This is a genomic window from Martinezella tropici, assembly GCF_003287875.1.
In the GTDB taxonomy this organism is placed as follows: Bacteria; Pseudomonadota; Alphaproteobacteria; order Rhizobiales; family Rhizobiaceae; genus Rhizobium; species Rhizobium tropici_C.
In genome coordinates, this window is sequence record NZ_QMKK01000052.1 from 1 (window position 1) to 57,671 (window position 57,671).

General features: G+C 60.3%; 53 protein-coding genes (1 of these 53 running past the window's edge). 42 read left to right on the top strand and 11 right to left on the bottom strand.

The window, feature by feature from the left end; translation table 11 throughout:
- Nucleotides 1–840, top strand: an 840-nt coding sequence (locus DQ393_RS24475; RefSeq protein ID WP_112344294.1) for a flagellin, incomplete at its 5' end; no start/stop codon positions are given.
- Nucleotides 841–950: 110 nt separating this feature from the next.
- Here the strand turns inward: DQ393_RS24475 and DQ393_RS24480 are convergent.
- Both DQ393_RS24480 and DQ393_RS24485 read right to left on the bottom strand, forming a co-directional pair.
- On the bottom strand, nucleotides 951–2,213 hold the full coding sequence (locus tag DQ393_RS24480; protein WP_112344295.1) for a tetratricopeptide repeat-containing protein: 1,263 nt from the start codon (nucleotides 2,211–2,213) through the stop codon (nucleotides 951–953).
- Nucleotides 2,207–3,694 carry a pyridoxal phosphate-dependent decarboxylase family protein gene (locus DQ393_RS24485; RefSeq protein WP_112344296.1) on the bottom strand — a complete coding sequence of 496 codons (1,488 nt, stop codon included), beginning with the start codon at nucleotides 3,692–3,694 and terminating at the stop codon, nucleotides 2,207–2,209. The genes DQ393_RS24480 and DQ393_RS24485 overlap by 7 nt, the downstream gene beginning before the upstream one ends.
- A 340-nt stretch (nucleotides 3,695–4,034) precedes the next feature.
- On the opposite strand from DQ393_RS24485, the gene DQ393_RS24490 reads away from it, so the two are divergent.
- The 24 genes from DQ393_RS24490 (at nucleotide 4,035) to folD (ending at nucleotide 26,909) form a co-directional block, all read left to right on the top strand.
- The gene (locus tag DQ393_RS24490; protein ID WP_112344297.1) at nucleotides 4,035–4,952 is read left to right on the top strand and encodes a flagellin; all 918 of its coding nucleotides are present in this window, start codon (nucleotides 4,035–4,037) and stop codon (nucleotides 4,950–4,952) included.
- A gap of 257 nt (nucleotides 4,953–5,209) precedes the next feature.
- Nucleotides 5,210–6,187, top strand: a complete 978-nt coding sequence (locus DQ393_RS24495; protein ID WP_112344298.1) for a flagellin — start codon at nucleotides 5,210–5,212, stop codon at nucleotides 6,185–6,187.
- Between the two features lie 256 nt (nucleotides 6,188–6,443).
- Nucleotides 6,444–7,076: a hypothetical protein gene (locus DQ393_RS24500; protein ID WP_112344299.1), complete on the top strand. Its 633-nt coding sequence runs from the start codon at nucleotides 6,444–6,446 to the stop codon at nucleotides 7,074–7,076.
- Complete coding sequence (locus DQ393_RS24505) at nucleotides 7,073–8,503, top strand: MotB family protein (protein ID WP_112344300.1); 1,431 nt, start codon at nucleotides 7,073–7,075, stop codon at nucleotides 8,501–8,503. Before DQ393_RS24500 ends, DQ393_RS24505 begins: the two co-directional genes overlap by 4 nt.
- Before the next feature lie 3 nt (nucleotides 8,504–8,506).
- A complete protein-coding gene (gene motC / locus DQ393_RS24510; RefSeq protein WP_112344301.1) occupies nucleotides 8,507–9,814 on the top strand; it encodes a chemotaxis protein MotC in 1,308 nt (435 codons plus the stop codon).
- A gap of 2 nt (nucleotides 9,815–9,816) precedes the next feature.
- Nucleotides 9,817–11,406, top strand: coding sequence for a flagellar hook-length control protein FliK (locus DQ393_RS24515; RefSeq protein ID WP_112344302.1), 1,590 nt, complete (start codon nucleotides 9,817–9,819; stop codon nucleotides 11,404–11,406).
- Nucleotides 11,348–11,941 carry a transglycosylase SLT domain-containing protein gene (locus DQ393_RS24520; protein ID WP_112344303.1) on the top strand — a complete coding sequence of 198 codons (594 nt, stop codon included), beginning with the start codon at nucleotides 11,348–11,350 and terminating at the stop codon, nucleotides 11,939–11,941. The genes DQ393_RS24515 and DQ393_RS24520 overlap by 59 nt, the downstream gene beginning before the upstream one ends.
- Before the next feature lie 280 nt (nucleotides 11,942–12,221).
- Complete coding sequence (gene rem, locus DQ393_RS24525) at nucleotides 12,222–12,893, top strand: transcriptional activator Rem (RefSeq protein ID WP_112344304.1); 672 nt, start codon at nucleotides 12,222–12,224, stop codon at nucleotides 12,891–12,893.
- 291 nt (nucleotides 12,894–13,184) lie between these two features.
- On the top strand, nucleotides 13,185–13,496 hold the full coding sequence (locus tag DQ393_RS24530) for a hypothetical protein (RefSeq protein WP_145644329.1): 312 nt from the start codon (nucleotides 13,185–13,187) through the stop codon (nucleotides 13,494–13,496).
- A 24-nt stretch (nucleotides 13,497–13,520) separates the two neighbouring features.
- A complete protein-coding gene (gene flgK, locus DQ393_RS24535; protein ID WP_112344306.1) occupies nucleotides 13,521–15,011 on the top strand; it encodes a flagellar hook-associated protein FlgK in 1,491 nt (496 codons plus the stop codon).
- Nucleotides 15,012–15,014: 3 nt separating this feature from the next.
- Nucleotides 15,015–16,067, top strand: coding sequence for a flagellar hook-associated family protein (locus tag DQ393_RS24540; protein WP_112344307.1), 1,053 nt, complete (start codon nucleotides 15,015–15,017; stop codon nucleotides 16,065–16,067).
- Between the two features lie 37 nt (nucleotides 16,068–16,104).
- Nucleotides 16,105–16,452, top strand: a complete 348-nt coding sequence (gene flaF / locus DQ393_RS24545) for a flagellar biosynthesis regulator FlaF (protein WP_112344308.1) — start codon at nucleotides 16,105–16,107, stop codon at nucleotides 16,450–16,452.
- On the top strand, nucleotides 16,449–16,901 hold the full coding sequence (gene flbT / locus DQ393_RS24550; protein WP_112344309.1) for a flagellar biosynthesis repressor FlbT: 453 nt from the start codon (nucleotides 16,449–16,451) through the stop codon (nucleotides 16,899–16,901). Before flaF ends, flbT begins: the two co-directional genes overlap by 4 nt.
- Complete coding sequence (flgD, locus tag DQ393_RS24555) at nucleotides 16,889–17,389, top strand: flagellar hook assembly protein FlgD (RefSeq protein WP_112344310.1); 501 nt, start codon at nucleotides 16,889–16,891, stop codon at nucleotides 17,387–17,389. The genes flbT and flgD overlap by 13 nt, the downstream gene beginning before the upstream one ends.
- Before the next feature lie 26 nt (nucleotides 17,390–17,415).
- Nucleotides 17,416–17,682, top strand: a complete 267-nt coding sequence (gene fliQ / locus DQ393_RS24560) for a flagellar biosynthesis protein FliQ (RefSeq protein ID WP_075855152.1) — start codon at nucleotides 17,416–17,418, stop codon at nucleotides 17,680–17,682.
- A 152-nt stretch (nucleotides 17,683–17,834) separates the two neighbouring features.
- Nucleotides 17,835–19,922 carry a flagellar biosynthesis protein FlhA gene (flhA, locus tag DQ393_RS24565; protein ID WP_112344311.1) on the top strand — a complete coding sequence of 696 codons (2,088 nt, stop codon included), beginning with the start codon at nucleotides 17,835–17,837 and terminating at the stop codon, nucleotides 19,920–19,922.
- A complete protein-coding gene (fliR, locus tag DQ393_RS24570; protein ID WP_112344312.1) occupies nucleotides 19,919–20,671 on the top strand; it encodes a flagellar biosynthetic protein FliR in 753 nt (250 codons plus the stop codon). Before flhA ends, fliR begins: the two co-directional genes overlap by 4 nt.
- Before the next feature lie 18 nt (nucleotides 20,672–20,689).
- Nucleotides 20,690–21,109: a hypothetical protein gene (locus DQ393_RS24575; protein ID WP_112344313.1), complete on the top strand. Its 420-nt coding sequence runs from the start codon at nucleotides 20,690–20,692 to the stop codon at nucleotides 21,107–21,109.
- Nucleotides 21,110–21,238: 129 nt separating this feature from the next.
- A complete protein-coding gene (locus tag DQ393_RS24580) occupies nucleotides 21,239–21,835 on the top strand; it encodes a rod-binding protein (RefSeq protein WP_112344314.1) in 597 nt (198 codons plus the stop codon).
- Between the two features lie 14 nt (nucleotides 21,836–21,849).
- Nucleotides 21,850–22,218: a hypothetical protein gene (locus tag DQ393_RS24585; RefSeq protein ID WP_112344315.1), complete on the top strand. Its 369-nt coding sequence runs from the start codon at nucleotides 21,850–21,852 to the stop codon at nucleotides 22,216–22,218.
- Nucleotides 22,215–22,742: a hypothetical protein gene (locus DQ393_RS24590; protein ID WP_112344316.1), complete on the top strand. Its 528-nt coding sequence runs from the start codon at nucleotides 22,215–22,217 to the stop codon at nucleotides 22,740–22,742. Before DQ393_RS24585 ends, DQ393_RS24590 begins: the two co-directional genes overlap by 4 nt.
- Before the next feature lie 255 nt (nucleotides 22,743–22,997).
- The gene (locus DQ393_RS24595; RefSeq protein ID WP_112344405.1) at nucleotides 22,998–23,837 is read left to right on the top strand and encodes a WecB/TagA/CpsF family glycosyltransferase; all 840 of its coding nucleotides are present in this window, start codon (nucleotides 22,998–23,000) and stop codon (nucleotides 23,835–23,837) included.
- Nucleotides 23,838–23,967: 130 nt separating this feature from the next.
- A complete protein-coding gene (locus DQ393_RS24600; protein ID WP_112344317.1) occupies nucleotides 23,968–25,893 on the top strand; it encodes a GumC family protein in 1,926 nt (641 codons plus the stop codon).
- Nucleotides 25,894–26,009: 116 nt separating this feature from the next.
- On the top strand, nucleotides 26,010–26,909 hold the full coding sequence (folD, locus tag DQ393_RS24605; RefSeq protein WP_112344318.1) for a bifunctional methylenetetrahydrofolate dehydrogenase/methenyltetrahydrofolate cyclohydrolase FolD: 900 nt from the start codon (nucleotides 26,010–26,012) through the stop codon (nucleotides 26,907–26,909).
- Between the two features lie 84 nt (nucleotides 26,910–26,993).
- On the opposite strand, the gene DQ393_RS24610 is transcribed toward folD, so the two are convergent.
- A complete protein-coding gene (locus tag DQ393_RS24610; RefSeq protein WP_112344406.1) occupies nucleotides 26,994–28,025 on the bottom strand; it encodes a substrate-binding domain-containing protein in 1,032 nt (343 codons plus the stop codon).
- A 304-nt stretch (nucleotides 28,026–28,329) separates the two neighbouring features.
- Between DQ393_RS24610 and DQ393_RS24615 the strand changes: the two genes are divergently transcribed.
- The 6 genes from DQ393_RS24615 to DQ393_RS24640 all read left to right on the top strand — a co-directional run bounded on the left by DQ393_RS24615 (nucleotide 28,330) and on the right by DQ393_RS24640 (nucleotide 35,431).
- On the top strand, nucleotides 28,330–29,691 hold the full coding sequence (locus tag DQ393_RS24615; protein WP_112344407.1) for an ABC transporter substrate-binding protein: 1,362 nt from the start codon (nucleotides 28,330–28,332) through the stop codon (nucleotides 29,689–29,691).
- Between the two features lie 123 nt (nucleotides 29,692–29,814).
- The gene (locus DQ393_RS24620; protein ID WP_112344319.1) at nucleotides 29,815–30,831 is read left to right on the top strand and encodes a carbohydrate ABC transporter permease; all 1,017 of its coding nucleotides are present in this window, start codon (nucleotides 29,815–29,817) and stop codon (nucleotides 30,829–30,831) included.
- 1 nt (nucleotide 30,832) lies between these two features.
- Nucleotides 30,833–31,987, top strand: coding sequence for a carbohydrate ABC transporter permease (locus DQ393_RS24625; RefSeq protein ID WP_112344320.1), 1,155 nt, complete (start codon nucleotides 30,833–30,835; stop codon nucleotides 31,985–31,987).
- A 34-nt stretch (nucleotides 31,988–32,021) separates the two neighbouring features.
- Entirely contained in the window at nucleotides 32,022–33,674 is a 1,653-nt protein-coding gene (locus DQ393_RS24630) for an alpha-glucosidase (RefSeq protein WP_112344321.1), read from the top strand.
- Between the two features lie 21 nt (nucleotides 33,675–33,695).
- Nucleotides 33,696–34,784, top strand: coding sequence for an ABC transporter ATP-binding protein (locus DQ393_RS24635; RefSeq protein WP_112344322.1), 1,089 nt, complete (start codon nucleotides 33,696–33,698; stop codon nucleotides 34,782–34,784).
- A gap of 293 nt (nucleotides 34,785–35,077) precedes the next feature.
- Entirely contained in the window at nucleotides 35,078–35,431 is a 354-nt protein-coding gene (locus DQ393_RS24640; RefSeq protein ID WP_112344408.1) for a hypothetical protein, read from the top strand.
- 47 nt (nucleotides 35,432–35,478) lie between these two features.
- On the opposite strand, the gene DQ393_RS24645 is transcribed toward DQ393_RS24640, so the two are convergent.
- On the bottom strand, nucleotides 35,479–36,075 hold the full coding sequence (locus tag DQ393_RS24645) for a TetR/AcrR family transcriptional regulator (RefSeq protein WP_112344323.1): 597 nt from the start codon (nucleotides 36,073–36,075) through the stop codon (nucleotides 35,479–35,481).
- Nucleotides 36,076–36,280: 205 nt separating this feature from the next.
- On the opposite strand from DQ393_RS24645, the gene DQ393_RS24650 reads away from it, so the two are divergent.
- Nucleotides 36,281–37,201, top strand: coding sequence for a DUF3313 domain-containing protein (locus DQ393_RS24650; protein ID WP_112344324.1), 921 nt, complete (start codon nucleotides 36,281–36,283; stop codon nucleotides 37,199–37,201).
- Nucleotides 37,202–37,242: 41 nt separating this feature from the next.
- Here DQ393_RS24650 and edd read toward each other — a convergent pair whose 3' ends face one another.
- The 5 genes from edd to DQ393_RS24675 all read right to left on the bottom strand — a co-directional run bounded on the left by edd (nucleotide 37,243) and on the right by DQ393_RS24675 (nucleotide 44,303).
- A complete protein-coding gene (gene edd / locus DQ393_RS24655) occupies nucleotides 37,243–39,066 on the bottom strand; it encodes a phosphogluconate dehydratase (protein WP_112344325.1) in 1,824 nt (607 codons plus the stop codon).
- A 169-nt stretch (nucleotides 39,067–39,235) separates the two neighbouring features.
- Nucleotides 39,236–39,934, bottom strand: coding sequence for a 6-phosphogluconolactonase (pgl, locus tag DQ393_RS24660; protein ID WP_112344326.1), 699 nt, complete (start codon nucleotides 39,932–39,934; stop codon nucleotides 39,236–39,238).
- 15 nt (nucleotides 39,935–39,949) lie between these two features.
- Nucleotides 39,950–41,425, bottom strand: a complete 1,476-nt coding sequence (gene zwf / locus DQ393_RS24665) for a glucose-6-phosphate dehydrogenase (protein ID WP_112344327.1) — start codon at nucleotides 41,423–41,425, stop codon at nucleotides 39,950–39,952.
- Between the two features lie 131 nt (nucleotides 41,426–41,556).
- A complete protein-coding gene (locus tag DQ393_RS24670; RefSeq protein WP_112344328.1) occupies nucleotides 41,557–42,855 on the bottom strand; it encodes an NAD(P)/FAD-dependent oxidoreductase in 1,299 nt (432 codons plus the stop codon).
- Nucleotides 42,856–42,866: 11 nt separating this feature from the next.
- On the bottom strand, nucleotides 42,867–44,303 hold the full coding sequence (locus DQ393_RS24675) for a glutamine synthetase family protein (protein ID WP_112344329.1): 1,437 nt from the start codon (nucleotides 44,301–44,303) through the stop codon (nucleotides 42,867–42,869).
- Between the two features lie 137 nt (nucleotides 44,304–44,440).
- Here DQ393_RS24675 and DQ393_RS24680 point away from each other — a divergent pair, with 137 nt between their 5' ends.
- The 4 genes from DQ393_RS24680 (at nucleotide 44,441) to DQ393_RS24690 (ending at nucleotide 49,372) form a co-directional block, all read left to right on the top strand.
- Nucleotides 44,441–45,622, top strand: coding sequence for an NAD(P)/FAD-dependent oxidoreductase (locus DQ393_RS24680; RefSeq protein ID WP_112344330.1), 1,182 nt, complete (start codon nucleotides 44,441–44,443; stop codon nucleotides 45,620–45,622).
- Between the two features lie 72 nt (nucleotides 45,623–45,694).
- The gene (locus DQ393_RS24685; RefSeq protein WP_112344331.1) at nucleotides 45,695–46,207 is read left to right on the top strand and encodes an ankyrin repeat domain-containing protein; all 513 of its coding nucleotides are present in this window, start codon (nucleotides 45,695–45,697) and stop codon (nucleotides 46,205–46,207) included.
- A 153-nt stretch (nucleotides 46,208–46,360) separates the two neighbouring features.
- Nucleotides 46,361–46,504 (top strand): hypothetical protein, encoded by a 144-nt coding sequence (locus DQ393_RS33525; RefSeq protein WP_169644494.1) that lies wholly within the window; start codon nucleotides 46,361–46,363, stop codon nucleotides 46,502–46,504.
- 330 nt (nucleotides 46,505–46,834) lie between these two features.
- A complete protein-coding gene (locus DQ393_RS24690; RefSeq protein ID WP_112344332.1) occupies nucleotides 46,835–49,372 on the top strand; it encodes a methyl-accepting chemotaxis protein in 2,538 nt (845 codons plus the stop codon).
- On the opposite strand, the gene DQ393_RS24695 is transcribed toward DQ393_RS24690, so the two are convergent.
- Entirely contained in the window at nucleotides 49,348–49,605 is a 258-nt protein-coding gene (locus DQ393_RS24695) for a hypothetical protein (RefSeq protein ID WP_112344333.1), read from the bottom strand. The genes DQ393_RS24690 and DQ393_RS24695 overlap by 25 nt on opposite strands.
- Nucleotides 49,606–49,692: 87 nt before the next feature.
- Here DQ393_RS24695 and DQ393_RS24700 point away from each other — a divergent pair, with 87 nt between their 5' ends.
- The 5 genes from DQ393_RS24700 (at nucleotide 49,693) to DQ393_RS24720 (ending at nucleotide 54,845) form a co-directional block, all read left to right on the top strand.
- Entirely contained in the window at nucleotides 49,693–50,565 is an 873-nt protein-coding gene (locus DQ393_RS24700; RefSeq protein WP_112344334.1) for a LysR family transcriptional regulator, read from the top strand.
- 193 nt (nucleotides 50,566–50,758) lie between these two features.
- On the top strand, nucleotides 50,759–51,847 hold the full coding sequence (locus DQ393_RS24705) for a polyamine ABC transporter substrate-binding protein (RefSeq protein ID WP_245430451.1): 1,089 nt from the start codon (nucleotides 50,759–50,761) through the stop codon (nucleotides 51,845–51,847).
- A 122-nt stretch (nucleotides 51,848–51,969) separates the two neighbouring features.
- Nucleotides 51,970–53,112: an ABC transporter ATP-binding protein gene (locus DQ393_RS24710; RefSeq protein WP_112344336.1), complete on the top strand. Its 1,143-nt coding sequence runs from the start codon at nucleotides 51,970–51,972 to the stop codon at nucleotides 53,110–53,112.
- Nucleotides 53,113–53,114: 2 nt separating this feature from the next.
- Nucleotides 53,115–54,026: an ABC transporter permease subunit gene (locus DQ393_RS24715; RefSeq protein WP_112344337.1), complete on the top strand. Its 912-nt coding sequence runs from the start codon at nucleotides 53,115–53,117 to the stop codon at nucleotides 54,024–54,026.
- Nucleotides 54,027–54,029: 3 nt separating this feature from the next.
- Nucleotides 54,030–54,845 (top strand): ABC transporter permease subunit, encoded by an 816-nt coding sequence (locus tag DQ393_RS24720; RefSeq protein WP_112344338.1) that lies wholly within the window; start codon nucleotides 54,030–54,032, stop codon nucleotides 54,843–54,845.
- Between the two features lie 28 nt (nucleotides 54,846–54,873).
- Here the strand turns inward: DQ393_RS24720 and DQ393_RS24725 are convergent, their stop codons facing one another.
- Nucleotides 54,874–56,778 (bottom strand): AsmA family protein, encoded by a 1,905-nt coding sequence (locus tag DQ393_RS24725; RefSeq protein WP_112344409.1) that lies wholly within the window; start codon nucleotides 56,776–56,778, stop codon nucleotides 54,874–54,876.
- Between the two features lie 166 nt (nucleotides 56,779–56,944).
- Between DQ393_RS24725 and DQ393_RS24730 the strand changes: the two genes are divergently transcribed.
- Nucleotides 56,945–57,671, top strand: partial view of an acetoacetate--CoA ligase gene (locus DQ393_RS24730; RefSeq protein ID WP_112344339.1) — the 5' portion only. It continues 1,226 nt past the right edge of the window; the window shows 727 of its 1,953 coding nt (coding positions 1–727); it begins with the start codon at nucleotides 56,945–56,947; its stop codon lies off the right edge, out of view.

Consider the following 57,671-nt stretch of genomic DNA (forward strand, 5'->3'; position numbering starts at 1 on the left):
CAGGACACGCAGAACGCCGTGTCTTCCGGCCTGCGCATCTCCAAGGCTTCCGACAACGCCGCTTATTGGTCGATCGCCACCAGCATGAAGTCCGACAACGGCGCCATCGGCGCAGTTTCCGACGCTCTCGGCCTCGGCGCCGCCAAGGTTGATACCGCTTCGACGGCCGTCACCAGCGCCATCGACATCGTCGGCCAGATCAAGGACAAGCTTGCCACCGCCATGGAAGGCTCGGTTGACAAGAAGGCTGTTCAGGAAGAAATCGGCCAGCTGCAGCAGCAGCTGCAGAGCGTCGCCCAGTCGGCTTCGTTCAACGGCGAAAACTGGGTCATGGCTGCGAGCGGTGGCTCCGCTTCGGTCGTCTCGTCCTTCATCCGCGGCACCAACGGCACCGTTTCGGTCAGCACGACCTCCTACGCCTTCAACGCCGGCGCAACCGGCAACGTTCTGTTCGGCTCGAGCGGCGGCACGATCGACACGACCTCGGGCATCCTGGGTACGTCGGATGCGTCGGTTGGCGCTTCGGTCTTCAGCCTCGACATCTCCAGCATGACGAGCGGCCAGATCTCCAGCGCCCTGAACATGGTTCAGACCGCTCTGAACTCCATGACCAGCCTCGGCTCGAAGCTGGGCTCCGTCTCCGCTCGCATCGATCTGCAGACGAGCTTCGCTTCCTCGCTCTCCGACTCGATCGAATCCGGCGTCGGCAAGCTGGTTGATGCCGACATGGAACAGGAATCGAGCAAGCTGTCCGCTCTGCAGACGCAGCAGCAGCTCGCCGTCCAGTCCCTGTCGATCGCCAACTCTTCGAGCCAGTCGATCCTGTCGCTCTTCCGTTAATAGGAAGAACCAACGCTCTGCGTTGGTCGATGGCAAGAGCCAAACCTTCGCCGCGCCTTCTCCGGAAGGCGCGGTTTTCATTTTGGCCAGGCGAATCGACGCCAACCGGTTCAGGACGCCTTTCCCAGGGCCACGGCAGCCTTTTGCCTGACGGCATCGACGAAACCATCGAACAGTCTCCGCATAGCCACCTGCTTGTAGGGGTAGACGATCGGATCATCCATGTCGTGGACCACCATGGCGACATCGAGCTCGAACACCAGCAGGCGTCCATCAGGAAGTTCGGCGCAATCGATGCCGAAATAATCAAGCTGGATACGGCGGCAAAGGGCGGCGAAGCTTTCCTTGTGGCGCACGGCGAAATCCTGATCGAAATTTTCCATCCATGCCTGTTCGACGGCGCGTTTTGCCGCGCTCTGCTCCATGCCGGCACTCAGATAATGCACGATCCAATGGTCCGAGAGCGCCATGTGGCTCGCGAACGCCTTGCCGTTAATGAACACGATGCGCTGCTTGTTATAATAGCCGTCGGAACCGCGAAAATCGATGAAGGGCGCGACGTAGAGTTCCGGAGCGGACTGGGCCTTCAGAAAGGCGGCAAGCTCGGTGGGGTCGGTGATACGTTCCATGCCGTTGCCGGCATGCGTGCTGATCGGACGCACGACGAGCGGGTAGGCTAGGCCCGGAGCGCAATCGTCCAGTCGCTTCGCACCCGTGACGACGGCCGTAAGATCGGCGTGCGATACCCGATAGGTGAAGGGCGAAAGAATGGAGGGCTCATTCGCCAGCATACCGCTGACGCCGTCGCGCGTCAGCCTTGCGATCAGTTCCGGATTGCGGTTCATCACCGGACCGTCGAATTTGGCAAGCAGCGTCTGCATATGGGCAAGAAGAGGGGCGTTTTCGGTCGATTCCCCGATCGCCATGAAGGCGACGTCATGCTCCGGCAGATCGGCGAGAGCAGATGTCTCAAGGTCGACATAGCGCAGCCACAGCATGCAGTCGCTGCCGGCCAGCAGAAAATCGAGCGGCGTATTGGCCATGAAATCGCCTTCGGTCACGAAAGCGAGTAGCCGCGGACCGGTCCCGTTGCCGTGGACGACGCAATAGTCGCGGCGCATCTGCACGGCGCTCTTCAGGATCTGGCGGGCTTCGTCGCCACGGCCGAGGGTTTGCAGGATGATCGCCATATCCAACAGCGCGGCAGCAGCGGTTGGATCCGCCGTCACACGTTGCATGAGTTCGTTCCAGAGTGGGGTCACGTCGTGACCGGCATAGACGAGAGAGACTATTTTCCGCATGCCGAGAATTCGGGCGTCGCCCGGCGTGTTCAGTAGGGCCGGATCGGCGATGGGGGCTTTGGTCATCAGCATTGCGGAAGATCCTGTTGGGAGCCGATTATCAAAACGCTCCGAACGAGCGCGTCGATATCCGTCTGTCGGGTACGGTGGTTTACGATCGCCGCGCGAATTGCCGGCTGACCGTTCAGATGGGTCAGGGACGGAGCGACGCGGCCTTCGGCGTGGAGACGCTCGACGATGTGGGAATTGACCGATGCCGGCACGGTTCCTTCGGCTCCGACATAGGCGAAGCAGACGATGTTGAGGGCGACGGGCGCGAGCAGTTTCAGCGCCGGCTCCTGCTCGATCCGCCATGCAAGCTCGCGTGCCAGCAGGCAATTGGCGTTCATTGCCTGCCCCAGTGCCTTGACGCCATAGGTTTTCAGGGTGAACCAGGTCTTCAGCGCCCTGAAGCCACGGGAGAGATCCGGACCGTAGTCGCAGGGCCACCAGTCGCCAGCGGCAAGTCCGGTCGCTGCGCGACTGAGATAGGCGGCATCCGAAGCAAAGGCTTGCCGCTGCCACTCGCTGTCTCGCACCAGGAGGAAGCCGGCATCATAGGGTACCTGACCCCACTTATGAAAATCGAAGGCAAGCGAATCGCAGGTTTCTATTCCCGCGAACAAAGGCGCAAGCTCCTCGCTGAGAACGCCAAGAGCGCCGAGCGCGCCGTCGACGTGAAAATGAAGATCATGGGTGTCGGCGATGCCGCGCAGGGCGGCGAGGTCATCGACGGCGCCAGTGTTGACCGTTCCCGCGCTGCCGATGAGGAGGAAGGGCGTGAAGCCTTCCTGTCTGTCGCGCAGGATCGCCTGCTCCAGCGCATCGAGATCGATCCGGCCGAGGGTATCGACAGGAATGCGCCGCAGCTGATCGCTGCCGATGCCGGACATTTCGAAGGCACGCGGAACGCAGCCATGCACTTCGCTCGACGCATAGGCAACCAGCCGGGATTCGGCGGACAGGCCGGTTGCGCGCACATTGCGTCCGAGCTTGCGGCATCTGGCGATCTGCACCGCAACGAAATTGGCCTGCGATGCTCCGGTCAGGAATATGCCGCCGGCCGTTTCCGGAAAGGAGAAGATCTGGCGCGTCCAGCGGATGATCTGGCGCTCGACCTCGATCGGCATATGGTCTCGTCCACCGAGATTGGCGTTCAGCCCGCCCGCCAGCATCTCGGCCAGCATGCCCGCGACCGTGCCGCCGCCCTGGACCCAGCCCATGAAGCCGGGATGGATATTGCCGCTGCCGTAGGGCAGGATGTTTTCCCGGAAGATCGCGTGGACTTCGGCCAGATCACCGGCCTCCACGGGCAACGGCGCATCGAACAGGGCGCGGGCAGAGGCGGGAGCATGTTGCCAAACCGGCTTCGGGCCGAGCGTCTGGAGATGATCGAACATGTCGTCAAGCATCTGATGGCCCTGTTTGCGCAGAGCCTGCCAGTCGTCCGGGTCGAGGCTTGTCCGCACGCGGCGATCATCCGCCGCTTGTCCGGCGTCCTGCAAACTGAACATCTCAACCTCGTCTATGGCCGGTCTTATCGACGCTGCCGTCGGAATGCCCTTGTAAAGAAGGGCGGCCGCTTTCCGCCCGACATCGGACGGATCGCTTCCATGCTACGACGCCCAAGATGGCGCGAGGCTGACTTGCGAGCCTCTAGGCTACCAGCCGCATGAATTCGTTAACTTTTGTTGGTGGCGTTAACCTTTTATTAACTCTAATGCTGTCAGTTGCAGCTAACGCAACGGTTGGTTAACCCCTCTTAAAAAGCGGTTAACAAGCATGAGGCTGATTGCCGTTCCCGGCCGCAGACCGGAATGTCCCTTCCAAATTCAGCCAAAAGGGGCACCTTCGATGACCAGCATTCTCACCAACGACGCGGCAATGTCCGCCCTTCAAACCCTGCGCGGCATCAACACGAGCCTGCAGGACACGCAGAGCCGCGTATCCTCCGGCTATCGCGTCGCCAAGGCAGCCGATAACGCCGCCTACTGGTCGATCGCGACCACCATGCGCTCCGACAACAGCGCGCTTTCCGCCGTCTCGGATGCATTGGGCCTGGGTGCTGCCAAGGTCGACACGGCCTATACGGCGATGGATAATTCCATCAACGTCGTGGAGCAGATCAAGGACAAGCTCGTCGCAGCAACCGAAAACAGCGTTTCGAAGGCTGATGTCCAAGAGGAAATCACGCAGCTTCAGCAGCAGCTGGAGAGTATCGCACAGTCCGCTTCCTTTTCCGGGCAGAACTGGATGTATGCGGTCAACGGCGCATCGGCCTCCGTCGTCTCGTCCTTTGTTCGCAACAACAATGGCACCGTTTCCGTCAACAGCACCAGCTACAGCTTCGACACCGGCTCGCAAGGCAATGTGCTGTTCGGCGCAAGCGGCGGTACGATCGATACCACCTCTGGCATTCTCGGTACTCAGCAGAATATCAACGGCACGTCCTATTCGGTCTTCAGTCTCGATATCACCAACATGACGGGTGGCGACATCGGCAAGGCCATGAACCTCATTCAGGGCGCCCTTAATGCCATGACGAGCACGGCCTCGCAGCTCGGTTCGCTTTCGACGCGCATCGATCTGCAGACGAGTTTTGTTTCCACGCTGCGCGACACGATCGATTCTGGCGTCGGCAAGCTCGTCGATGCGGATATGGAAGAGGAATCGAGCAGATTGTCGGCCCTGCAGACGCAGCAGCAGCTGGCCATCCAGTCGCTCCAGATCGCCAACACCAGCGCGCAGAACGTTCTCTCCCTCTTCAAGTGAGCCTTGACTGGAGCTTGCGTTAGGATGGCGCGGCGGCATTTCCCTCTTGTCGCCGCACATAAGCTTTTGATAACGTTGTCGCTGATTGATTTGCAGTCTTTGTGCAGGGTCCGGCCTTCGATCGCCTTCCGAACGAGAGCCGGGCTTTGCTTTAGCGACGGGCCGCGCTGGGATATTCCCCGCTGGTGGGCATGAGGCCAATCGTTGCTACCGGATCGGCCCGGTTTGCCAGTCCCAATGGAATTACGGATTCTCAGATGAGCAATGTGACGACGAATCATGCTGCGTCCGCGGCGCTGACCGTGTTACGCGGAATCAACAAGGATCTCGGTGTCGTGCAGCATCAGGTCTCGTCCGGTTATCGCATCGAGACGGCGAGCGACGATCCGACCTACTGGTCGATGGCGACCACCATGCGCTCGGATCGGAGCAGCCTCTCCACGATCACGGATGCGCTGGGCCTCGGCTCCTCCAAGGTCGACACCGCGTCCACCGCCATGGATACGGTCGTCAGCCTTTTGACGCAAATCCAGTCGAAACTGGTTTCGGCAAAGGAGGAGGGCACAAATAAGGATGCGATCAATTCCGATATTCAGCAGCTTAAGAATCAGCTGCAATCCGTTACCCAATCGGCATCCTTCTCCGGCGAAAACTGGCTCTACAACACCGACCAGCATCCCAACACGCAGCAATCCGTGATCAGCAATTTCACGCGCGGCGTCGGCGGCCAGATCAGCCTCACGACGATCGGCTATGACAGTTCTCAGACCCTGATGATCGATACGGCCGATGCGAGCCGGGGATTGCTGACGAAGAATGTCGATGCGAGCACGTTCGATACCTCCGGCGGCAGCACCACGGCCCGCAACTACTATCTCCTGGCTGCCGACGCCGGCACGGCGCCGGCGGGCGGAACGGAGATCGCGATATCGAGCAGCACGACGAATGACGAGTTGACCGACATGATCAATGTCACCAATTCGCTTTTGAAGTCCGCGACTTCGGCGGATTCGACGCTGGGTCTGATGAAATCGAATATCGACGACCAGTCCGACTATATTTCCAAGCTCAGCGACGCCGTCAAGAGCAGCGTCGGCGATCTTGTCGACACGAATATGGAAGAGGCGTCGGTACGGCAGAATGCGCTGCAGACAGCGCAGCAGATGGGTATCCAGGCACTGTCGATCGCCAACAGCATGGCGAGCAAGGTACTGATTCTCCTCCAGTCGAAATGATGGGCGCGCGGCCCGGCTCGGTCGGCCCTCGACCGGCAAGGCCGCCGCATTCATCCTCGCACAAGTTTGACTGCCTACGGTCCTTCGCAGTGGCATGGTTGCGCAATGTGCCGGTGACGTCAGTCATTTCCGGAAAGCGCAGCCCGAGGACGGAAACCGGAAGCGTGATGATCGACGTTTTGAGAATGGGAATGGAGCTGCCCTCAGCAGGCACCGACGCGCTGCGTCCTTCCGATGCGAGTGGGGAGATGCGCGCTTGAGCCTGGCACTATCCCGATATCTCAAGGATTTCAGCGCCGAACAGGCCCCCCCGCCGCCTGCGGAGGACGCAGCGTTTGCGGAGATGATGGAGTTTCCCGAAAGCCCGATCGAGCCGCCCGTCGATATCGAGGCCGAGCGCCGGGCCGCCTATGCGGAAGGACACGAGGCCGCGACGAGGGAACTGTCGCAGAAGCATCAGGCCGAGCTTGATACCGTGGCCGGTTCACATCAGGCCGAAATGGAGGCCTTGCGGATACGCTATGAAGAGCAGGCGGCCGAGAAGATCGCGGCTGGCCTGACCGGCATGGCCACGATGCTCGGGCAGGCGATCAGTGCTGAAACGGCAGCCATCCTTGCGCCGATCATGACCGAAACGCTGACAGCCAAGGCCGTTGCCGATCTTGCCGACCTGGTCAGGAGTGCCATTCTCGACGGCAGTGCCGGATCGATCTCCGTCAGCGGCCCGCATCATCTCTTCGAGGCTCTTCGCGCACATATCGGTGATGACGGCGCCCTCTTGCGCCACGTCGAGACGGAGGACGTCGATCTCACTGTCACCATCGGCGAGAGCGTCCTGGTGACCCGCATGTCAGCCTGGGCCGCTAGTCTGAAAGAGATTCTGAAATGAGCGACGGCGATCAAAATCACGGCAAGCACGAGATCATCATCGTCAAGCGCCACGGCGGCGGCGATCATGAGGCTGGCCACGGTGGCGCATGGAAGATCGCCTATGCGGACTTCATGACGGCCATGATGGCCTTCTTCCTGGTGATGTGGCTGGTCAACGCCGCCAACGAGGAGACGAAGGCCTCCGTCGCCTCCTATTTCAATCCCATCAAGCTGGCGGACGAAAAACCGACCGAGAAGGGGCTCAAGAAGCCCGTCGACCAGGCTGAGGGTGAAAAGAACCAGCAGAAATCGGATAAGCCGCAGGACAAGCCGAACGATGGCAAGTCTGCCAAGACCGGCGAGGATCTGACGTCGACCTCGGGCGACCAGACGAACTATTCCGAAGCCGATTTCTTCGAGAACCCCTATTCGGTCCTGGCGGAAATCGCACAGGAAGTCGGCCAGCAGGCCAATGTCAGCGCCAAGGGCGAGGGCGGTGCCGCTCAGTCCGGCCCCGCCACGGGCGCGGATGGCGGCCAGGCCTATCGCGATCCCTTCGATCCTGATTTCTGGACCAAGCAGGTTCGCGTTTCCAGCGCCTCGAAGAAGGCGAATGAGGAACAGTCCGCCAAGTCGGATCAAACGGACAAGGGCGAAGTGATCGCCCTGTCGAAGGCGACGGCTGCAGATACCGGCCAGCCGGCCGATCAGCCGCAGACGCCTGAACAGCAGCCGACGATAAGCGAGCAGCAGGCCACCGGCAAACGGCAGGAAAAGCAGACGCAAGCCCAGCAGATCGCCAAGGTCTCGGGGCAAAGCGACGCGCCGATGCCGGAAGACAATGCCGTCCTGCCTCAGGGTAAGGATGCGACGCCGACAAAGGCGCAGCAGCAGGAGGCCAAGGATCTGCAGCAGGCGATTCAGGCCGAGATCAAGGGTGTTGCCGGCCAGCTCGCCGAAGGGCTGCAGGTCAGCGCGGCCGAAGGCGGCGTGCTGGTTACGATTTCCGATCAGAGCAATGATCCGATGTTCAACATCGGCTCGGCCGTTCCGCGCCGGGAGATGGTGCTGGCGATGGAGAAGATCGGCAAGATTCTGGCTGCGCGCAAGGGATCGCTTCTGATCCGGGGCCACACGGACGGGCGTCCCTATATGGTCGGCGGTCGAAACGACAACTGGCGCCTGTCGCTCGATCGCGCCCAGAGCGCCTACTATATGCTGACCAGCGGCGGGCTGGACGAGAAGCGGGTCGTTCAGGTCTCCGGCTTCGCGGACCGACGGCTGAAGCTGCCCAACGATCCTTTCAACGATGCCAATCGCCGTATCGAGATCCTGATTGCCAATCCTTCGGACCAGGCCGTGAAGGAAGGGGTAAGCCCGGATGCGCAAAGCCCGGCCAAGCCCACTTCGGGGAAGGGCAAGTCCGGTCAAGGCAAGCAGGGCTAGTCCATGGCGCGCAAACAGCATCGTCATCACCTCGCGCTCACGCTCACCCTCGGCATATTGATGCCGGGGGCCGCGAGCGCCGAGGGACAGGACAACCTGCCGCTATACAAGATGCTGCGCTCGCTTGAATTCGTCCAGGATTCAGTCGCGGCGGGCGACAGCTCCGCCGGAGAGATGCAGCGCTTCCTGCTTGCCACCATCGATGAACGCTTGCGCAATGCCGATAAATCCGTGTTCGAGGACAACCGTAACGTCGATGCGGCGCTGATCTATGCCATGAGCGGCGGCAATCCCGAAACGCTCGAATATCTGATGTCGCGCGACCTCAACGGCAATTTCGACAATCGTGTCGCGGACGTGCTTAGAAAATATCTGAACGGCAAGGGGCTGCTGGTCGTCAATACGCTTGCCGACATCGCGAGGGAATATCGCGACAAGCCGATCGGTCCTTATCTCTCGCTCGTTGCCGGCAATGTCATGTCCGGCAAGAACGGCAAGGCGGCCCTGCAGCTTTACGATTGGGCACGCGTGATGGCGCCTGGTACGATCGTCGAGGAATCGGCGCTGCGGCGCTCTCTGGCCTTGTGCGCCGATGCGGGAATGGTGCCGGCCGGGCTTGATTATGCGCGGCGCTATACGAGGCGCTTTCTGCATTCGCCTTATGCCAGCCAGTTTGCCGACCTTTTCGTGCAGCTGGTGGTGGATCACGATTCCGACGTCAAGCAGCAGGACATCATCGACATCCTGTCCTTCATGGACCCTCCCAGGCAAAGGGAGATCTATCTGCGCATGGCGCGCCGGGCGGCGATCGCAGGCAAGGCCGATCTTGCCGCACTGGCGGCCAGCCGCGCCCAGGCGATCTCCGCCACCGACGGCGGTGACGCCTTCGGCGCGCTGGCCAACTTCTATGGCGGTGTGGCGGGCATATCCACGCCGGAGCTGAAGTCGGCGATCAACGATCTCAATCAGATGCCGGCAGGCGAGCTGAACGCGCGCGATCGTGCTCTGCGCGACGCCGCAAAGGCGGTTGCGCAGGAGATATTGCGCGCTCCCGATCCAGCAAGCCTCGGGCAAGCCAATGTTTCTAATCTGCCCAATCAACAGAATACTGAACACGATGCTGCTGTGACGAAGCAATCGGGAGGTCAATCTCCCGGCACGGCGGGTGTTGAGCAGGGAGCCTCGGCGAACGCGGCTCCCGCCCCGGAGGGAGGGCGGCAGGAGGCCGGTTCTTCGTTCGACGCATTCGTCACGACGAGCCGTTCGAAGCTGAATGCCATCGACGGCCTGTTGAAGCAGGAAAGTCATTGATCATGAACGACATCGGTGTCTCCAGCGCCTCATCGGGGGCGGATATTCTTGCTGCCGCCAAAGGCAACCGCTCCACGAAGCAGGATGACGGCAAGGGCTTTATCGATGCGCTGACCAGTTCGCTCGGCAACGGACGCAAATCTTCCGGCCCGAATGCTGGAGCGGATGCGGCGGCAAACGCAGACACGACAGCCGCCAACGATGCGGATGCCGTAAAGGCAGCAAGCGATCCCGGCTCGCTGGCCCTTTCCATCGATGAAGGCGCTAGTGCCGGAGCTGGAATGATCGATACCTCCGGAGCCAATCTCGCCAACCTCGCCGGCCTTACCAAGGGGGCAAAGCCATCCCAGGGTGCCGGCGCAGCTGCGCTCTCGAAATCGCTGATCGAACTGCAGAACGCGGTACCGGCGACGGAAGACGACACGGTTCCCGTGGAAGGCGATCAGACGGCGGCAGTCCCGGACCCGGCGACGCCGGCTGTCGGCACGAGCGATGTGCCGGCGCAACCGACCACGCTCGATCAGCTTGCAGAGCTCGCACAGCAATTGGCCGATCTCACGACGACCAACGGTCAAGCCACGCCAGTGAAGGGCGATGGCAAAGCACCCGCCGTGAAAAACGGGAAGGACGCGCAGTCGACGGATGATGGTAAGTCTACGCCGACGCAGGCGAGCCAACCCGCCAATACGATTTCGGATGCCTTGTCACTGCTGAATGTCCCGCAGCCCGTCGTCGCTGCACAGGCCGGCACAGCGCAGGCGACCAAGACGACCGACGATGCGAAGGTCCAGGGAATCCCGCTCGCCAAGGCGGCTGTCGCGGATGATGCATCGGATGCGGCGGTGACGCTGCCGGATGACGGCCAGGGGTCGGATGCCGCACAGACCTTCCGCCTGTCGCGGTCGGACGGTCGCGGCAGCGCGCTCGACCTGTCGATCAGCAAGAGCGGAGATGAGGCGGCAGACGTCAAGGTGGCGGCTTCCTCGGGCGGCGATACCCCGACGATCACAGTCCTGGATGCCCGCCGCTATCTGGGGCTTGCCACCAATACCAACTCGTCGCTCGTCGCAGGGGCGTTGGCGGGCGATCGTGAATGGTCGGCCGCGATGCAGCCGGGTTCGGCGCTTTCCAACGCCGCAAATCAGTCGAGCACGGGCAAGGTCGTCAACACGCTCAAGATCCAGCTGCGTCCCGACAACCTCGGCGACGTCACGGCCACTATGCGGCTTTCCGGAGATCAGCTGAGCGTCGACCTGAAAGTGCAGACGGGCGAGGCCTACAGGCAGCTCCATGCCGATCAGAGCCGCATGGTCGATGCGCTGCGCGCCCAGGGCTACCAGGTGGACAACATTACCGTAACCCTGGCCTCCAATGCGGATCAGCAGCCAGACAGCGGCCGCAATTCCGGGTCGAACCAGCAACAGTCCCTGTTGAACCAGGGACAAGGGGGCGACGCGCGTCCCAGGGGCCAGAACTATTCGGGACAGCAGGCAGATGGAAACAATGGCAATCGCAGTTCGGGTGAGCGCGGTGTTGAAGACGGCGCTGCTGGTGGCGTTCAGCGCTCTCGTTCCGGCGCCGTTTACCTCTGAAGCCTATGCGTCGGGAAATCCGGCGCCGCCGGATAATGGTGCGGCCGGCCTCTGCGAGCGCGAAATCCAGTCTGCTGCCGCGAAATATGGAATACCCGAAGGGATTCTCTATTCGGTCGGCTTGACGGAGACGGGGCGCAAGGGATCGCTCTACCCCTACGCCCTCAATGTCGAGGGGCGGCCGATCTTCCCGCCGTCGGAGGGGGCTGCCTTGCAGGTCTTCGCCGCGGCAAGGCAGAGCGGTGCAAAGCTTATCGACGTTGGCTGCATGCAGATCAACCAGTATTTTCACGGCGAAAACTTTACCTCGGTCGACGCAATGTTCGATCCGCGCAGTAACGTCGAGTATGCCGCGAAGTTTCTCCGCAATCTGCATGACAGGCATGAGACCTGGACGATGGCGGTAGCTAGATACCATGCCGGCCCGAACAATGACCCCGCCCAAAAGGTCTATGTATGCCGTGTGATCGCCAATCTGGTCGCCACCGGCTACGGCAAATGGACACCGAACGCAGCGACCTTCTGTCAGAACTAGACAACCTATAGGTTGTGTCGACCTTCCGGTTAGTCGGCGCTAACCCAACCGAAGTGGTTGACTGCCGTCGATTTGCCCAAAATGGGCTTGTTGATAATACGCTAACTAACAAGTTTTTTCTCGGTGTAAAATGCAATGCACCTACTACATCTAGTGCAAATCGCACCTCCAAAGTTAATCAATTATTAATTTCCGTCACTCATTTCCGACAGTTGTTCGTGATTCGCCCGATTCGTACCCATAGTTCATCGAAACACCACACTGATTCGGAGGCGGACGAATGATCGTAGTGGTTGATGAGCGAGAGCTCGTTAAGGACGGATATACATCACTGTTTGGACGCGAGGGCATCCCTTCCACGGGGTTTGATCCACGCGAATTCGGCGAATGGGTAACGACGGCGGCAGAGGGCGACATTGCTGCTGTTGAGGCTTTTCTGATCGGGCAGGGCCAGCACGTGCTGGAGCTTCCCAGGGCGATCCGTGATCGGACGGCGGCGCCTGTGATCGCAGTCAGCGACCAGCCCTCGCTGGAGGCCACCCTTGCACTCTTCGATTGCGGCGTCGACGATGTCGTGCGCAAGCCGGTGCATCCACGCGAGATTCTGGCCCGCGCCGCGGCGATCCGCCGTAGGCTGAAGGCGATCAACAACTATACCGATATCGGTCCGATTCGCGTCTTCGCGGACGGCCGTGATCCGGAAATCAACGGTTCCGTGTTCGCTTTGCCGCGCCGCGAGCGCCGCATTCTCGAATACCTGATCGCCAACCGCGGTCGCCGGGTGACGAAGACGCAGATCTTCAACGCCATCTACGGTATCTTCGACGAAGAGGTCGAGGAAAACGTGGTTGAAAGCCACATTTCGAAGCTGCGCAAGAAGCTGCGCAAGAAACTCGGCTTCGACCCTGTCGATTCCAAGCGCTTCCTAGGCTACTGCATCGACTGGAGCTGACGATCTCCGATCGGCATCCAGGATGCTAAACTCGCGAATAGGCCCGGGAATCATCCGATTCTCGGGCCTATCCTTTTGCATCGCGCCGGATCGTCATGACCGCGATAGGTTCGTCGTTCCTTACGATTTTCGCCCGCATCTACCGGCGATGAAGCTGCAATGCGGCGCTAGCGGATATGCTTTTCGCCATGATCGGCTTTTCGTCCTCTCAGACAGCTTCACGCAAGGCCCGCCACCTACTCTCAGTCGTATGAAGGATAACGAGGATTCCAGATGAGGAATTTCGGCAGCATGAAGACCGCATTTGCGGAAGTGGACGCACGGGCAATTCGCCTGGGCGCTGCTTTTGACCGCGCAGCCGGTGCGATGTCGTCTCATCCTGCGGCCGTGGAAGGGATGGGCGTGCTGCATATTCCGGCCGCCGGTCCCGATCTCCGCAGCAACGGTGTTCGCGTGTCCCAATCTTCCCGCAGATGGCCGTTCGCGGTTGGCTCAGGCGGCCATCCATACCGTGCCAACGACAATCGAGTGAACTTCGCCGGCCTTGCTCTGACAGGCTATTCCGACACTTCCGGCGCGCCATCGGCCATTCTGCGGCGCTAAAACGAACAGGGTATCGAGTCAGTCATGTCGCTCACAACAGCTCTCAATAACGCGCAGGCAATATTCAACAATACCGGCACGCAGAGCAGTGTCGTATCGAACAATATCGCTAACGACAGCAACACGAATTATTCGCGTCGCCAAGCGGTGGTGACCACGGACATGGCTGGCGCCCAGGTTGTGAAGATCGACCGCAGCAGCGAGCCGGCGCTGCAGAAGGCCTATCTCAGCTCGTCGTCATCGGATTCGGCCCAGCAGCTGCTTTTGAACGCCTACAGCAATCTTCAGTCGGCTACGCTCGGCGGAAATGACAATGAAATCGCTCCGGCGACCCTTCTTTCGGCGTTCCAGAAGGCGATGCAGACCTATTCCGGTTCTCCGTCCAGCACCACGGCGGCGCAATCGGCGATCAACGCGGCCCAGAGCCTTGTCACGTCGCTGAACAATGCGACGACTGCGGTGCAGGCCGCACGAACCGATGCGGACAAGCAGATCAGCTCCGACGTCAATTCACTGAACAGCCTGCTGAAGCAGTTCCAGGAAGCAAACGAGGCGGTGAAATCGGCGACGACGACCGCCGGACCGACGTCCAACGCCCTTGCCGACGCTCTCGACCAGCGCGATTCGATCCTGAACCAGATCTCGAAGATTGTCGGCGTGACGACGGTGACGCGCGGCAACAACGATATGGCGCTCTACACCACGAGCGGAACGACCCTGTTCGAAACCATTCCGCGCACGGTGACGTTTCAGCCGACAAATACCTATACGGCCGGCACGGTCGGCAACAATGTCTATATCGATGGCGTTGCGCTGACTCCAGGCCAGAGTGCGAGCACCACCGCGCAGGGCAGCCTCCAGGCGGCGCTGCAGGTCCGGGACGATGTTGCGCCGACCTATCAAAAGCAGCTCGATGAGATTGCGCGCGGTCTGGTGACGACGTTCGCCGAAACGAATAGCAATCCCGCAAAGCCGACCCTGCCCGGCCTTTTCACCTGGAGCGGCGGCACCGTTCCGACGGGTACTACCGCGGTCACAGGCCTGGCCGGCTCGATAGCCGTTAATCCGAAGTTAATCACGTCTCAAGGTGGCGATCCGACATTGCTGCGTGATGGTGGTATTAACAACAATGCCGCGACCGGCGAGACGGGTTATACGAAGAATACCAGCGGTGGCAGCGGTTATTCCACCCAGCTGGATGCCTTTATCACTGCGATGAATACGAAGATGGATTTCGATGCCACGGCCGGCTCCGATACCCGGGCCAGCCTCATGGATTATGCATCGAGTTCCATCGGCTGGCTCGAAGGACAGCGCAGCACGGCAACGACCGCGGCTGAAAACACATCCGCGGCACTATCGCGCTCTTCTGGCGCTTATTCGAATGCGACCGGCGTCAATCTCGACGAAGAACTGACGCTGATGATGGATATCGAGCAGTCCTACAAGGCTGGAACGAAGATATTGAACGCCGTCAATGAGATGCTTCAATCGGTACTGGATATTGCGAGCTAAGCCATGAAACTTTCTTTCATTTCGAGCACGGCCATTCAAAATGCCATGCGTCAGACAATCCGTCAGACGCAAAATGAGATGACGAGTGCTTCCACGGAAGCAACCACCGGGGTTTATGCCGACATCGGGGTTTCGCTGGGCAGCAGCACATCGCTCAGCGTGAACCTGACACGGGAAGTGTCGCGTATCGATTCCATTCTCAGCAGCAATTCCATTGCAAATCAGCGTATGACCTCATCCCAGACCGCGTTGAGCGATATGGGCAGCCAGGCGCAGAAGCTGATGGATCAGCTGGTGGCCCTGCGCGGCAATACGGATGGAAGCAGTGTGGCGCTGACGCAGTCGACTGCGACTTCCGCCCTTTCGAGCGTTATCGCTTCCGCCAATACCATGGTCAACGGCGAATATCTTTTCGCCGGCACCAATACCGATGTTCAACCGATGACGGATAAGTCGGCCGCGACGAATACCGCAATCCAGACCGCGCTGACGGCCTATATGGCCGCTCAGACCCCGCCCGTAACATCGACAAGCAATCTGACCGGCGCCCAGATGAAGGACTTCATCACCACCAAGGTCGAGCCGATGTTCACCTCCGACGCCAGCTGGGCAAGCTGGTCGAGCGCGTCCGACCAGAATATGACGAGCCGCATCAGCAATTCGGAAGTGGTGGAAACGTCGACGAATTCGAATTCCTCCGGCATTCGCTACCTGGCGCTTGCAACCAGCGTCACCAATGCACTGATGAGCACGACGCCGGCCCTGAGTTCGGATGCGCTGAATGCGGTGACCGATCAGGCCATCAGCTACTCGCGCCAGGCGGTCGACGGATTGAACAGCCAGGCAAGCCAGCTCGGTCTGTCGCAGTCGCGCCTGTCGGATGCGAACACGACGCTGAATGCCCAGAAGACCATTCTCAATACCAGCCTGGGCGATCTGACGGGGGTCGATCCCTATGAGGCTTCGACCAAGGTCAACAGCCTCGAGACCCAGCTCGAGACCGCTTACACCATTGTTTCAAAGATCCAGCAGCTCAGTCTTGTAAATTACCTTTGATGATCAAAGGGAAGGAATGACCAGGAAGGATGCGTGAATGTATCAGTTCTCATATGCGGAAGTCATGCAGGATGCGGTGGCCGACGCCAAGGAAAGAGAACGACAAGTTCTGGACCGGTCGATAGCTCTCCTCTCCGCGGCCCGTGATGCGGAGAAATACGGCCGCGAGGCGATCGAGGCGCTCTTCTATACGCGGCGCGTATGGGTGAGCTTCGTGGAGGACCTCAAAAGTCCGGAGAACCAGCTCAATGTCGAACTGCGTGCCAACCTCATCTCGATCGCCATCTGGATTTTGAAGGAGTGCGATCGAATCCAGCGGCGCCAGTCGAAAAATTATCAAGGCATCATCGATGTCACCACCATCATCAGGGATGGACTTAAATGAAAAGTACGCTTCGCATATCGCTCAAAGCCGGGGAAAAGATCTTTATCAACGGGGCCGTCCTGCGCGTCGATCGCAAGGTCGCGCTGGAATTCCTGAATGATGTGACATTCCTGCTTGAGAACCACGTCCTCCAGCCTGAAGACGCGACGACGCCCTTGCGTCAGCTCTATTTCATCGCGCAGATGATCCTCATCAATCCGGAGGGCAAGGATCAGTCGACGACGATGTTCCGCAAGTCGATCGTCATGCTGCTTTCGTGCTTCCACAACGAGGAGGTGCTGGCCGAGCTGAAGCGTATCGATGGCCTCGTCGCCACCGGCCGAGCTTTCGACGCGTTGAAGGCGATCCGCGGCCTCTACCCGATCGAGGACAATATTCTGAACAATCAGGAAATGCCGGCGGCGACGATCGAGCATATCCGTCGGGAGATCGCTCCATGGCAGCGGTAGACGCCGTCAACAGCAGCACGGACAGCTCTTCCACAGCCACGAAAAATGCTGCTGCCGCATCGGCGAGCGCCAACCTGAACTACAACGATTTCCTGCAGCTTCTCATCGCGCAGATGAAGAACCAGGACCCGACTAGTCCAATGGATGCCAGTCAGCAGATTTCGCAGCTGGCGAGCTTCTCCCAGGTCGAGCAGCAGATCCAGACGAATTCGCATCTGGAAACCGTGTTGCAGAACCAATGGATCTCGCAGGCGTCCGATTACATCGGCAAGCAGATTATGAGCGCCGATGGCAAGACCACAGGGACGATCAAGGAAGTAACCGTCTATTCGGACGGTATCATCGCGCAGACCAACGCCGGTGACAAGATCCTGATCCAGGCCGGCGTGACGATCGCTCCGGCAGGCACGACCATTGATGTGCCGGCCTCGTCAAGCGATACTAGCAGTAGCGATTCGTCTGGCACGGATTCGACCAGCGGCTCATGAGGAGCCGCTGAACCGGGAGTGAAATCATGAATGAAGCCGATGCATTGGATATCTTCCAGGCGGCGATCTGGACGGTGCTGGTGGCTTCCGGTCCGGCTGTCGTCGCCGCCATGGTCGTCGGTCTGGTCATCGCGCTGATCCAGGCACTCACCCAGGTGCAGGAAGCGACCTTGACCTTCGTGCCGAAGATCGTCGCCGTCATGGTCACGATCGGCATCTCGGCGCCATTCGTCGGCGCACAGATTTCGATCTTCACCAATCTCGTCTTCTCGCGCATCCAGTCGGGCTTCTAGCGAGAGAAGGTCCGAAGGCCGCAGCGGCCTTCGGATACGGGCATCGATGGCCATAGGCCATGCTCGCGCAAGCTTCGGCTTCTAAAGCTCGGTTCCAATAGGGCAGGCGGGTCAGCCGTTTGCCTCCTCTCATGAAGAGACGGAACCGGTCGATGGCACAACCACCCGCAATAGCACTCCCCAAAGCCAATCCCAGCATTCGCGATATCGGCTTCGCGCTCGGCATCATGGTGATCCTGTGCGTGCTGTTCCTGCCGATCCCGCCTTTTCTGATCGACCTCGGCCTGGCTTTCTCGATCGCTTTTTCGGTGCTGATCCTCATGGTGGCGCTGTGGATCAAGAAGCCGCTGGAATTCTCTTCGTTTCCGACGATCCTGCTGATCGCCACCATGACGCGCCTGTCGCTGAACATCGCGACCACGCGCGTCATCCTTTCGCATGGCTATGAAGGGCATAATGCCGCCGGCGGCGTCATCGCGGGCTTTTCCAGTCTGGTGATGTCGGGCGATTTCGTCATCGGTCTGATCGTCTTCCTGATCCTCATCACCATCAATTTCATCGTCATCACGAAGGGCGCGACGCGTATCGCAGAAGTCGGCGCCCGCTTCACGCTCGATGCCATCCCCGGCAAGCAGATGGCGATCGACGCGGATCTTTCGGCCGGCCTGATCGATGAAAAGGAAGCGCAGCGCCGCCGTCGCGAGCTGGAAGAGGAAAGCTCCTTCTTCGGCGCGATGGACGGTGCCTCCAAATTCGTGCGCGGCGACGCGGTTGCCGGTCTTCTGATCACCTGCATTAACGTCTTCGGCGGCATCATCATCGGCTATTTCCGCCACAGCATGCCGATCGGCCAGGCTGCGGACGTTTTCGTCAAGCTCTCCGTCGGTGACGGTCTGGTGTCGCAGATGCCGGCGCTCATCGTCTCTCTCGCCGCCGGCCTACTTGTTTCGCGCGGCGGTACGGCCGGTTCGACCGACCAGGCCGTCGTCAATCAGCTGAGCGGCTATCCGCGCGCGCTCGCCGTCTCGGCGGTTCTCATGGGCATCCTGGCCATCATGCCCGGCATGCCCTTCCTTCCCTTCGTTTTCCTTGGCGGCCTGATGGCCGCCGGCGCCTGGTTCATCCCGCGCCAGATCGAGGCCGAAAACAAACTTCGCCGCGATGCCGAAGAGCAGAAGGTGATGCAGACGAAGGAAATGGAAAAGGATTCGGTCAAGTCGGTTCTAAAGACCGCCGAGATCGAGCTCGCCCTCGGCAAGATCGTTTCCACCCGCCTGCTCGGCGCCCATCAGGAGCTTGCCTTCCGTGTCGGCAAGATGCGCAAGAAGTTCGCGACGCAATACGGCTTCGTCGTGCCTGAAATCAAGGTGATCGACGACATGGCGATCGCCGACAAATCGTATCAGATCCGCATCCACGGCACGACCATCGCCTCCAACATGCTGCGTGTCGGCGAAGTGCTCGTCGTCACCGGCTCGGGCCGCAAGCCGACCGTGCCGGGGGATGAGATTCGCGAGCCCGCCTTCGGCATGCCCGCCGTTTCCGTTCTCGAAGCCTTCACCGATGATCTGAAGCGCGAGGGCTTCCAGCCGATCGACAATGTCTCCGTCGTGCTCACCCATATGAGCGAGGTCATCCGCAACAACCTGCCGGCATTGCTGTCCTATAAGGACGTCAAGATCCTGATCGAGCGTCTCGATCCAGAATATAAGAAGCTCGCCGACGAGATCTGCTCGTCACACATGTCCTATTCCGGCCTGCAGGCGGTGTTGAAGCTGCTGCTCGCCGAGCGTGTCTCGATCCGCAACCTGCATCTCATCCTTGAAGCGGTTGCCGAACTCGCCCCGCATGTGCGGAAGACGGAACAGATCGTCGAACATGTGCGTGTCCGCATGGCGCAGCAGCTTTGCGGCGACCTTGCCGACAACGGCGTGCTGCGCGTGCTGCGTCTCGGCAGCAAATGGGACCTGATCTTCCATCAGGCGCTGAAGCGCGATCAGAAGGGCGAAATCGTCGAATTCGACATCGATCCGCGCAGCCTGGAGGAATTCAGCGAACAGGCGGGCAAAGTTATCCGTGAATACATGGATCGCGGTATGCCCTTCGTTCTTGTCACGTCGCCGGAAACGCGCTCCTATGTGCGCATGATCATCGAACGCCTGTTCGCGACCCTTCCGGTCCTGTCGCATGTGGAACTGGCCAAGGGGATCGAGATCAAGATTCTAGGTTCGATTTCATGATAACAGACCCGCAGGGGACCATTCTGGCGCTGTTCGTCGCCTTCTGCCGCATCGGCGGCTGCATGATGGTCCTCCCGGGATTTTCATCGGGCCGTATCCCTCCGCAGATCAGGCTGCTCCTTTCCGCGGCCCTGTCGATGGCGATTTTGCCGTTGCTCTGGAACACGATCTATCCTCAGGTGTCGAAGGGCGACGCGAGCTTCATCGGCCTCATCTTCACCGAAACGGTCATCGGATTGATGTACGGCATGATGGCCCGGATCTATACGCTGGGCCTGCAATTCGCCGGCGTGAGCATATCGATGCTGATCGGCTTCAACGCACCGGGCGGCGCCGATATCGTCGAGGAGTCAAGCGAGACGTCGCTCACGAGCCTCATCAGCTTTTGCGGGCTGATGATGCTCTTCATCCTCGATTTTCATCACTATATCCTGCAGGCGCTGGTCGATTCCTATTCCGTCGTTCCTCTGGGAGGTCATATCGAGCCGCGTGCCGCTTTGATCTCGATTACGGATACGCTGGAAACCACCTTCTTCATCATGCTGCGGCTGGTGAGCCCCTTCCTTCTCTATGGCCTGATGTTCCAGATTTCGATCGGCTTCATCAACAAGCTGGCACCGCAGATCCCGATCTATTTCATCTCCACGCCGTATCTGCTGATGGGAGGGCTGTTCATGCTCTACCTCAGCATCGCGGCATTGATCAGTCAGTTTTCTGGTGCATTTCTCACGGTCTTCAATGGGCATTAGCCGGCGGATAGGTAGACGATGGCGGAGAAAAACCGGTCTGAAAAACTGAAGCGCCTGGTCGCAGTGCAGCGCCATCTGGAGCGGATAGCGGAAAACGAGCTGGCTGATACGACCCGCCAGCGCGCGGAGGTCACCGAATCGATGGAGCGGGTCATGACGGCGATCGGTTCCATCGATCCCGTGCACATGGCGTTCTCAATCCATTATGCCGAGCGCTACGGCCGCCTGATGATCCGGGATCAGCAGCTGGAAAGCATTCAAACCCTCATTCAGATGAAGGTCCAGCAGGAGCGCACCAAGGCCGACCGGCTCGAAGAGCACATGAAGGATGCCCGCGAGCTCGAAGTGCGGGAGGCCGACGACAATGCGGTCTACGACATCATCGATCAACGCTTCGCCGACGTAACGCCAGCCTCCAGCAAGGTTCAAAAACCATAATCGCCGCGATCATGGAACAGGATGTGCATCGTTCGGTTGCCGGCCTGTTCTGAAGTTTTGATTCGTTGCCCTGATTCGATTGCCGCACTGCGCGGCTTCCGGGTGCGCGATAGCAGAAGGAGACGTGACGTGGCTATTTCGCCTCCGAGTGATTTGGTCCTCGATGTCGTCAAGGCCGCCAATCCGGCCGATGTCGAGGCTGCGCAGGCAAAGCTTGCCGCCAACCGGGCCGCCTTCGCCGCCACCAGCCTCGCCGAGAACGGCAACGGCTTCGGTGCGACGGTGGATGCGATGAACAGCGCGGCCACCCAGGCAGGTCTCGCCAATGCCAACACGCATGTGGCCGGGACGAAGGTGCCGCAGCCCTATCGCAAGTTCGAAGCCATGGTGCTGCAGAATTTCGTGAAGAACATGCTGCCGAGCAGCGAGACGCTCTATGGCAAGGGTTCGGCCGGCGAGATCTGGAAAGGCATGATGGCCGAGCAGCTGGGCAATACGCTCGCCAAGAACGGCGGCGTTGGTATTGCAGAAAAGATGTATCAGGAACAAGTCGACAAGATGCGCAACACCGGCGCCATCCATGCCGCGACCGATGAAAACGACAAGAAAATGGCTCTGAGCGCGGTTGCCGATTTTCAGCGCAAGACGCTCGCCGCCGCGGATGCCGATAATGACGGCAATGCCAGCATCACCAATCAGAATAATTTGACGTCCCAGAAAGCATGAGCGAGGTAACAAACATGGAAATGATGTCGCAGGACTATCGGATCAAGTCTGTCCTTGGCCGCCTGGAGATGATTATCGACAATGAGAACAATCGGATCGGCACCGACCCGGAATTCGATCTCAAGGTATCGAACGCTCACAAGAGCCGTTGCCTCTACGAATTGTCGATGCTGTTTCGCGATACCGATCCGGCCGATCTTGCCGCCGCTCATATCGGGCAGCTGCACGATCTGAAGAAGAAGCTGGTTCTGAACGCCCGCCGGGTCGAGGCTCACCTCGAGGCCGTGCGCGCCGTCGCCGACATTCTGAAGAATGCCGTGCAGAACGCCGATGCGGACGGCACCTATTCGCAGGAGCAATTCCGCGTCCGTGAGGCCGGATGATCAAGCTCGCTCTCACCGGCCTGTGGGTCTGCGCCGTGACATTGGCCTCGGTCTATTTTTCGGTGCAGGTGGCGACAGCGCCCGCAATCAGTCCTGACGACGCCAAGAAGGCGCAGCAGGAACTGATCAAGGGCGAATCGATCAATGTCCCTGTCATCGCCAATGGCCAGGTGACCGGCTATTTTCTGACGCGCATCTCCTTCATGATGGAGAAGGGCAAGGCAAACGCGCTGCAGATACCCCTGCCGGAGCTGACGACGGATGAGCTCTTCACGCTGCTGATCGGCAACAAGGTGATCGATATCGCGCACACGCAGAATTTCGACGTCGCCGCCTTCCGCAGCGACCTGAAGAAGCGGATGAACGAGCGGCTCGGCGGCGATTATGTCGCCGACGTGCTGATCGAACAGCTCGATTATCTTTCCAAGGAAGAAACCCATGGCGGGGAGAGCATCGGCAAGAAAACGGTCAAGCCCGTCAAGATCGTGCAGGATGCGGCGAAGGATAAGGTGCCGGTAGAGTAAATGTGTCCTGGCTCGGCGGGGCACCGCTCCATTCCAGGGCTGCAAAGCCGGGCTCCAGCCGACGATACATTAATGAATCCTTGATGGTTTCCGATAAATCCCACGTTCCATCCTAACGGAACATTGGATTTATCTGGCTATAAACACCTCCCAGTGACGCCTCGTAGTCGCAGCACCGATGAACGGTTGGGGCGCATGAGCCTTGTTATTCTCGGCATCATGCGCATGTGCGGTCTCGGGCAGGAGGTTGTTGGATTGAACCAGGTTGCCGATTTTGCCGTCGTAGCATCCCGCCGCATGATTTTCGATCTGCCGGTCTGCGATCTCGATTGGGATAATGCCCTGACCTTCGTCAATGAGCTCGCTTCCCTGCCGGTCGGCCAGACCTCGATCTCCTTCGTCAACGCCCATAATATGCTCGTCATGCTGCGCGATGACAGCTATCGCAATGTTCTCGAGCAAAATCTGGTGCTTCCCGATGGTGTCGGCCTCGATATCGCCTCGCGCGTCGCCCATGGCGAGCCATTCCCGGCGAACTTGAACGGCACGGATTTCGTGCCTGCGCTTTTGACCTTCATGGAGCGGACGAAGCGGATAGGCCTGCTGGGCGGCAAGCGCTCGGTCGTCGAAAACGCGGCTGAAAAATTTCGCCGCCACGCGCCGTGGCACGAGTACATCGTCGTTTCCGACGGTTTCTTCGATCCAGCGAGAAGCAGCGCCGTTGCCGCGGAAATAGGCCGGCAGAAGATCGATGTGCTGATCGTCGGCATGGGAACGCCTTTGCAGGAAAAATGGGTCGCCGAGCATGTCGGGCCGCAGCATGCGCGATTGGTGTTGACCGTCGGCGCCCTGTTCGATTTCATTTCCGGAACCGTGCCGCGGGCCCCCAGGCTCGTGCGCGCGCTACGCAGCGAGTGGTTGTTCCGCTTGGCTCTCGAACCGGGCAGGCTGTGGCGGCGCTATATTCTAGGCATTCCGCTTTTCCTCTATCAGGTCGTCAGGCATCAATTCGGCCGCAGGGAGCGTGTCCTTCGCGCAGAACCGCTGCAGCTGCCGCAGCGGCGCATCGCCGCCCCGGATAAATTGGCAAGTTAGAGCAATCTCAGAAAAAATGCCGAGCGCTCGCCTATTCGCGGACGCGGCGTTAACTCTTTCTTTGGCATGAAAGTTTAGAGTGGGTTAACCATTGCATTGGTCTCCGACCATGTGCGCGAGATAGCCCGCCATGTTTGAAAGCAAAGCCAGGCCCGGATTCTACCGAGACGATGCGGAAACCTTCGAGGTATCGCGCGGATCGGGCCGGCACGTTTCTCCTCTTCGGGGCGACGATAGCTTGCGCCGTGCAGCCCATCTGCAAGCGGCTAATTCCGACGATCCGCGCGATACGGAGCTGCGCGCCATCCTGCGCAGGGCGCTGGATGGCGATCCTTATCCGATCTCGGGACGAAGGGGATCGATGGATGCGGGGTCGCCGGAACATCGGCCTGCCGGGTACCCCCAAAGCATTCCGCCGTTCCGCCGCGCGGAGCCCGAACAAATGCGGGAGCCAGCATCGGAGCCCGTGCCAGATCTGCTGGAATTCGTGCCCGACCTGCTCGAAGGCATGCCGGAACTCTCTCCGCAGACTGCGATCCGCGATCTGGCCGAGCATAGGCCGGGCATCGGTCGCTGGTCTCTCGGTATCCGCTCTCTCGGTTTCATCGTTGCTACCGCCTTGGCGGGCGCGGCTGTCCCGACGCTGCTCGCACCGCCGCCGCTCTATATGTCGCAGGCCGTCCTGCATGCGGAAGGCGAGGGCAGCGGCCGCCGGACGTTGCTGGACGTCGCAGCGAAACGTGCTGTCGCACCGTCCGTGCTGTCCGATGTCGTCGCCAGGATGAAGCTCGATCGCGATCCGGAATTTACCGGCAGCCGGGCGGGTGCTCTCGGCATTGCCGTCGAGCTCCTCTCCGGCAACGGCAACGCATCCGATGCACCCTCGCGCGCTCAGGCGGCTCTCCGCAAGGGTATCGCTGTCGGCATCGATGGTGAGACGGGTTTGCTGCGCTTGACCGTGACCAGCGGCGATCCCGCCAGATCGGCCGATATTGCCAATCGCCTCGCTGTCGCCACCCTCTATGATGCCGCCGTCGCAAAGGCCGCTGGCACGTCGCTCGAGGTCGAGACGGCAGCCGATCGCAGCCGCAAGGAATTCGATCGCGCATCGGCGGCCCTGGCCGAGTTCAAGACGCATTATGGCGAGGACAAGATCGCGGCGGCGTTGGCGCTCCAGCAGCAGCGTCAGCAGTTGGATGGCGAAATAAAGGCAGCCGGGCTGGCCTTGCGCGCGGCCAAATCTCGCCTTGCATCGGTCAAGTCGGCCACGCCGGCCTCCGTGCTGAGTGGCGCCTTGTCGGGCGATGTCGCATCCGCCGGACTCGACGATCTGCGCAGCCGCTATAGTGCCGCCAAGACCCAGCTTTCACAGCTTTCGACGCAGCTTGGTCCACGCCATCCCCGCTTGCTTGCGCAGCAGGCGACGGTCGATGATCTTGCCGCCGACATCCGCAGCCAACTGCAGCGGCTCGTCGTCAGCAGCGACGCCGATGTGAAGGCGGCCCTCGAAAAGCAGACGGCTCTTTCGGCTGAGATGACGGGCCTCAGCCAGAAGAGCATCGATGTCGACGTCATGCGCCTTGCGCAATTGCAGGATGCCGTGGCCGTCGCGCAGAGCCGCTATGAGGCCGATCAGCAGAATGCCGCTCTGTCGGTGCCGGAAGCCAAACAGCCGCTGACGCTGATCTCGCACGCCGTCGCATCGGCTCTCCCGCTGGATGATCATCTCGCGAGCAATCAGGCAATCGGTTTCCTGGCCGCCCTCGGCATGGCACTTGGCGCGGTGTTCCTGCGCAAGTGGCTGAGCGGTGCCGAAGCCGCGGAAGGCCATGTGGCTGACGATAGCGTCATGCCAGCCCTTCCTTCTTTCCATCAGGATAGCGACACATCGCTTCCGCCTTTGCCCGCTATCGCGGCTGAGCCGCTGCCGGCTACCCCCGAAATCGCAGGCCGGCTCGACGTTGCGGACGAGTGGGGCCGCATTCAGCAGGAACTTGCATCCCTGCGTGCCAAGGTCGAAACCTACGCGGTGCGCAGGAATCAGGACCGCGGCTGATCGCCCATCGTTTTCCCTTGCAATTACCGCTTTCAGACACCATAGGGCGTTAGCAGGCAATTATGCCGGGCCGATGGTCTGTAGATTGCCAGCGAATTCATGATCGGGAGACGAGCGTGACGACAGTGATCGACGGGAAACAAGCGGCCGCTTCGGTGATCGAAGCCGTGAAGGCTGCGGCGGCTGGGCTTGAAGCGGAGGCCGGTGTGAAGACCGGGCTTGCCGTCGTCATCGTCGGCGACGATCCGGCCAGCCACGCCTATGTGAACTCCAAGAGCAAGATGGCGAGGGAATGCGGCTTCAAGTCCATCCAGCACACCCTGCCGGCCGAGACGACGCAGGAAGCGCTTGCCGCCCTGGTGGCCTCGCTGAATGACGATCCCTCCATCCACGGCATTCTCGTGCAGCTGCCGCTGCCGAAGCATCTTGATTCGGATGACATCATTCAGTCGATCCGGCCGGAGAAGGATGTCGATGGCCTGCATGTCGTCAATGCCGGCAAGCTGGCGACCGGTGATCTCGAAACCGGGCTGATCTCGTGCACGCCGGCCGGCGCCATGCTGCTGGTGCGTTCAATCCACGGCGAGGACCTGTCGGGTCTCAATGCCGTCGTCGTCGGCCGCTCCAACCTGTTCGGCAAGCCGATGGCGCAATTGCTGCTCAATGCGAATGCCACTGTTACGACGGCGCATTCGCGCACCAAGGATCTGGCCTCGGTGGCAAGAGGTGCCGATATTCTGGTGGCGGCTGTCGGCCGTCCGGAGATGGTCAAGGCTGACTGGATCAAGCCCGGCGCCACCGTCATCGATGTCGGCATCAACCGGATCGCGGCCCCTGAGCGGGGCGAGGGCAAGAGCCGGCTGGTGGGGGATGTCGCCTATGGTGAAGCATCCGAAGTCGCTGCCGCCATCACGCCGGTTCCGGGCGGTGTCGGCCCCATGACGATCGCGATGCTGATGGCCAATACCGTCATCGCTGCCCATCGCGCCGCGGGTCAGAAGCCGCCAAAGTTTTAAAGCAAGCCGCGCAAAGTGTGCCGCGGTTTGCGATAACGACCACGGCGCGAATCTGAAAGATCGCGACGCACTTGAAGCCAGGTATCAGTCGGTCGGCGCAACGCCGGTCGAGGCGCGCACGATCAGTTCGGCCTTCCACAATTCCTGCGCCGGAAACGTCTCCGTATGCTTGATCTCGCCGATCAGCCGTTCGGCTATGCGCACGCCTGCCGCGCGCAGCGACGAGCGGGTCGTCGTCAGCGGCACGGTGAAGCTTTCCGGCTTCAAAAGCGTCAGCACGTCGTCATGGGCGATGATCGAAATATCCTCACCCAGCTTGAGCCTCGCCTGATTGATGGCGCGAACGGCGCCGAGCGCCAGAACGGTACTGGAGCAGAGCACCGCAGTCGGACGCCTTTCCTTTTCCATCTGCAGGATGCGCTCCATGGCGAGCAGGCCCTGTTCGTCGGTCATCGGTGTGTGGCTGGTGCAGGCCTCGTCGAGCATAAGGCCGCGCTCTGCAAGGGCAGCTTCCATACCGTTTTTCCGGCGAATGGCGAAATCAAAATAGATCGGGCCGTTCAACAGGGCGAAGCGCCGATGTCCAAGCTGCAGCAACAGTTTCGTGGCGTCGTAGAAGGCGGCTTCATTGTCGAGGTCGAGAAAGGGATAGTCCGGCTCGGAGCCGATCGAGCGTCCGTGCACGAGAAAAGGCATGGACAGCGTCTTCAGCATTTCCAGACGTGGATCGTGGCCGCGCATGTAATTGACGAAGAGCGCGTCGACATTGCCGCTGGCCGCCAGCCGTCGCAACGCGCCGACTTCGTCATTCGGATCCGCAGGCGTCAGCACGAAATGGAAGTCGTGCCGCAGGGCCTCCTCGCCGAGACCGGTCAGGAACTCTGAGAAATGCACGTCCGAGGAGTTGCCGGGCGATGTCGGCATGACCAAGCCGATCGAGCCCGCCTTGCCGGTCGCAAGTCTTTGCGCTGCCTTATTGGGCCGATAGCCGGTTTCCCGAACCGCTTTGAGAACACGCTCGCGAGTCTCGCGATTAACCTCCGGATATCCGTTCAATGCCCGGCTTACTGTCGTCTGCGACAGCCCGAGCATTTGCGATAGCTGCTTGAGATTCACGAATTTCGGCTCCTCCAATTCCCGACTGCTCAGTTGCCAGCACACCTCCCGAATATCGCTGGCATCCAAAGCGCTTTTAATATGTAGCAGGCGATGCGTTCGAGACAAGATAAATAGCAAAATATCACTGCCTATTTTATGCTGCAACGCGAGATAGTCTGTGAATATTAGCCGAAATTTGAAAAGAGCTTGACTTTTCCCTGCGCTCAATGGATGAGAGGTAGCCAAAGCGCTTTGAGGAATGGGCGCGATGGCACAAATTGTGCCTCGGCTCATGGGTTTCGTTATTTGGGAGGACAACCGCATGAAAAAGATGTTTTTGATGACCGTCGCTCTAGCCGCCTTGGCGGCCGGTACCGCGATGGCGGCCGATCTGAAGTTCCAGCCCGGCCAGGACTCCAAGTTCAACTGGAAAAGCTACGACGAGTTCAAATCGGCGCATGCCGACCTGAGGGGCGAGACTCTGACCATCTTCGGCCCCTGGCGCGGCGAAGACGAAGCTCTCTTCACGAGCGTCCTCAACTACTTCACCGAAGCGACCGGCGTGAATGCCAAGTATTCGTCCTCGGAAAATTACGAGCAGCAGATCGTCATCGACACGCAGGCCGGTTCGCCGCCGAACGTCGCTATCCTCCCGCAGCCAGGCCTTCTCGCCAATCTTGCCAGCAAGGGTTATCTGACACCACTCGGCGATGATCTCGCGAGCTGGGTCAAGACGAACTACGGCGCCGGCGACAGCTGGGTCGGCTACGGCACCTATAAGGGCAAGGACGGCAAGGATGCCTTCTATGCCTTCCCTTACAAGGCCGACCTGAAGTCATTGGTCTGGTATGTGCCGGAGAACTTCGAAGAAGCCGGTTACAAGGTTCCGACGACGATGGAGGACCTGCTCAAGCTTTCCGACCAGATCGTCAAGGATGGCGGCACGCCCTGGTGCATCGGCCTCGGTTCTGGCGGTGCGACCGGCTGGCCGGCGACCGACTGGGTCGAAGACCTGATGCTGCGCATGAACACGCCGCAGGACTATGATCATTGGGTCGACAATACGTTGAAGTTCAACGATCCGAAGGTCGTCTCGGTGGTCGAGGAGTTCGGGAAGTTCGCCAAGAACGCGAAATATGTCGCCGGTGGCGTCGCGGCCGTCGCCTCGACGGACTTCCGCGACAGCCCGAAGGGCCTCTTCACCGTCCCGCCGAAGTGCTACATGCACAAGCAGGCATCCTTCATCCCATCCTTCTTCCCGGAAGGCACCAAGCTTGGCCAGGATGCGGACTTCTTCTACTTCCCGCCCTTCGCCGCGCATCCTGAACTCGGCAAGCCGGTTCTCGGCGCTGGCACGCTGGCGGCCATCACCAAGGATTCGAAGGCTGCCCGTGCCTTCATCCAGTTCCTGCAGACGCCGATCGCCCAGGAGGTCTGGATGGCGCAGTCCGGCTTCCTGACGCCATACAAGGCCGTCAATACCGCAGCTTATGCCAACGACACGCTGCGCAAGGAAGGCGAGACCCTGACCTCGGCGACCACCTTCCGCTTCGACGGTTCCGACTTGATGCCGGGCAAGATCGGCGCCGGTTCGTTCTGGACCGGCATGGTGGACTTCGTCGGCGGCAAGTCCGCTCAGGATGTTACCGACGGGGTTCAGAAGTCCTGGGATGCCATCAAGTAAGACATCATAGTCCAGCGCCGCCGGTCAAAGCCGGCGGCGCCAAATAATATCCAACGGCGCGCCCTTATGCGCGGCCGATGCCGGGCTGGTGGACTCAAGCAGGTAAATTCGGGGAGGGAATGGATGTTTTCGCAGATCGTATCGGCGATTGGCGCCATGATATTCGGCGTTGCCATTTGCGCCGCTTATTTCTGGTTCTCCAACAAGCTCTTGGACTTGATCTTTCCGGCAAGGGAGGGAGACGACGTCCATCAGGCAGCCGTCAACCTTCGACGCCGCGGTCTGATCCGCCCCTGGCTGTTTTTAGGCCCGGCGTTGTTCCTGCTGGTCGTCTATCTCGTCTATCCTGTCGTGGCGACCTTCATCCTGTCCTTCTATGGACCGGACGGCAATAAGTTCGTCGGCGGTGCCAATTACCTGTGGGCGCTCAACGACACCGAATTCCGCCAGTCGATTTTCAACAACATCCTCTGGCTCGCCGTCGTGCCGGCCGCCTGCACCTTCTTCGGCCTGGTCATCGCCGTCATGACCGACCGCATCTGGTGGGGCAATATCGCCAAGGCGGTCATCTTCATGCCAATGGCGATTTCCTTCGTCGGCGCCTCGGTCATCTGGAAATTCATCTACGAATATCGCGGCGGCACCGATACGCAGATCGGTCTTCTGAACGCCGTCGTCCAGCTTTTCGGCGGTACGCCGGAAGTCTGGATCACCATTCCGTTCTGGAACAATTTCTTCCTGATGGTGATGCTGATCTGGATTCAGACCGGTTTTGCCATGGTCATCCTCTCGGCTGCATTGCGCGGCATTCCCGAAGAAACCATCGAAGCCGCCGTCATCGACGGCGCCAATGGCTGGCAGATCTTCTGGAAGATCATGGTGCCGCAGGTCTGGGGCACGATCGCCACCGTCTGGACCACCATCACCATCCTCGTCCTCAAGGTTTTCGATATCGTTCTCACGATGACCAATGGTCAGTGGAACACGATGGTGCTTGCCAACCTGATGTTCAATTGGATGTTCCGCGGCGGCGGCGACAGCGGCCGAAGCGCCGTCATCGCGCTCGTCCTCATGGTTGCGGTCACGCCGATCATGATCTGGAACATCCGCCGCGCAAACGCTGAGACGAAGGGGCGCTGACATGGTTGGAAATCTCGGTCGTATCGGTCCCGCCCGCATCTTCGTTCATGCCGCGGTGCTGCTCATCGTCATCATCTGGCTTTTGCCGACGCTCGGCATCTTCGTGACCGCACTGCGCGACAGGGACCAGATCGTCGCGTCCGGTTGGTGGACGGCGTTTGCCGGCTCCTCGCGCACGACGGCCGCACGTCTCGACGGTCCGGACAAGGCAAAGCCGGACGGCGCGAATTTCGTCATCGCAGGTAGGCTCAATGTGGAAGGCGGCGGCAAGATCCAGTCCTTCGGTCTGCGCGTGCAGGAGCCGGCAGCCTACAAGGCTGGCTCGCCTGCTCAACTGGAGAACGGCGAAACGCTGACCATCGATGCCGACGGCAGCTACCGCTATCAGAAGAGTGGCCCGTTTGAAGCCGATGCGCGCGCCAAGCGGGTCTACTTGACCGTTGCCACACCGCCGCAATTCACGCTCGACAACTATCGCAACGTGCTCGGCGGCGAGGGTATCGGCCAGTCCTTCATCAATTCGCTGACGGTGACGATCCCCGCGACCGTCATCCCGATCCTGATCGCCGCCTTCGCCGCCTATGCGCTTGCCTGGATGGAGTTTCCGGGCCGCGCGATCCTGATCGCGCTCGTCGTCGGCCTCATCGTCGTGCCGCTGCAGATGTCGCTGATCCCGCTTTTGCGCATCTATAACGAAATCGGCCAATTGTTCGGCGTGCCGTCGAAGACCTATCCCGGCATTTGGCTGGCGCATACGGCCTTCGGTCTGCCGCTCGCCATCTATCTCCTGCGCAATTACATTGCCGGCCTGCCGAAGGAGATCATCGAATCCGCCCGCGTCGACGGCGCAAGCGATTTCGATATCTTCGTCAAGATCATCCTGCCGCTGTCCTTCCCGGCGCTGGCCTCCTTCGCGATCTTCCAGTTCCTCTGGGTCTGGAACGACCTTCTGATCGCCATGGTGTTCCTCGGCACCGATAAGGACCACCTGGTCCTGACCGCCGCCCTCAACGCGCTGCTCGGCTCGCGCGGCGGCAACTGGGAAATCCTGACGGCGTCGGCCTTCGTCACAATCCTTATTCCGCTCCTCGTCTTCTTCGGTTTGCAGCGCTATCTCGTGCGCGGCCTGCTCGCCGGGTCGGTGAAGGGGGGCTGATCCAAAACACAGACTCACACAGGACCCATTCAGCATGAGCATTGCTCCTCAATCGGCTTCGGAAGTTGACAAGGACTGGTGGCGCGGCGCCGTGATCTATCAGATCTATCCGCGTTCCTATCAGGACTCCAACGGCGACGGCATCGGCGATCTCAAGGGCATCGCCGTCCGTCTGCCGCATGTTGCGGCGCTCGGTGTCGATGCGATCTGGATTTCGCCGTTCTTCACCTCGCCGATGCGCGATTTCGGCTATGACGTCTCCGATTACGAGGACGTCGATCCGATCTTCGGCTCGCTCGCCGATTTCGATGCGATGGTGACGGAAGCCCATCGTCTCGGCATCAAGGTGATGATCGATCTGGTGCTGTCGCACAGCTCGGATCGTCATCCGTGGTTTGTCGAAAGCCGTTCGAGCAAGAATAATCCCAAGGCTGACTGGTATGTCTGGGCCGATGCCAAGCCGGATGGCACGCCACCCAGCAACTGGCTGTCGATCTTCGGCGGCTCAGCCTGGGCGTGGGATCCGACCCGCATGCAATACTACCTGCACAACTTCCTGACCTCGCAGCCGGATATGAACCTGCATAATCCCGAAGTGCAGGAGCGCTTGCTGGATGTCGTGCGTTTCTGGCTCGACCGCGGCGTCGATGGCTTCCGCCTCGATACGATCAACTTCTACTTCCACGACAAGGAGCTGCGCGACAACCCGGCGCTGGAGCCCGCGCGCCGCAACGCCTCTACTGCGCCGGCGGTCAATCCCTATAATTTCCAGGAGCATCTCTACGACAAGAACCGTCCCGAGAACCTGGAATTCCTGAAGCGCTTCCGCGCGGTGCTTGACGAATATCCGGCGATTGCCGCCGTCGGCGAAGTGGGCGACAGCCAGCGCGGTCTCGAGATCGTCGGCGAATACACCTCCGGCGGCGACAAGATGCACATGTGCTACGCCTTCGAATTCCTCGCGCCGGACGCCCTGTCGCCGGATCGCGTCGAAGAAGTCATGAAGGATTTCGCCGCCGCCGCTCCCGAAGGCTGGGCCTGCTGGGCCTTCTCCAATCATGATGTCGTGCGCCATGTCAGCCGCTGGGGCAATCTGGTCGCCGACCGCGATGCCTTCGCCAAGCTTTATGCGGCGCTGCTGCTGACGCTGCGCGGTTCGGTCTGCCTCTATCAGGGCGAGGAACTGGCGCTCACGGAAGCCGATCTCGCCTATCAGGATCTGCAGGATCCCTACGGCATCCAGTTCTGGCCGGAGTTCAAGGGCCGCGATGGCTGCCGCACGCCGATGGTCTGGGACAGCCAGGTTACGCAGGGCGGCTTTTCCACCGTCAAGCCCTGGCTGCCGGTGCCGGTCGAACACATCCTGCGCGCTGTCAGCGTCCAGCAGGGTGACGAGACTTCGGTGTTGGAGCAGTACCGCCGCTTCCTCGCCTTTCGCAAACAGCATCCGGCCTTCGCCAAGGGCGAGATCGCGTTTTCGGAGCCGCAGGGCGACGTACTCATCTACAGCCGCGCTTACGCTGGCGAGACCATTCTTTGTGCCTTCAACATGAGCCCGGTCGAAGCGATGGTGGTCCTGCCTGATGGGAACTGGCAGGCGTTGACGGGACACGGCTTCGCCAGCAACAACTACGGCAACAAGATCGATATTCCGGCCTGGGGCGCTTACTTCGCGCATCTTGCCTGACCTTTGGGAGGAGGGAGCATAATGACGGGACTTGTTCTGAAGGATATCAAGAAATCCTACGGCAGCGTGCATGTGCTGCACGGCATCGATCTGGAGATCAACGAGGGCGAATTCATCGTCTTCGTCGGTCCGTCCGGCTGCGGCAAATCCACCTTGCTGCGCATGATCGCCGGGCTGGAGAGCATCACCTCGGGCGACATGATGATTGCCGGGCAGAAGGTGAACGAGGTACCGCCGTCACGGCGCGGCATCGCCATGGTCTTCCAGTCCTACGCGCTCTACCCGCATATGACGGTCTACGACAACATGGCCTTCGGCATGCGCATTGCCGGCGAAAGCAAGCAGGAGATCGACCGCCGCGTGCGTGCTGCCGCAGCAAGTCTGCAGCTCACCCAATATCTGGAACGCCTGCCCAAGGCGCTTTCGGGTGGTCAGCGGCAGCGTGTCGCCATTGGCCGCGCCATCTGCCGCAACCCCAAGGTCTTCCTCTTCGACGAACCGCTGTCGAATCTCGATGCCGCCCTGCGCGTCGCGACCCGCATCGAGATTGCCAAACTCAGCGATTCCATGCCCGAGACGACGATGATCTACGTCACCCACGACCAGGTGGAAGCCATGACGCTTGCCGACCGTATCGTCGTGCTGTCAGCCGGCCGCGTGGAACAGGTCGGAGCTCCCCTCGAACTCTACGAGCGCCCGGCCAACCTGTTCGTCGCCAAGTTCATCGGCTCGCCGGCCATGAACATCATCCCCGCTACTGTGACCGAAACCGGTGCGACGACGACCGTGACGCTGACCGGCGGCAAGTCGGTGACGCTCGACGTGCCGACGGCAGCCTCCGAAAAAGGCAGGACTGCGAGCTTCGGCGTGCGCCCGGAAGATCTTCGTCTTGCGACCGGTGACGACTATCTCTTCGAAGGCGAGGTCTCCATCGTCGAGGCGCTTGGCGAAGTGACGCAGCTCTATATCGAAGGCCTGGTCGATGGCGAGCCGATCATCGTGAAAATTCCCGGTATCGCCGATATCCACCGCGGCCAGAAGATGCGCTTTGCCGCCGACCGGCAGAAGCTGCATCTCTTCGATGCCGAGGGCCATTCCTATCGCAAGTAGGCGCTCATGGGACGACGCCGGCTCAAGCTGGAGCGTTTCCGCTTCTCTTCGAATCGCGGAAACGCTACGGCCTTTGTTTCTACGCGATTCCGGACGGAAAACCGCTCTGCACTTTTCCTGAAATTGCATCTCAGATGCACAACAAAATTCAACTTGGGCTGGCGCGTTCAAACCTTCTGTTAAATACCAGCTGGTAGTCTCCCCATCATAATATACTTCAGGGATCTACCAAGATGGCCGCGTTCGGCAGAACTAATTCAGGTCAGCATTTTCTCAACAAAGAAGAATCCTTCATGTATGACCGCGAAGTGCGGTTCCGCATGGAAGACACGATGAACGCGGCGCGGCTCGAATACACCGAAAAGGGCGTGATGAACCTTGCGTCCCGTCGATGCGATATTATCCGCATCTCGCAGAGCAGCGCGGTGCTTGCGATCCTGACGCAGTATAATCTGCCGAAGCAATTCTATCTGGACATTCCCGACGCCCGCATCTCGAAGATCGGTTGCGTCCTCATGAAGGTATTCCCCAACAATACGGTGGAAGTCCGTTTCCTGCGGCTCCTCACGGAGAAGGAAATGAACAAGATCTTCGTCTACAGTACGCATCCCGCCCACAAGAACCGCGTGCTCGACATCAGGGCCTGATCAGCGACCATAGGAAGCAGGCCAGCCCGATCCATACGGCTGACGGATCAGATTTCCGTCCGCCATTTCCGTAGGGCATCCTCAAGATACGCAATCAGCGGCAGCCTGCCGTTTTCCTGCAGCCATTTGTTGACCGAGAGGCGGAGCGGGCTCACTGCGATCATTGAAACCAGCTGCAGGCCGTCGCGATCCCTCGTCGGAAACAATTCGCACAGGGCTTGATAGGCGATTTGTTCGAGCTGCAGCGAGTTACCCCGTGAGCGGGCGCGCAGGGTTTCGCTTTGCCGCAAAAGCCTGGCCGTCTCAAGAAGCCGAGGTGCTTCTGCCTCGAGGCGGGCCGCAAGTCCCAGCGTTGCCTGATGGACAACCTCGAGCGGTCGCCCGGCTGACGCATTCTCCATGATGCTAGTCCGTAGCGCGTCCATATAACGGCGCTGGTGTGCCAGAAGAATATCGTCCTTGCTTTTGAAGTAATAAAAGAAGGTCCGGCGGGAAATGCCGGCCGCTGCCGCAATCTCCTCGATCGTGGTTTCCTGATAGCCTTTCGCCAGAAAGGATTTCATTCCGACGTCCGCTATGCGTTGAAAGGTCAGGCGGCGCTTGCATTCGCGCAGGCCTTCCGGCTTTGAGGGTGCATCTTGCATCCCATCATTTTGGCATGAGTCGCAATGCCACTCAAATTATCGGCACGCCCCGCGACACCATTCTCGTACTCTCAATTTCTGGTGAAAGATTCATTCGCTTCGCTCGTAGATTGCCGCAAAGTAGCCAACATTAATTTTTACACCAAGTGCGATATTTAATGCTGATGCTGAATGTTCATAACCGGGTGCAGGAGCACAAACATCAATGCCAGCCAATGCAATCTCAAATCACGATGGAAGTAAGACCTATGATCCATATGCCGCCGAAAGCCATCGGAGGCGCGATATTTGCTCGATGGCTCTGCTGTTGAGCGTGCTCGGGGGCTGCGCCGCCGCGCCGCTGGATCGGGCGGGATCCCTGCGGTCCTATGACGGCCTGACCCGATCGGACGGGCTGGTCGCGCACTCGCTTCTTCGGGTAAGCAGGGACGACGTTCTTGCGGCGAAGACCGTGAAGATCATTCCCACAGCCTTTTCGATGCGCGCCGAAAGCGCGGCCTTTACACCTAAACAGCGCGATCTCGTCACCAATGCCGTTAACAGGGCGCTTTGCTCCGGATTGAGCGAACGCTTCGTCGTCGTCGGTCTGTCCGAGCCGGCGGATCTGACCATTCGCGCCGTCGTGACACAGGTCAGGGCAACCAATGCGACCGCCGTCGGCGTCTCGAAAGCTGCCTCCGTGGGCAAGAGCGTATTGCTGCCGGGTGTACCCGTGCCCGTTCCCCGCATTCCGATCGGCATGGGCAGCCTCTCGCTCGAGGCGGAAGCTTTCAACCCCCAGGGCGTGCAGAAGGCAGTCATGATTTGGGGGCGTGGTGCAAACGCATTCTTTGATTCAGGCACCGTCGCCAGGGAAGGGGATGCCTATAGCCTGGCCGCGAAATTCGGCGGCGATTTCAGCAAGATGCTGGTCAAGGGCAAGACGCCGTTCGGAGCGACGCCCTCCTTCCCATCCAGAGCAAAACTGGCAGCCCTCGTCGGCCGCGCACCCAAATATGAGGCCTGCAAGGCATTCGGGAGGTCCCCTGGCGTGACGGGCTTCGTCGGAGCACGCCTCGGCCTTCCGCCGGCCTGGACGGACAAGGCTCCGGCGAATCCGGAAACAACGGCATCGAAGGCTCCTTGATCAGCTTTCGATGCCGTCCTGCCGAAATCCGGCGGACGATCTCAGTGGCGGAACAGGACGCTCGCGCCCTGATCCGCCGGTCCCGCGGCGTGGCGGAACGGCGCGAAGAGCTCTCGGCCCATGCCGAATTCATTCTCCGAAAGATCGGCTACGACCGGCTCGCGCTCCGCCATGTCGGCGGCATCGACCAGTACTTCCAGCGTGCCGGCGATCGCATCGATGCGGATGATGTCGCCTTCCCGGATGCGGGCAATCGGACCGCCGTCGACGGCCTCCGGCGTCACATGAATGGCGGCCGGGACCTTGCCCGATGCACCCGACATGCGGCCGTCGGTCAAGAGCGCTACGCGGAAGCCGCGATCCTGCAGCACGCCGAGCGCCGGCGTCAGCTTGTGCAGCTCAGGCATACCGTTGGCTTTCGGTCCCTGGAAGCGGACGACGGCAACGAAATCGCGGTTCAGCTTGCCATCCTTGAAGGCCTGCTGCATCTCGAGCTGGTCGTGGAAGATAACGGCCGGCGCTTCGATGATGTGGCGTTCCGGCTTGACGGCGGAAATCTTGATGACCGCCTTGCCGATATTGCCGCGCAGCATCTTCAGGCCGCCATTGCTCTGGAAGGGCTTGTCGATGCTTGCCAGGACCTTCGGGTCGTGGCTTTTATCCGGGGCAGGCTCGCGCACCACATTGCCGTCGGCGCCGAGCTTGACGTCGATGGAGTAGCTATCGAGGCCCTGGCCGTAGACGGTGCGCACGTCGTCATGCAGCAACCCCTTCTTCAGGAGTTCCTTGATGAGGAAGCCCATGCCGCCGGCGGCATGGAAATGGTTCACGTCGGCAAGCCCGTTCGGATAGACGCGGGCAAGCAGCGGAATGATGTCGGAAAGCTCGGAAATATCCTGCCAGGTTAGCACGATGCCCGCCGCACGCGCCATGGCGACGATATGCATCGTGTGGTTTGTCGAGCCGCCGGTCGCATGCAGACCGACGACGCCGTTGACGATCGAACGCTCGTCGATCATCTCGCCGGCCGGCGTGAACTCATTGCCCATGGCGGTGATTGCGAGCGCGCGCTTGGTCGCCTCGCGCGTCAGGGCTTCGCGCAGCGGCGTGCCGGGGTTGACGAAGGAGGCACCCGGCATATGGAAGCCCATGATCTCCATCAGCATCTGGTTCGAATTCGCCGTGCCGTAGAAAGTGCAGGTGCCGGGACCGTGATAGGACTTCGATTCCGCCTCCAGCAGTTCGGCGCGGCCGACCTTGCCTTCGGCATAGAGCTGGCGCACGCGCGACTTCTCGTCGTTGGGCAGGCCCGAGGTCATCGGTCCGGCTGGGATGAAGACGGCAGGGAGATGGCCGAAGGAGAGGGCGGCGATGACGAGGCCGGGCACGATCTTGTCGCAGACGCCGAGGAAGACGGCCGCATCGAACATATTGTGCGACAGGCCGACGGCGGCCGACATGGCAATCAGATCGCGCGAGAAGAGCGAGAGTTCCATGCCTGGCTGGCCCTGCGTGACGCCGTCGCACATGGCTGGCACGCCGCCGGCAACCTGGGCGATGCCGCCCGCTTCGGCCGCCGCCTCGCGGATGATCGCAGGATAGGTCTCGAACGGCTGATGCGCCGAGAGCATGTCGTTGTAGGAGGTGATGATCCCGAGATTGGGCACCTGGTCTCCCGCCAGTGCGTCCTTCTCGGAGGGGGAACAGATGGCGAAGCCATGCGCAAGGTTGGCACAGCCAAGCACGGAGCGTTGCGCTCCTTTGCTTGCGGCGCTGCGCAGGCGGTCCAGATAGCGCTCGCGCGTCGGCTTTGAGCGCTCGACGATACGTGCGGTAATCGCTGATATGCGGGCGTCAGCGGCCATGGTCGATCTGCCTCCGTCTGTTCTGCGCGATGCCCGTGAGATCTGTTTCGGTAAAGGGCGCGGCGCGGGATCCAAAAGTCAATGCTCTGCCGCTGCACCCGCAAGGGCACATGGCGCAGCATAGGTTGCTGTGTCATTCAGGGTTCGATGACGAGGCCTTGCGACCGTGTCAGGGAGCCCAATAAATCTCGACCGGGGAAGCCGCCCGGCGCAGCATGGCGCGGATCGGCATCTCGGTTTCTTCGCCCGGCGCTTCGGCCTTTGCCAAAACGTCCTTCTTTCCTTCTCCCTCGATATGGAGCACCAGCAATCGGGCATCCTGAAGGCTGGAGAAAGTGAACGTCAGCCGCGGCTCGCCCGCACCTTCCGCTTCCATCGTGATGATGCCGCGCGGGGTGTTCGGATCGAGTGCGGTCTTGAGATTGCTGCCACCCGGAAAGAAAGAGGCCGTGTGGCCGTCATTGCCCATGCCGAGGATGGCAATATCGAAGGGATGGCCGATAGAATTGGTCTTTTCGGTGGCAATGACCGCAGCCTCCTCGACGGAAGCCGCGGCCTGATAGAGCGGAAGGAAATTGGCGGCCGCCGCCTTGTCCTTCAGCAGGTTTTCCTGAACGAGCAGGTGGTTCGAGCGCGGATTGTCCGCCGGCACGAACCGCTCATCGACGAGGGCGACCGTCACCTTGGGCCAGTCGATCGAGCGCGATGACAGCGCCTGGAAGAAGGCCTTCGGCGTCGAGCCGCCGGAGACCGCGATGCTTGCGGAGCCGCGGGCGGTAATCGCAGCCGAAAGGGTCTCGGCCACCTTGTCCGCGAGCTTGCCGGCGAGTTCGGCACCATTGGCAAAAGCATGCATGTTGGCTGTCATCGTTGTCGTCCCGGTTTAGATATCGTCGTGCCAGGTGCGGCCGTCACGCTCGATGAGCGCGATGGCTTGGCTCGGGCCCCAAGTGCCGGCCGTATAGCCCTGTACCTGCTGGCCGGCTTGTTCCCAACCCTTGAGGATCGGGTCCACCCACTTCCACGCGGCTTCCACTTCGTCGCGGCGCATGAACAGCGTCTGGTTGGAACGGATGACGTCCATCAGCAGGCGCTCGTAGGCATCCGGATTGCGGACGTTAAAGGCAGAGGCGAAGCTCATGTCGAGCGAGACGTTGCGCAGGCGCATGCCGCCAGGACCCGGGTCCTTGATCATCAGCGACTGCTTGACGCCTTCATCCGGCTGCAGGCGGATGATGAGCTGATTGGCGACGATGCGGCCGGCGGCCTGGTCGAAGATGGTGTGCGGAATGTGCTTGAAGGTGATGACGATCTCCGACATGCGGCCGGCAAGGCGCTTGCCGGTGCGGATGTAGAAGGGAACGCCAGCCCAGCGCCAGTTGCCGATCTCGGCCTTGATGGCGACGAAGGTTTCGGTGTTGGAGACGCCGCCTTCCAGCTCGTCGAGATAGCCCTTGACCGGGCCGCCTGCCGAAGCGCCGGCGCGATATTGGCCGCGAACCGTCGCCTGCTCGACGTTGGAAGCGTCGATCGGCTTCAGCGCGCGCAGCACCTTCAGCTTCTCGTCGCGAACAGCTTCCGAATCCATCGAGGAGGGGATTTCCATCGCGGTCAAGCAGAGGAGCTGCAGGATGTGGTTCTGCACCATGTCGCGCAGGGCACCGGCCGTGTCGTAATAGCCGGCGCGGCCTTCGAGACCGACCGATTCAGCGACGGTGATCTGCACGTGGTCGATATGATTGGCGTTCCAGAGCGGCTCGTAGAGCGCATTGGCAAAGCGCAGCGCCATCAGGTTCTGCACGGTTTCCTTGCCGAGATAGTGGTCGATGCGGAAGATCTGCTCTTCCTTGAAGACCTTGCCGATCGTGTCGTTCAGCTGCAGGGCGGAAGCGAGGTCGCGGCCGATCGGCTTTTCGACGACGATACGGGTCTGCTTGGTAATCAGCTTGTGATCGTGGATCTTCTGCGAGATGTCGCCGAAGATGCCCGGAGCGACGGCGAGATAGAAGGCGCGCACGCGCTCCTTGCCTTCGTCCAGGATCTTCTTGAGCTGATCCCAGCCGGCGTCGCTGCGCGCGTCGACGGGTACGTAGAACAGGCGAGCCAGGAACTTCTTGACCTCGGCGTCGTCATATTCGCCCTTCTTCAGATGTTCCTTGAGGGCGGCGTCGGCGAATTTGCGATATTCTTCGTTGGAAAGAGCGCTGCGCGAAGCGCCGATAATGCGAGTCGGCTCGGAAAACTGGCCTTCGATCTGGCGATGATAAAGGGCGGGAAGGAGCTTGCGCTCCGCAAGGTCGCCACTGCCGCCGAAAACGACATAATCAAATGGTTCAACAGGAATGATTTGGCTGCTCATGAGCTATCTCTCAATCGGTCTTGGTTGAGGCCCCTTTTAATCTAATCGATTTAAAAAAGCCAGTGTGCATCGCAAAATTCAGATGCGCTTTTTAGAGCGGATTGCCGGCGGAAGAAATCATCTGCCGGTTTTTAAAACCTGTCGCGCAACGCAAACCACGTGAGCGCCAGGAACAGCAGAGGCGCCCGCATGCGCGCACCGCCGGGGAAGGGCGGAATGTTCAGCTCCTTGAAGAGGTGAAGTTCATCCGCATTCCCGAGTACCGTTTTCGCATAGAGTTTACCGCAATAATTTGACAGCATAACCCCATGGCCGGAATAACCACCGATCGAGGTGACACCCGGCATGACGTCGCGCACGAACGGTTGGCGCGGCATGGTGATGCCGACCGAGCCGCCCCAGGCATAATCGATCTTGATATCGCCGAGAGCTGGATAGATTTCCGTAATCTGCCGGCGGATGTGCTGCGTTATGTCGCGCGGATTGTCTGATGTGTAAGCCTCGCGCCCGCCGAACAGCAGGCGTCCATCCCTGGATTTGCGGAAATAGCGCACGACGAATCGCGAATCGGCGACGGCCTCGTTGCCGGGAAGAACCTGCGGAAAGCGGTCCAGCGGTTGCGTTGCGCCGATGAAGGAGCGGATCGGCATGACGTGGCTCGCCGTCACCGGCTCGAGATTGCCGATATAGCCGTTGCAGGCGATCAGCACCCGGTCGGCGGTGATCTCGCCGCTATCCGTCTCGACAATGGTCTTGCCGCCGGATTGCCGAAAACCTTTCGCTTTCGTCATTTCAAAGAGCGAAGCGCCGGCTTCGGCCGCGACGCGGGCAAGGCCGATGAGAAGCTTCAGCGGGTGGATATGGCCCGTGCCCATGTCCCGGACGCCATAGAGATAGAATTGCGAACCCAGCCGTTCCCGAGTTTCGGCCTGATCCATGAACGTCATGTGCGGATAGCTGTAGCGGGTCGCCGCGATTTCCGCACTGTCCATGTAATCGCGCTTGTAGCCGCGCTTGTGCGTGACATTCATCTGGCCGGGCAGGAAATCGATATCGATGCCATGCTCGGATGCGAAATCGAGAAGATGCCGCTTGGCATCCTCGGCAAGGTCGAAGAGGGCCTTGGAGCGCTCATAGCCGATCTTCTCTTCCATCTCCTCCGGCCACCAGCGCTGGCCGGTGCCGAGCTGGCCGCCATTGCGGCCGGAGGCGCCGTCGCCGAAGCGGTTGGCGTCGATCAAGACAACCTCAGCGCCACCCTTGGCGAGGTTATACGCGGCCTGCAGGCCGGTATAGCCGCCGCCGACGATTGCGACGTCGGCCCGGCGCGAACCGTCGAGCCTTGGATAGCTCGCACGCGGGCCGACAGTCGCCTGGTAGAAGGAAAGGCCCGGCGCAATCGGGCTCTGCCATGTTTCCTGCAATGTCATGGCGATCTCCCTCACACGTTAAGCAGAAGGAATTCCCGCTCCCACGGGCTGATCACCTGCATGAAGGTCTCGAACTCACCGCGTTTGACGCCGGCATAGATGTCGATGAAATCCTTGCCGAGGACCTCCTCGAAGGCCGGTTCGTCCTCCATCAAGGCAATGGCCTCAAGCAGGCCGCGCGGCAGATCGATGGAGCCTTCATTCGCGGAATCCTCGGTCGGCGCCGTCGGCTCAACCTGCTTCATGATTCCGAGCAGGCCGGAGGCGAGCGAGGCGGCGAGTGCCAGATAGGGATTGGCATCCGAACTCGGCAGCCGGTTTTCCACGCGCCGCGCCTGTGGATCGGAAACCGGTACGCGGAAGGCCGTGGTGCGATTGTCGTAGCCCCAGGCATTGTTGACCGGGCAGGACATGTTCGGCGCCAGCCGGCGATAGGAATTCACATAGGGCGCGAGCATGGCGAGCGCATTCGGCACGAAGCGCTGCATGCCGCCGATGAAGTGAAAGAATTCCCGTGACGGGCTGCCGTCCGGATTGGTGAAAACATTCTTGCCGGTCTCGATATCCACGACCGACTGATGGATATGCATTGCCGAGCCGGGCTGGCTCTGCATCGGCTTGGCCATGAAGGTCGCATAGATGCCATGCTTCAGCGCCGCCTCGCGGATCGTGCGCTTGAACAGGAAGACTTGGTCGGCCAGCTCGATCGGATCGCCATGGCGCAGGTTGATCTCGAGCTGCGCCGGACCCTCTTCATGGATCAGTGTATCGATCTCGAGACCCTGCTTTTCCGAGAAGTGATAGATGTCGTCGATCAGCTCGTCGAACTCGTTGATGCCGGCGATCGAATAGCCCTGGCCGCCGAGGATCGAGCGGCCCGAACGGCCTTTCGGCGGATGCAGCGGATAGTCCGGATCGTCGTTCTTGGCGACGAGATAGAATTCGATCTCGGGTGCTACCACCGGCTTCCAGCCACGGTCGCGATAGAGTCCCATGATGCGCTTCAAGACGTTGCGCGGCGTGTAGGAGACTTCCTGTCCCTCGGAGTTGACGATATCGCAGATAACCTGCGCCGTCGGATCGCTCTCCCAGGGCACGACCGAAAGCGTCGAAAGGTCGGGCACCAGCTTCAGATCGCTGTCGCGCGGCTCGTAGCGGAAGCTTTCGGTCTCTTCCGGATATTCGCCGGAAATCGTATGCCGATAGATCGCGGAGGGCAGCGCCAGCGATGTATTGGAGGTGAATTTCGACGTCGGCATCATCTTGCCGCGCGGTACGCCGGCAAGGTCCGGCGTAATGCATTCTATGTCTTCGATCCCGCGCGCCCGCAGCCATTGGGCTGCCTCTTTCCAGTTTGCCACGCCGCGTGCCGATCTCAGACTGGGAGGAACCGTAGGGGTTTTCGAGACAGGCACGGAAGCTTTCAGCGGGGTCTTTCTCGCGGGCATAAAACACCGTATTTGGGTTGATCGGTGATCGCATCATAACTGCAGTTTGCCAATTGGCGAGGGGGAAAACCGCTCGGACTTTCGCCGTATGATGGAAAAAGATGAGAGAGCGCGGCGAAGATATGAAGGGCTGAAGCGTGGTCGCCAGATATGATGTAATCGTCCTCGGTGCGGGCGCGGCAGGCATGATGTGCGCTGTCCGGGCCGGCCAGCGCGGGCGCTCCGTCGTCGTGCTCGATCATGCCGCCGCACCCGGCGAAAAAATCCGCATTTCCGGCGGCGGCCGCTGCAATTTCACCAATATCCATGCCGGTCCGAAGAACTTCCTATCCGCCAATCAGCATTTCGCCAAATCGGCGCTCGCCCGTTTCACACCGCAGGATTTCATCGCCATCGTCGAACGCCATGGCATTGCGTGGCACGAGAAAACGCTCGGCCAGCTCTTCTGCGACAACAGCGCCAAGGACATTATCCGCATGCTGACCGACGAGATGCGCGCAGCCGGGGTGCAACTTCGGTTGCGAACCGAGGTCGGCGGCATCGAACAAAGTGATGGCGGCTATCGCATCAGCACCTCCGAAGGCATTTTCGAAGCAACCTCGCTGGTCGTGGCGACGGGCGGCAAGTCGATCCCCAAGATGGGGGCTACCGGCTTTGCCTATCGCCTCGCCGAGCAATTCGACTTGCCTATTGTCGAGACCCGGCCGGGCCTCGTGCCGCTGACGCTCGATCCGCAATTGCTTCAGCACCTGGCGCCGCTGTCGGGTATCGCTGTCCCCGCCGAGATCCGCCATGGCAAGACGGCATTCCGCGAGGCTCTTCTCTTCACCCATCGCGGCCTCAGCGGCCCCGCCATCCTGCAGATTTCCTCCTATTGGCGGGAGGGTGAGGATATCTCCGTCGTGATCGAGCCTGATATCGACCTGTTCGAGCTTCTCAAGAAGGCCAAGCAGGTGAATGGTCGGCAATCCGCGCAGACGGCCCTTGCCGAAATCCTGCCGAAACGGCTGGCGCAGCATTTCGTCGAGAACGAAGGCATATCAGGCAATATAGCCGATCAGTCCGACAAGCGCCTGCAGCAACTCGCATCGGCAATCCAATCCTGGTCGGTCAAGCCGTCGGGCTCCGAAGGCTACCGCACAGCGGAAGTGACGCTGGGCGGTATCGATACGGACTGCCTCGATTCGCGGACGATGCAGGTGAAAACCGTCCCCGGTCTCTTCTTCATCGGTGAATGCGTCGATGTCACGGGCTGGCTCGGCGGCTATAATTTCCAATGGGCCTGGGCTTCCGGCCATGTCGCCGGCGAGGCTGCTTGAATTGACCTTGCCAACTGGTCCTGAAACGGGCAAAGAGCATCTCCAGCGCGAAGATACTCGATGGAGACAATCATGACGATTAAAACCCTGACATTCCGCGGTGCAGTTCTTTCAGGCATCGTTGCGGCCATGACGATGTCGCTTGGCATGCTTGCCGTCACCGCGTCCGATGCGAGCGCTGCTTCCACCCAATGCAAGAAGCTGGATCCGAACGGCCGGGATGCGGGCGGCGATACGAATTTCGCCATTGCGATCCGCGACAAGAAAGGCGATGTCGTCAAGAAGATGCTGGCCTGCGGCGCCAAGCTGGACATGAAGACGACGGAGGGCTGGTATCCGCTGCATACCGCCGCCTATTACGGCCCCGCCGACATGATCGATCTTCTGGTTTCCAAGGGTGCCGACGTCAACGCGCGCGGCGACTATGATGGTTGGACGCCTTTGCACATGGCGAGCCAGCAGGATGATCCGGCCGTCGTCAAGGCATTGTTGAAGGATGGCGCCGACAAGACCATCAAGTCTGCCTCCGGCAAGACTGCCGCCGAAATTACGACCGATCCCGCCATCGCGGCATTGCTGAGGTAGCGCGCGGTCTCCGCCAATGTGATGGTCGCGCCGCCTGGCACCTAACCTCTGGTTTTGACGTTTTCTTTTCCTATATTTCTATTTTGTATATTGCCTGTTGCGGGAACGGCCTTTTGCCGGTTATCGTGTCAGTGCGAAAATGGGAATATGCTCATGAACAGAACAAAGCGCCGTGCTCGCGCCATTGCAATCGCTCAGACCCAAGACAGTGCCAAGCTCCTGGCGGCAAGGCTTCTGATGTTGACGACCGGCGTCACAGCCGTCTGCATCGCTTATCTCGCGGCACGCGGCTTCTGAGCCCTTAGCCGCTTCATTATTCTTGGCCGTCGCCGGAACGACGGCCCTTGCTCGCGTACAAATATAGGCTTTGCCGTCCGCTTCTCAGCGTTTGATTGTATGTTGCGAGCCCCCACAACGCCCTTATCTGAAAATTAATTAATCAGACCGACAATTCCCGACGATTTCATGGGGCGCTCTACTGCATGATAGAGCCGAAGCAATGATTGCTTCCCGACATTATACTCGGTGGCCCCGCCTGCGGATATTTCAAGAACGATGGTTATACATCCGGTCAGCGCCGAGGTGGCGTCGAACGGGGGGAGCGGCATGTGAGAGGTCTGAGCCACTATGTTCATTGATAAGATATTGTCGCGTTTCAAGATCAAGACGAAGGTCCTCATATTCGTCCTGCCGTTCGTCATCAGCATTTCCGCCGTTGGCCTCACCGGGCTTTACGCGTCGGGACTGCTCCAGGGACGCATGGAGATTTCCAACAGCGTCTTGCAGTCGCTGACCGGTTTCAAGAACCTATACGGCTCCATGGACGACTTCCTGCGCATCACCAATACGCAGCAGCGCGACAAACTCTACCAGGATATCAAGTCGCAGCAGGGCGTGCTGAATGCCACTCTCGGCCAGCTCGGTGCGGATGCAGATGGGCGTGACAATCTGACTGACGCCACCGCCAAGACCGCCGATATGGCAAATCTCGTAGGCCGGCTATGGACATTGCATGAGCAGGAGGTCTCGCTCCGTAAGACGATCGATGATGCCCAGAGGGCATTGATCAGTGCCCGCTTCAACGTCAATTTCAACAGCCAGCAGCTGGAAGATCGGATGCGCCAGGATCAGGCGGACGCGACCTCCACACTGCGTTCCGCCGACCGTCTGCTGAAGGGTGGCGATATGCTGGCCTCCGTTGCCGAAGATTTCAACAAGGCAGCGACGCCGGCCGACAAGGTCAAGCTCCTGAAAGACCGGCTGTCGGATCTGAACAAGGCACAACGTTCCATCGATCTTGCATTGCCGCAGAACCAGAAGAGCGTGGTTCAGTCGCTGGTGAGCACGATCAAGGAGCTTGCCGCCTTCACGGAAAGCACCGACGTGCCGACAGACGATACTATCGCAGCCATCAGCCGGCTGCTGTCACGTTTCCGTCAGACCTCGACCTACACGCAGCTGGCGGCAACGCAGATGATGCGCCAGGCAACCACGACCTTCGTCTCCCTCGACGCCCGCGTCGCGCAGACCAATTCGGTCCTTCAGGACACGCGACGCCTCGAGGATTCGGTCTATTCGCTGCAGCTCGTTCTGGCGGATTTCGACGCGAATACGAACAAGGACAATCTCGTCCGCCTGCGCCAGGAAATCTCCAAGCTCGGCGGTGATATCGATACGCTGAACCAGAGCGCCAAGAGCATGGATTTCGCCAGCGACATTGACTCGGCCATCCGTCCGGCGATCAAGTCGATGGATGAAGCCGGCGGCAAGCTGGTCGACATCATCACGCAGCGCATCACCGAATATGCCAGCGCCCGCCAGCAGCTCGATCAGGTTTGGGGCCAGCTCACCGCCTTCGCCGAAACGCAGAAGCAGAGCGCGGGCACCGAGCGCAGTCAGGCGAATTACATCTCCATTCTGGCAACCGCCCTTGGCATCATCCTCTCGGTTGCTGGTGGCATCGCGCTCGTCCTGACACTGCAACGCCCGATCGGCCAGATCACCGCCGCCATGCGCCGCATCGCCGACGGCATGCTGGAGACTGCGATCTCCGGCGAACAGCGCCGTGACGAAATCGGCGACATGGCCCGCGCGCTTGGCATCTTCAAAGACAACGCCATCTCGAAGATCCGCATCGAGGAGCAGAGCGACGAGGAGCGCGCCGCCGCGGAACATGAGCGCCAGCGCAACGACGCTGAAAAGCGCGAACTCGACCGCCAGATCGACCATGCCGTCAGCGAGCTTGCGGCCGGCCTGGAACGTCTTGCCCAGGGTGACATCTCCGCGACGATCGACAGGCCTTTCATCGGTCGTCTCGAGCAACTGCGCCAGGATTTCAACAGTTCGCTGTCGCGCCTGCAGCAGACGCTGAGCCAGGTCCGCAGCAATGTCGAGATGATCCAGAGCAACGGCGCCCAGATGGCCGCCTCTGCCGAAGATCTGTCGAAGCGTACAGAGCAGCAGGCGGCTTCGCTGGAGCAGACCGCCGCCGCCGTCGACCAAATCACCAACACGGTCCGCTCCTCCGCCGAACGCGCCAAGGATGCGGATGCGATCGTGCGCGAGGCCAAGCGCAGCGCCGATGACAGCTCCATCGTCGTCGGCAACGCCATCGATGCGATGTCGCGCATCGAGGATGCCTCCCGCCGGATCGAGCAGATCATCGGCGTCATCGATGAGATCGCCTTCCAGACCAATCTTCTGGCGCTCAATGCCGGCATCGAAGCCGCCCGCGCCGGCGACGCCGGTAAAGGTTTCGCCGTGGTCGCCATGGAGGTGCGCGAGCTGGCACAGCGCTCGGCCGCTGCCGCCAAGGAAATCAAGGGGCTGATCAACAAGTCGACCGAGGAGGTCGCCTCCGGTTCGCAGTTCGTGCAGGAGGCCGGCTCGGTGCTGGCGCAGATCAGCAGCCAGATTGTGACGATCAGCCAGCATGTGGAGATGATCGCCCATGCCAGCCACGATCAGGCAAGCGCGCTGCAGGAGGTCAATTCCTCGGTCAATCACATGGATCAGATGACGCAGCAGAATGCCGGCATGGTGGAGGAAACTACGGCAGCAAGCCGCGAGCTCGCCTCCGAAGCCGACGCCCTGTTGCACCTGATCCAGCAGTTCAAGATCGAAGCCGGATACAGCGTCGGCTATATTCGAGAGCAAGCAGCCTGACCGCCGCAACCGTTGCCATCACAGGCGGATCGGCCAATTTCCGGCCGGTCCGCCTTTTCTATCGGCTTGCGATGGGCGCTTAAGACGGCGATCATCCGTTCGATCCAGAGGAAGGGGCGCGGCGTTTCGCGCCCGTAGTCGAGGTAGAAGAGATCCTCCTTCTGGCGCCATTGCTCTTCACGCGCCTGGCTTTGTATTTCGATGGCCTTGGCCAAAGCGATGCTTTCCAGCATGAGACGTCTCCATGGTTTGGGCATCGCCTTAACTACTCATGAGAATTTGCTTTATAAACAGCCGTTTTCACCCTATGTTTTTCAATTATGAAAAACGCTACATGGGATTCCTATCAGCTCTTTCTCGATGTCGCCCGCGGCGGTGGACTGACCGGAGCGGTCGCTTCGAGCGGCCTGAGCCCGGCAACGATCGGTCGGCGGATGCTGGAGCTGGAGGGACGCATCGGTCGGCCCCTCTTCGAGCGCAGCCAGGCCGGCTACACGCTGACCGGTGACGGCCAGGCCCTGTTCGATCAGCTGCTGGAAATGGAAGCTGCCGCCCACAAGGTTGACGGCTGGCGGCGCGACGGGCAGGGCATGTCCGTCGTCCGCATCGCCGCCGGCACATGGGTCGGCTGGCTGCTCAGCCAGAACATGCCGACGATCTGTTCGGAGCGGGACGGATTCCGCATCGATCTGCATCTCGGCGAGCGTCGGGCCAGCCTTGCCCATCGCGAGAGCGATATCGGCATCCGCGCCTTCGAGCCGGAGGAAACCAATCTCGCAGCCATCAAGATCGGTGACGTCGCCTATGCCGCCTATCAGGCCCGCAACATGCGCTTTGCCGGTCCGCAGCGCTGGATCGCGGTAGCGGAGGAGGAGGCGGTATCGGCCTATCTGCGCTGGCCCTATCAAAACAGGCGGGAGGAGATCGCCTTCACGGTCAGCCGACCGCGCTCGCTTCATGATCTCGTGCTTGCCGGATCCGGTATCGCGGTCCTGCCCTGCTTTGTCGGCGATCAGGAGCCAAGGCTGGAACGGGTTGGCGAGGAAATCCCGTCTCTCCGCCACCGGCAATGGATCGTCATGAACAATGCCGACCGGCACCGAAGGGAAATCCGCACCGTGGTCGACCGCATGGCCAAGCTCTTGAAAAGCCATGCCGAGCTTTTTGCGGGCAAGCGCCCGACCTATGCGTAACGCATCGCCGCGATATCTGCTTTCCCGTGGGCGAGCGTGTCTTGCGGACGATGGATGGCAAAGATGCGAAAGAGTGTGAGCCCACGCTTTTCCCCTTGTCGCCTTCAGATTTCCTTTCTAGTCTAACGGGAAAAACAGAGGGTTGGGTGTCGTCTGGATGCCCTTGAACAAAACAGGAGAGACTATGAAGTCCATGTTCGCACGGCTTGCAGCGACGGCATTCGCTGTCGTTTCGCTGGCAACGGTCGCTCAGGCAGAAGACAAGGTCGTCAATATCTACAACTGGTCGGATTACATCGATAATTCGATCCTGGCGGATTTCACCAAGGAAACCGGCATCAAGGTCGTCTACGATACCTTCGACCAGAACGAGACCCTGGAGACCAAGCTGCTTGCGGGCAAGACCGGCTACGATATTGTCGTGCCTACGGCTTACTTCCTGCAACGCCAGATCAAGGCCGGCGTCTTCCAGAAGCTCGACAAATCCAAGCTGCCGAACATCTCCAACATGTGGGATACGGTGCAGAAGCGCATCGCCACCTATGACCCCGGCAACCAGTACGCCATCGACTATATGTGGGGCACCACTGGCGTCGGCTACAATGTCGACAAGGTGAAGCAGATCCTCGGCACCGACGAGGCGCCTGATATCGACGTGATTTTCGATCCCAAGCTTGCCGCCAAGTTCAAGGATTGCGGCATCTACATGCTGGATTCGCCAACCGACGCCATTCCGGCGGCTCTGCGCTATCTGGGTCTCGATCCGAACTCAACCAAGCAGGAAGACTTCAAGAAGGCCGAAGAGCTTTTGACGTCGATCCGGCCGTTCGTGCGCAAGTTCCACTCTTCCGAATACATCAATGCGCTCGCCAACGGCGATATCTGCCTTGCTTTCGGCTATTCCGGCGACGTGCTGCAGGCCCGCAACCGAGCTGCTGAGGCCAAGAACGGCGTGAATATCAGCTATTCGATCCCAAAGAAGGGTGCGCAGATGTGGTTCGACGTCATGGCGATCCCCGCCGATGCACCGCATGTCGAAGAGGCGCACATCTTCCTCAATTACATCATGAAGCCGGAAGTCATCGCCAAAGCGAGCAACTTCACTACCTATGCCAACGGCAACAAGGCGTCGCAGGAATTCGTGAGCAAGGACGTGCTGGAGGATCCGGCCGTCTATCCGACCGATGCGGTCCGCGAGAAGCTGTTCACACTGACCCCGTGGGACTCGAAAACGCAGCGCTTGGGAACGCGCTTGTGGACAAAGGTCACCACTGGCCAATAAATCGAAGCGGCCCGGACGGCAACGTCCGGGCCTTTCCTTATAAAGCAAAAATCGCGAGCGTGCCGGGATGGGGAAGAGCTGGCACCACGAAAGCTCGCCCGATATCCATTTGGGGATAGATAATGAAGTCACTCGGTAATATCCGGCGTTCCTTTGCTCCTTGGACCGACCCTTCGGCCAAGCCTTACATTTCCTTCAAGAACGTGACGAAGAAGTTCGGTGATTTCACCGCCGTCGATAATCTCTCCCTGAATATCTACAATCGCGAATTCTTCGCTCTTCTGGGTGCTTCGGGTTGCGGCAAGTCCACGCTTTTGCGCATGCTCGCCGGCTTCGAGCAGCCGACGACGGGCGAAATCGTGCTCGACGGCCAGGATCTTGCCGGCACGCCGCCCTATCGCCGCCCCGTCAACATGATGTTCCAGTCCTATGCGCTGTTTCCGCATATGTCGGTGGAAAAGAATATCGCCTTCGGCCTGCGCCAGGACGGCATGCCGAAAGCGGAGATCGACGATCGCGTCGCGCAAATGCTGAAGCTCGTCAAGCTGGAGCAATTCGCCAGGCGCAAGCCCAACCAGCTTTCCGGCGGCCAGCGCCAGCGCGTGGCTTTGGCGCGCTCGCTTGCCAAACGGCCGAAGGTGCTGCTGCTCGACGAACCACTCGGCGCGCTCGACAAGAAGCTGCGCGAAGAAACCCAGTTCGAACTCATGGATCTGCAGCAGAGCCTGGGGTTGACCTTCGTCGTCGTCACCCACGATCAGGAAGAGGCGATGACCATGGCGGACCGCATCGCGGTCATGAGCCACGGCAAGGTGGTACAGGTGGCAACGCCGGCCGAGATCTACGAGGCGCCCAATTGCCGCTTCGTCGCCGACTTCATCGGTGACGTGAACATCCTCGACGGCAACGTCACCTCGGCGCAGTCGGGCATCGTCGAGATATCGGTCGATTCCGGCTTCACGGTGCGCACCGCTTCCGGCGGCGCACAGTCGGCGGGAAGCCGCGCGAGCCTCGCCATCCGCCCGGAAAAGCTTCGGGTAACACCACGCCCGCCGGCCAATGCCTCGGTCAATGCCGCCGAAGGCGAGATATGGGATATCGCCTATCTCGGCGACATGACCGTTTTCCACGTCAAGCTGAAGGGGGGGCAGGTGGTCAAGGCCTCGTCGCTGAACGCCGTGCGCGCGGTGGAGGAGCCCTTCGCCTACGACCAGAACGTTTGGGTCTCCTTCGACGAAAATGCCGGCGTCTTGCTGAAGGATTGATCATGAGAGCGCTCGGTTCCCTAATCTATCAGCGCCTCGTGATCATCGTTCCCTATGCCTGGTTGCTGGTCTTTTTCCTTGCGCCGTTCCTCATCGTCTTCCGCATCTCGCTGTCGACCAAGGCGCTGTCGGTCCCGCCCTATGATCCATCCTTCGCCTGGAGCGACAGCTTCGGCGACTGGTGGGACAAGCTGCAGACCATGTCGTTCGACAATTACACATGGCTGACCGGCGATCCCCTTTACATGAGCGCCTACATTCAGAGCCTGCAGATCGCCGGCATCTCGACGCTCCTGACCCTCATCATTGCCTATCCTATCGCCTACGGCATGGCGCAGGCGCCGCGCACGATCCGGCCGACTTTGCTGATGCTGGTTATCCTGCCCTTCTGGACGAGCTTCCTGATCCGCGTCTATTCATGGATGTCGATCCTCAGCACCACGGGTCTCTTGAACCAGCTATTGATGGGGCTCGGCATCATCCACCAGCCGCTTGTCATCCTGAACACCAATACCGCCGTCTATATCGGCATGGTCTATTCCTATCTGCCCTTCATGGTGCTGCCACTCTATTCGGCGCTGGAAAAGATGGACGGCACGCTGATAGAGGCGGCGCAGGATCTCGGCTGCACGGCGATCGGCGCTTTCTGGCGCGTCACCTTTCCGCTCTCGCTTCCTGGTGTTATCGCCGGCTGCATGCTGGTCTTCATCCCCGCTGTCGGCGAGTTCGTCATTCCCGACCTGCTCGGTGGCTCCGAAACCCTGATGATCGGCAAGGTGCTCTGGACGGAGTTCTACAGCAACACCGACTGGCCGCTGGCCTCGGCGGTGGCGACCATCCTGCTTCTGGTGCTGGTCATCCCCATCGTCTTCTTCCAGCATTTCCAGGCCAAGGCCGACGAGAAGGGGAGATAATTCATGACCCGCTGGTCCCGCTTCAACATCGTCTCCGTCACGCTCGGCCTGGCTTTCCTTTACCTGCCGATCCTGCTGCTGGTGATCTATTCCTTCAACAGTTCCAGGCTGGTCACGGTCTGGGGCGGTTTCTCGACGCAATGGTACGTGCACCTCTTCAGCAACGACACCATGCTGAATGCCGCCTGGCTGACGGTGCGCATCGCGCTCCTGTCGGCGACCATTGCCACGGTGCTCGGCACCTTCGCGGCAATTACGCTTGTGCGCTACACGCGGTTCCGCGGGCGCATCCTGTTTTCGGGCATGATCTATGCGCCGCTGGTCATGCCTGATGTCATCACCGGCCTGTCGCTGCTGCTGCTCTTCGTTACCTCTGGTGTCGATCGCGGCTTCTGGACGATCGTCATGGCGCATACGACGCTGACCATGTGCTTCGTCGCCGTCGTCGTTCAGTCCCGCCTGCTGACCTTCGATCGCTCGATCGAGGAGGCGGCGATGGATCTCGGCGCGCCGCCCGTGCGCACCTTCTTCGAGGTGACGCTGCCGATCATCGCGCCGGCCGTCTTTTCCGGCTGGGTACTGGCCCTGACGCTGTCGCTCGATGATCTGGTGATTGCGACCTTTGCTTCGGGTGCAGGCGCGAAAACGCTGCCGATGCTGATCTACAGCCAGGTCAAGCTCGGCGTGACGCCGGAGATCAACGCCATCTGCACGATCCTCATCGGTGTCGTCGCCGTCGGCGTCATCTGCGCTTCCATCGTCACCAAGCGCCGCGAAGTGCAGCGCCAGAGAGACGAGCAGGCAGCCGCCGCGGCCTGAGGCGCGACGGCCGAAATAATCCCGGAGATTATTGCTGCTGCAGCGGCTGTACCGGCTTCTGCAGCAGCGTCGCGACCGGAGAAACGACCGGGTTTGGCCAGCTGCCTCCGATGAAGAAAGGCAGCATCGGCAACTCGTCCGCATCGGAGGGCGATGTCGCCTCGATCGCGCCGGAAAGAGCAAGGCCATTGGTGCGGAAGGGAACGACGCCGTTGAACGTGATCGTTTCGTTGCGTCCGGCGATCGAGGCATTCTTCACTTCGGCGGATCCCTTCGCAAAACTTGCGTCGACATTGATGCTGTCGAAGTCGAAGGATGCATTGGCGATGTCGCTCATCCGGAAGAAGGTTTTTTCAGCTGCAAGCGTCCGGAAGCCGGAAATGTCGAACTCGCGGAACGTGCCTGCCGTCGAACTGAAATGCAGCGTGCCGGCGACATCGCTGAGGGTTGCGACCCAGATCGGTTTGGAGGTGCCGAGCGACAGATCCAGCGACCCCGACGTCGGCATCGGCAGCGGGCCTATCAGCTTCAGCCGGGTGAAGAGACCGCCGAAATCTGCATTTCTGATTGAAATCTGCAATTTGCCGCCGCCGTCGAAATCGCCGGGGGCGACCTCAAGGTGAGCGGTCAGCGAACCGCTCTCGAAGCCGCTGTCGCCGATATCGAATTTCGCCTTGCCGCCCGCCACAAGCAGGCTGGCGCCGATATTTTCAAACTGGAAGGGACCGAGTGCCGCCTTGTTCGACGATAGGCGCAGATCGAGGTCGAGCCGCTGCAGCGGATTGCCGTTGAGCAGCGCATCGATGGCGGTCTCGGCGGCAAGACGCATGGAGAAGGCGGCGAGGAACGGATTGAGATTCATCTGGTCGAAGGCGAGCGTGCCGGAGATCTTCGGCTTGCCTGCCGTCGTATAATTCAGATCCATGATGCCGGACGCCGTGGAATCATTGACCTTGAAACTGAGATTATTGAAGCGCAGGCCCTTCTCGATCGCCGCAATATCGGCGCTGAGCGAAACATTCTTGAGGGCATCGGCCGCTGGCAGGTGCTGTCCGCTCCAGGCCAGGAACGAGGGCACATTCGGAACGCTGAGCTCCAGATTGCCCGCAAAGGCTGAAAAGTCAGACAGGCTGGTGACGCCGGAATAGGTTCCGCTGATCAGCGATGAGGCAAGGCTCGTCTTCGCGTCGACGCTCTTGCCGGCGAAGAACAGCAGAGGCTGAGCGGAATCGAAATTGAGCTTGATGTCCTGGCCGTTGAAGCGCGCGAGAATGACGGCAGCCATCGCCTGCGAGAGCCGCGGCCATGAAATATCGGCATTGACGCCATTCAGCCGGTAGATATTGCCGCTGCGTTCATCGGTCATCTCGACGCTGCCATCCTCGATGGTCAGCATGCCGATGGCTGCATCCTGGTCCTTGCGCATCGATATGCCCTGGCCGGAAGACGCTTCCGCCTGGGCGATGGCCTTGGAAAGACGGCCTTCATTCGTCCAGTCGATCAGGCCGTTATCGTCACGGCGGATATAGAGGATCGGGCGCAGGAAATGAAACTCATGAAAGCGTGCATGGCCGCGAATGGCCGACCAGAGCGAGAAATCAGCGGAAAGACTGTCGACATGGCCGAGAACCTTGCCGTTCCGCGTCGGCTCGCGGATGGTCACGCCATTGAGCGTGACGCGCGCCGTCGGCCAGAATTCCAGCGTCGGATCGCCGTCGATCTGGGCGCGATATCCCGTCCATTCCGACAGTGCCTTCTCGATACCGGAGCGCACCAGCCCGCTGGAAATCAGGAAAGGCGCAGTCGCTCTGAAGACAGCGAACACAATGAGAATCGTGAGAAGAATGATGCCGGTTGTGCGGGCAACGGCAGGCAGCCAGCGCGAAGCCGATCGCATCGTAAACCACCATTTATTGTTTTTCGAAGCTCTCATGATCCCGTGGAGACTCGCGAACTGAAAGGGATAATCTGCCTGCGTTTGCCGGATATAGGAAATGTTTGCCGGATGCAAACATCACACACTGGCAATACCCGCAGCACCATGATTTTATAATGCGCTGCAGCATCGCTATATCAAGCGAAAAGCGGGAGGGAGAAATATGCAGGATCAGCAGCCGCTTTGGACGCCGTCGGAAGAGTTCCGCAGCCAGAGCCCGATGTTTGCCTTCATGGAACAATGCAACCGGCGTTTTGGCCTTTCGATGTCGGATTTCGCCGGGCTTCACGCCTGGTCCATTGCCGAACGAGAAAAATTCTGGACCGAAGTCTGGGATTTCTGCGGTTTGAAGGGCAAGCGGGGAGAGAGGGCGCTGATCGACGGCGACATCATGCTCGAGGCGCGCTTCTTTCCCGATGCCGAGCTGAATTTCGCCGAAAACCTGCTGTCGAGGAGCGGCGAGGGTGATGCGCTGGTATTCTGGGGCGAGGACAAGGTGCGTGATCGCTGGTCATGGGACCGGTTGGCCGCGATGGTATCGCGCCTGCAGCAGGCCTATCGTGCCCTGGGCATCGGCAAGGGCGACCGTGTGGCGGCGATGATGCCGAACATGCCGGAGACCATTGCCTGCATGCTGGCCGCCGCCTCGATCGGCGCGATCTGGTCTTCCTGTTCTCCGGATTTCGGCGAGCAGGGCGTCATGGACCGTTTCGGCCAGATCGAGCCGAAGCTCTTCATCGCCTGCAGCGGCTATTGGTATGGCGGCAAGCTGCAGGACGTCACTACGAAGGTCAGCGCCATCGCGCAGCGCCTGAAAGCGCCCACCGTCATTGTGCCCTACGCCGGCAATGCCGCCGCGATAGTCGCGGCTACGCCGAATGCGCAAACTC

Bases quoted from the DNA above. Each gene is read 5' to 3' on its own strand.
- DQ393_RS24480 (WP_112344295.1), bottom strand. From the start codon at position 2,213: ATGCTGATGACCAAAGCCCCCATCGCCGATCCGGCCCTACTGAACACG.
- DQ393_RS24485 (WP_112344296.1), bottom strand. From the start codon at position 3,694: ATGTTCAGTTTGCAGGACGCCGGACAAGCGGCGGATGATCGCCGCGTG.
- DQ393_RS24490 (WP_112344297.1), top strand. From the start codon at position 4,035: ATGACCAGCATTCTCACCAACGACGCGGCAATGTCCGCCCTTCAAACC.
- DQ393_RS24495 (WP_112344298.1), top strand. From the start codon at position 5,210: ATGAGCAATGTGACGACGAATCATGCTGCGTCCGCGGCGCTGACCGTG.
- DQ393_RS24505 (WP_112344300.1), top strand. From the start codon at position 7,073: ATGAGCGACGGCGATCAAAATCACGGCAAGCACGAGATCATCATCGTC.
- motC (WP_112344301.1), top strand. From the start codon at position 8,507: ATGGCGCGCAAACAGCATCGTCATCACCTCGCGCTCACGCTCACCCTC.
- DQ393_RS24515 (WP_112344302.1), top strand. From the start codon at position 9,817: ATGAACGACATCGGTGTCTCCAGCGCCTCATCGGGGGCGGATATTCTT.
- rem (WP_112344304.1), top strand. From the start codon at position 12,222: ATGATCGTAGTGGTTGATGAGCGAGAGCTCGTTAAGGACGGATATACA.
- DQ393_RS24530 (WP_145644329.1), top strand. From the start codon at position 13,185: ATGAAGACCGCATTTGCGGAAGTGGACGCACGGGCAATTCGCCTGGGC.
- flgK (WP_112344306.1), top strand. From the start codon at position 13,521: ATGTCGCTCACAACAGCTCTCAATAACGCGCAGGCAATATTCAACAAT.
- DQ393_RS24540 (WP_112344307.1), top strand. From the start codon at position 15,015: ATGAAACTTTCTTTCATTTCGAGCACGGCCATTCAAAATGCCATGCGT.
- flaF (WP_112344308.1), top strand. From the start codon at position 16,105: ATGTATCAGTTCTCATATGCGGAAGTCATGCAGGATGCGGTGGCCGAC.
- flbT (WP_112344309.1), top strand. From the start codon at position 16,449: ATGAAAAGTACGCTTCGCATATCGCTCAAAGCCGGGGAAAAGATCTTT.
- flgD (WP_112344310.1), top strand. From the start codon at position 16,889: ATGGCAGCGGTAGACGCCGTCAACAGCAGCACGGACAGCTCTTCCACA.
- fliQ (WP_075855152.1), top strand. From the start codon at position 17,416: ATGAATGAAGCCGATGCATTGGATATCTTCCAGGCGGCGATCTGGACG.
- flhA (WP_112344311.1), top strand. From the start codon at position 17,835: ATGGCACAACCACCCGCAATAGCACTCCCCAAAGCCAATCCCAGCATT.
- fliR (WP_112344312.1), top strand. From the start codon at position 19,919: ATGATAACAGACCCGCAGGGGACCATTCTGGCGCTGTTCGTCGCCTTC.
- DQ393_RS24575 (WP_112344313.1), top strand. From the start codon at position 20,690: ATGGCGGAGAAAAACCGGTCTGAAAAACTGAAGCGCCTGGTCGCAGTG.
- DQ393_RS24585 (WP_112344315.1), top strand. From the start codon at position 21,850: ATGGAAATGATGTCGCAGGACTATCGGATCAAGTCTGTCCTTGGCCGC.
- DQ393_RS24590 (WP_112344316.1), top strand. From the start codon at position 22,215: ATGATCAAGCTCGCTCTCACCGGCCTGTGGGTCTGCGCCGTGACATTG.
- DQ393_RS24600 (WP_112344317.1), top strand. From the start codon at position 23,968: ATGTTTGAAAGCAAAGCCAGGCCCGGATTCTACCGAGACGATGCGGAA.
- DQ393_RS24615 (WP_112344407.1), top strand. From the start codon at position 28,330: ATGAAAAAGATGTTTTTGATGACCGTCGCTCTAGCCGCCTTGGCGGCC.
- DQ393_RS24620 (WP_112344319.1), top strand. From the start codon at position 29,815: ATGTTTTCGCAGATCGTATCGGCGATTGGCGCCATGATATTCGGCGTT.
- DQ393_RS24625 (WP_112344320.1), top strand. From the start codon at position 30,833: ATGGTTGGAAATCTCGGTCGTATCGGTCCCGCCCGCATCTTCGTTCAT.
- DQ393_RS24630 (WP_112344321.1), top strand. From the start codon at position 32,022: ATGAGCATTGCTCCTCAATCGGCTTCGGAAGTTGACAAGGACTGGTGG.
- DQ393_RS24635 (WP_112344322.1), top strand. From the start codon at position 33,696: ATGACGGGACTTGTTCTGAAGGATATCAAGAAATCCTACGGCAGCGTG.
- DQ393_RS24640 (WP_112344408.1), top strand. From the start codon at position 35,078: ATGTATGACCGCGAAGTGCGGTTCCGCATGGAAGACACGATGAACGCG.
- DQ393_RS24645 (WP_112344323.1), bottom strand. From the start codon at position 36,075: ATGCAAGATGCACCCTCAAAGCCGGAAGGCCTGCGCGAATGCAAGCGC.
- DQ393_RS24650 (WP_112344324.1), top strand. From the start codon at position 36,281: ATGCCAGCCAATGCAATCTCAAATCACGATGGAAGTAAGACCTATGAT.
- edd (WP_112344325.1), bottom strand. From the start codon at position 39,066: ATGGCCGCTGACGCCCGCATATCAGCGATTACCGCACGTATCGTCGAG.
- pgl (WP_112344326.1), bottom strand. From the start codon at position 39,934: ATGACAGCCAACATGCATGCTTTTGCCAATGGTGCCGAACTCGCCGGC.
- zwf (WP_112344327.1), bottom strand. From the start codon at position 41,425: ATGAGCAGCCAAATCATTCCTGTTGAACCATTTGATTATGTCGTTTTC.
- DQ393_RS24670 (WP_112344328.1), bottom strand. From the start codon at position 42,855: ATGACATTGCAGGAAACATGGCAGAGCCCGATTGCGCCGGGCCTTTCC.
- DQ393_RS24675 (WP_112344329.1), bottom strand. From the start codon at position 44,303: ATGCCCGCGAGAAAGACCCCGCTGAAAGCTTCCGTGCCTGTCTCGAAA.
- DQ393_RS24685 (WP_112344331.1), top strand. From the start codon at position 45,695: ATGACGATTAAAACCCTGACATTCCGCGGTGCAGTTCTTTCAGGCATC.
- DQ393_RS33525 (WP_169644494.1), top strand. From the start codon at position 46,361: ATGAACAGAACAAAGCGCCGTGCTCGCGCCATTGCAATCGCTCAGACC.
- DQ393_RS24690 (WP_112344332.1), top strand. From the start codon at position 46,835: ATGTTCATTGATAAGATATTGTCGCGTTTCAAGATCAAGACGAAGGTC.
- DQ393_RS24695 (WP_112344333.1), bottom strand. From the start codon at position 49,605: ATGCTGGAAAGCATCGCTTTGGCCAAGGCCATCGAAATACAAAGCCAG.
- DQ393_RS24700 (WP_112344334.1), top strand. From the start codon at position 49,693: ATGAAAAACGCTACATGGGATTCCTATCAGCTCTTTCTCGATGTCGCC.
- DQ393_RS24705 (WP_245430451.1), top strand. From the start codon at position 50,759: ATGTTCGCACGGCTTGCAGCGACGGCATTCGCTGTCGTTTCGCTGGCA.
- DQ393_RS24710 (WP_112344336.1), top strand. From the start codon at position 51,970: ATGAAGTCACTCGGTAATATCCGGCGTTCCTTTGCTCCTTGGACCGAC.
- DQ393_RS24715 (WP_112344337.1), top strand. From the start codon at position 53,115: ATGAGAGCGCTCGGTTCCCTAATCTATCAGCGCCTCGTGATCATCGTT.
- DQ393_RS24720 (WP_112344338.1), top strand. From the start codon at position 54,030: ATGACCCGCTGGTCCCGCTTCAACATCGTCTCCGTCACGCTCGGCCTG.
- DQ393_RS24725 (WP_112344409.1), bottom strand. From the start codon at position 56,778: ATGAGAGCTTCGAAAAACAATAAATGGTGGTTTACGATGCGATCGGCT.